The organism is Dechloromonas sp. TW-R-39-2 (assembly GCF_016864195.1).
Classification (GTDB): Bacteria; Pseudomonadota; Gammaproteobacteria; order Burkholderiales; family Rhodocyclaceae; genus Azonexus.
This window is the reverse complement of the sequence record NZ_CP045202.1, coordinates 564,208-618,958: the sequence shown is the minus strand read 5'-3', so window position 1 is coordinate 618,958 and position 54,751 is coordinate 564,208. Positions and strand designations below refer to the sequence as shown.

Sequence of the window (54,751 nt, the reverse complement as noted above, 5' to 3'; positions counted from 1 at the left end):
ATTTGCCTGGCCGAGGTGGCAATCAGCTTCGCCACCAGAATCTCTTCCATTTGAACCCGGGTGAAAGCCTCCAGGTGCTTCCAGCGCCTGACATCATTTGCGACAGTCTCGGGCTTGCTTCCTGATGCCACCTGAACCAGCACGGCATTGACGTTGCGATTCGCGTTCTGCGATGCCTGGATGGCCTCGAGCAAACCCGGCACGCCCGGGCGATTCAATGTCGGATTGGCCGTTGTTCTTGCCCGCTCATTGAGGATGGCATCGTTGTCCTTCAGGAACTGTGCCTCCTGTGCATCCTTCAGCGGAATGAAGACCATGGGGTCGCCGCCGGACGAAACCATGCGTTTGGTCAGGCCGACGACCCGGTAGTCGTGCCGACGAATCCGAATGCTATCGCCCAGTTGGAACCCGGTTTTGACGTCGGCGACGGCCTCGTAATGGTTACGGGTAATGTGACGTCCGGCAATCAGGTAGCCGGGCTCTCCCGGCTGCCCTGGCTCGAAACCTACAACCATCGCACGCACATCGGTATTGTCCAGACGAACCTGCATGGTCAGATAAGTCACGTTGGCGGCGCGAGCCACGCCCGACAGGCTGAGCATTGAACGGTACACGTCATCATGGATGCTCGAGGACTCCGCATAAGGCCCCTGCGTGTCCTGCTGAACGACCCACAAGTCAGCGCCACTGTTGTTGAGCAGCGCCTTGGCATCATCGACCATACCTCGATAAACTCCGGCCATGGTCAGCGTCACGCCAATCAGCAAGCCAAGACCGATTCCGGTCAACACGAACTTCGACCAGGAATGCAGGATGTCGCGCCCGGCCAGACTTATCACTGGCGTTGTCCTGCCAGTTGTTCGACAACTTTGACACGGCTACCTTCAGACAGCTCGCGCTCGCTGAAAACGATGATTTCGTCACCTGCGCCAAGTCCTTCCAGTACCTGCACCGCACCATCCAGGGTGCTGGTGCCGAGTTTGATGGCGACAAAGACGGGCTTGCCATCGCGTAGTTTCCAGACACCAGAACCCTCAGGCATTTGTTTGATGGCTGCATTGGGCAGTGTCAGGCCAGATTGATTGGCTGCCGTTTGAACGGTCACCTCGGCCATCTCGCCAATGCTCAGGCCAGGAGGAATCTGGTCGAAGGTAATCAGGGTGATGCGCTCCTCGGTCACGCTGTCACTGACCGGTTCAATCCTGACTACCTTGCCGGTTAATGGCATTCCCGGATTGCTGCGCAGGGCAATGCTTGCGGCTTGTCCAGCAGCCAGGCCGCGGGACCGCCCCTGGTCCAGCCGGACCTTGACCCAGAGACTGCTGGGCTCTATCAACTTGAGCACTGATTGCCCTGCAACGACTGTCGAGCCAGCTTCAGCATCACGGCTGGTCAGCACGCCGTCAACGGGTGCGACCAGGCGCAGGTTATTCCGTTGCTGCCGTAAAGCATCCTGGTCGGCCTTCAGGCGGATGACTTCCTGCCGGGCACTTTGCAGGTTGGCATCACTTGCATCGACGGCTGCCTGAGCCGATGTCAGTTCCTGTTGTTTGCTCTCAACTGCACTCGGGCTGACGAAATGCTTATCGCCGAGGTCGCGATAGCGTTTCGCATTCAAGCTGGCAATCATCTGGCGGGCCAGAACATCCTTGCGCTGAGCGTCAGCCGCCAGAACCGCGCTGGATGCCCGGGCGTATGAGGCTTCAAGCGAACGTAGTCGTTCGTCCAGGTCGACTGGGTCGATTTCTGCCAGCAGTTGCCCGGCCTTGACCTGTTCACCCACATCGACATGAACTGCTTTGACGCGACCAGCAGCGGTGGGGCCAATAAAATAGCTGCGTCGCGCTTCGACTGTGCCAATGCCGAACAGTGATGACGACAGGCTCCCGGTTTCGACCCGAGTGATGGTGACCTTGGTTGGCGCCAGTGGGCCTGACCGGGCGACGACAAAACCAAATCCGAGCAGAAGAAGCACTGCAAAAGCCACCAGGCCAAACTTGCGGCTGAGAAAACCATTTAGCTTCATGACTTGACCCCAAGGGCGGCAAGATAAAGGTCCAGAACGCCGACCGCCTGTTGCTCCATCTGCTCGGTGTGTCCGCTGAGCATGGTTTGAATGACCAAGCCCTGAATGGCCCCAAGGAACAGGGCTGCCGCCGCTGCGCAATCGGCATCGGCGCGTATCAACTTCGCCTCAATAGCCGCGGCCAGGGTTTGGGAAAGGGTTTGCCGATAGCGCTGCATGATTTGCTGAACCCGCTGCTTGACGGGGGATGAAGCAGGTTGCTGAAGCTCGCCAAAAATGAGGCGAGGCGCTCCAGGGTGTGCTTTGGCAAAGCCGACGTGAGCCATGAACATGGCCTTGAGGGCAGTCAGCGCATCAGGGGAGCGCTCCTTGGCAGCCAGTAGTTCGAACATCAAATGCTCATCTATCCATTCGACCACGGCCAGGCGGATAGCTTCCTTGGTGGCGAAGTGCCGAAAAAGCGCACCCTGAGTAACCCCCATGGCTTTGGCAATGTCCGTGGTCGTTATTTCAGCAGGGCTGCGCTCGGCCGAGAGCTGAACCATGGTGGCGATGATTTCTGCCTGGCGTGACTCGGTGGATTGACGAGGGTTGATAGACATGGGCACTTGTAAGTATTAAATTACTTACTAGTATAAGCGCCTAATTCATATTTTCCTAATATGCTTCACGTAGCGTGCAACCCAAGGTGACCTATCGCTTACCTGGATTTGTTGACATGGCACCAGGGCATCAAGCTAATTCAAGAGTGCACGTCAAAGTGTTACCAGAAAATCGTACGCCAGTTCCAGTTTTGATTCAAATCAAACTATCATTTGCGCATTGTCATTTGCCTCGGGACGAATATGCGCGACCACAAGTTAATCAGCCTCGAAAGCCATCTGGCTCACTTGCCCCTGTTTGCTGGCATGGCTGCCTGCGATATCGAACACATTGCCAGTTGCTCCAAGCTTATCCACGCGCAAAAAGGCGATGTACTCTTTCGTGCCGGAGATGCTTGTACGGGCTTTCATCTTCTGGTTTTCGGCCAGGTCAAACTAGCATTCACATCATCTCAGGGCAACGAGAAGATTGTGGAAATAATTCAGCAGGGTCAAAGTTTTGGCGAAGCCATTATGTTTTTGGACCGGACCTATATTGTCTTTGCTCAAGCGTTGCAGGATTCGATGCTGATTCATGTCCCCAAGGAAGCCATACTGAATGAGTTGGAACACGACTACGGCTTTACCAAGAAGATGCTAGCCGGGTTGGCAAAACGCACACACGACTTGATGACGGACGTCGAAGCCTACTCGTTGCAGTCGGCCAAGCAGCGAATTATCGGATATCTGATGACTGATGTGCCTCAGGCAGCAATAGACACAGACAAACTGGAGTTTGAGCTCACTGTAGGCAAAGGGGTCATTGCCTCACGCCTCAACATCACTCAGGAACACTTCTCCAGGGTTTTGCACGACCTGTCGGATAGCGGGCTGCTTGAGGTGCATGGCAAGAAAATTCGGATTCCGAGCGTGTCCAAACTCCTCAAAACTCAAGACAACCCGTAGCGGTGAGAGCATCGCTAGTAACCACTGAAGGCTGTTCAGGGTCGAGGGCTGTTCTTCGTTACGGCAACTAGTTGGTATCGGCTAGGAGCCGGCCAGGAACTGCCGGTGAGCTATGTACGGTGGGCTGACTGCCTTAAGCAAACAACCGACATCGTCCTTCACAGTTAATACGGTGGCAGAGCACTGATAGAACGAAGTATGTTGCGCGTAATTTCTTGCCGCTTTGAGAGGTCATTCAGTCTGTTGGGCGTATCGATGTTCAGCGCAAAAAATACCGGTCCGGTTGGCCACTCGACCCAGCCTACCCACCAGCCAACCTTTCCACTCCAGCCGGTCTTAGCCCGCAATATCCAATCACGACCTGCCTCATTCACCATCACGTCCTTGATGAGCCGCTGATGCTCGACCGGGAATGGCAGTTCATTACGATAGAGATGACGCAGGAACGATATTTGTTCATTTGCCGAAATTGCTAGGTCGCCTTCGACCCAGAAAGGTTTGCCGCCTCCCGCAACTGCGTTGCCATACGCAATCTTTCGCATGTACTCAGTCTCACGCGCATCGCCAAGCTGCCGAGCAAATCGTTCGTAGACCCAGACAGTCGAATTACGCATCGCGGAGCGTAGGTTTTGGTCCTCATTCCACGCCTTTATCGAACGCTTGATGCCATCCCAGGGAATTACCTGGAACTCATCACGGAGAATTCCCGCGTCAAGAGCAAACAAGCTATGAGGAATTTTGAAGGTTGAAGCCGGCGAGTAGCGACGCCCCGCGCGCTCCGAGTCGTAAACGAAAGCCACTTCCTTCCCATTGCGGTTGTCTAAGACAACGATGGTGCCGTGCACCTCGGCTGTAGTAAAGAAACTGGACCAGTCTGCGCGCTCTTGTGAAGCAGACGCAGCAAGCGTCCTAAACGCAAGGACAATTGATAGCGAAAAGAGAATTAGGCTACGTCGATTCATCGCACTAATTGTAGCCGTCTAGCCAAGCTTGAATGACTGGTCTGTGCTTGATTGCAGCCGTGCTGCCTGAGAACTGTAACCGGCTGCAATGGGTCGTGAGTACTCAGTAGCGACTGGCCGCTTCCGGGAATTGGGTTTTTACTGACCGCTTTCCGACCATCAATTCGAAGAGGCAAACTGTCGCAAACCGACGCTTTGCCGACATGGTGGCTACTCGGTAACAGCCGTTCAGCCATACTCAATTTATGCGAGCTGGAATGCTACGAAGCGGCCGTTCTGGATATCTCAATACTGGGCTGCCCGTTGGCCAACACCAGTTCCCTTGAATCGTTTTTTTCGCCTCTGGTATGGCGTTGAATATCTATTCACTTAGCAGCTTGATTGTTATCAAGACTAAATTCTTCCGAAGACAGCCTCAATTGGTGCCTTCATTACCCCTTGATCTTGATCAAAGCAGCAAAGCCAAGGCTTGCGACAGTGCCGATCCTTATTCAAATTTTGAGAGGGTCAAGGGAGTCATGATTTCAACAAAATACAAACGCAGTAGCTTGATGGCATTGCCGCTTCTGGCGGCGCTTGTCCAGTTTGCCTTTGCCGAAACACCGGCCGCGCACGGCGACGGCGCGATGCGCGACTACCAGTCAGCGGGTGGTTCGCCGCTGGCTGACGTGAAGATGCATCAGGACATCAATCCGCTAGCCCCCAAGATGTCGGAACCCGAGTTCGACAAAGCCAAGCGTATCTTCTTCGAACGTTGTGCCGGCTGTCACGGGGTGCTGCGCAAGGGCGCGACAGGCAAGCCGCTGACCCCGGATATCACTATCGAAAAGGGGCTGGAGTATCTGAAGGTCTTCATCAAGTATGGCTCGGCCGGTGGCATGCCGAATTGGGGCACGTCCGGCATCCTGACGGACGATGAAGTCGATCTGATGGCTCGCTACATCCAGCAGACGCCGCCAGCGCCGCCGGAATTCGGCCTGAAGGAAATGGAAGCATCGTGGAAAGTCATCGTTCCGGTTGAGCAGCGTCCGAAAAAGAAGATGAACAATCTCAACCTTGAGAACCTGTTCTCCGTCACCCTGCGCGATGCCGGCGAGATCGCCCTGATCGACGGCGACAGCAAGAAGATCGTCAGCATCCTGAACACTGGCTACGCCGTCCATATCTCGCGCATGTCGGCTTCTGGCCGCTACATGTTCGTGATCGGCCGCGACGCCAAGATCAACCTGATCGACCTGTGGATGGAAAAACCGGACACAGTCGCCGAAATCAAGGTCGGCATGGAAGCCCGCTCGGTTGAAAGCTCAAAGGCCAAGGGTTACGAGGACAAGTACGCGATTGCCGGCACCTACTGGCCGCCACAGTTCGTGATCATGGACGGCGATACGCTCAAGCCGCGCAAGATCGTCGCCACCCGCGGCATGACCGTCGGCACCCAGGCTTACCATCCTGAGCCGCGCGTTGCCGCCATCGTTTCCTCGCACTTCAACCCGGAGTTCTTCGTTAACGTGAAGGAAACCGGCATGGTCTATTCGGTCGATTACCGCGACCTGAACAACCTGAAGATCAAGATGATCGAAGCGGCGCCTTTCCTGCATGACGGCGGTTTTGAGTCGACGCATCGCTACTTCATGGATGCGGCCAACGCCTCCAACAAGATCGCGGTCATCGATACCAAGGAAGGCAAGCTGGAGAAACTGGTCGAAGTCGGCAAGACCCCGCACCCCGGTCGTGGCGCCAACTTCATCGATCCCAAGTTCGGGCCGGTGTGGGCAACGGGGCACCTCGGCGACGACAGCATCACGCTGATCGGCACCGATCCGAAAAAGCATCCGGACAATGCCTGGAAGGTTGTCCGCACGCTGAAGGGGCTGGGCGGCGGTTCGCTGTTCCTGAAAACGCATCCGAAGTCGAAGAACCTGTGGGTCGATACCACGCTCAATCCGGAAGCCGGTGTCAGCCAGTCGGTGGCGGTGTGGGATATCAACAACCTCGAAAAAGGCAATGAGCTAATTCCGATCGGCGAATGGTCCGGCATCAAGGATGGTCCGAAGCGCGTTGTCCAGCCGGAGTACAACAAGGCCGGTGACGAAGTCTGGTTCTCTGTCTGGAACGGCAAGGACCAGGAATCGGCCATCGTGGTGGTCGATGACAAGACGCGCAAGCTGAAGGCCGTCATTCGTGATCCGAAGCTGGTCACGCCAACCGGCAAGTTCAACGTCTTCAATACGCAGCACGACGTCTACTAAGACTAAAGAGGGGGCATCGCTCCTCCGAGAGAGGAGTTACGCCCCCTTTTCTTTTTGCTTAGCATGAGGTCAGGAACAACTTAAGGAAATCCTCTCCAATTGAACGCCCGCTTTAAAGATCCGTATCGGGCTCAGCGCGAACTGCTCACCGGCAGCAGGTTCTTTGCCGGATTGCCGACCGTTTTGCTCAACGAGCTGGTCGAGGCGAGCCGCCTGATCGAACTTCCGGCCAACCAGGCACTATACGAAGCCGGCGACCCGATCCGCGAAGCGCACCTGCTGTTCAACGGCAGCATCAAGCGTAGCACCAGCATCCCCGGCGGCGCCACCAAGGTCATCGAACTGGTGCAGAGCGAGCAACTGCTGAGCTTGGGCGAACTATTCGGCGCCACGCACTACGCTTCGACTTGTTGCTGCATCACGCAGACCCTGCTGGTCGCGATCGATATTCGTAAACTACGAGAGGCCACCGAGAATCACCGCGAATTTGGCATGCGCATCATTACTGCCTTGGCCCGCCGTCAATTCGCGATTGAGTTCGATATCACCAGCCACCATTATGGTCTGACCGGAGCCCAACGCTTACTCGACTACCTGCTTGAATCGGCGGGAGAAAAAGCCAATATGGCGGGTGAAACGACCATCGTTCTCAAGGCCAGCAAAAAAGTGATCGCGGCGCGCATTGGCATGACGCCCGAGTCTTTCTCCCGCAATCTGCGCGAACTGAGCGACAACGGCGTTCTTGTCGTCGATGGCCGCAAAGTCCATATCCAGAATGCTGCCCTGCTCGATACAGTCGGCGGCGACAACGGGCAGAGGCTGAATTTCTGCAGAAAACGCAAAGGCAACGCGCTCGATGCCGAGACTCCGCTGTCGGCTGGCGCGCTGATCAACATGTGCGGTCGCCTGCGTGTGCTTTCGCAGCGCATGGCCATCGCGTGGTACATGATCGTTTCGGCGATTGCTCCACACAAGGCACTGGTCAAGCTCAACCAGTTGGAGAAGGAATTCGAGCGCAACCTGGCCCGTCTTGAAAAGCTAGAGCTGGCCGCTGAGTTCGCCGAGAAACTCGCGCTGATCAAAGCTTTGTGGCCGCGCTATCAACAACTGATGCGTGGCGACGAGTTATCCGCACAAAAAGTTGAAGATGTATTCGACCTGAGCGAGGAGTTGCTTCAAGCAACCGATGTACTGACTGGTCATGCGGCTGATCTGGGCGGACTCCCTGCGGCGCATTACGTCAACATGGCCGGCCGCAACCGCATGCTGTCGCAGCGCATCGGCAAGTTCTTCCTGTTTCGCGAGTGGCCTAGTCTGGACGAAAAAATTGCCGGGCTGACGCCACCTTCCTGCCTGGAGTTCGAAAGCAACCTGCAGACCCTGGGAAAAACGGCGAATATCCCGCCGGAAGTAGCCGCCCAGCTTCGGGTGGTCGCCAGCCAATGGCAGAAATTCATCCGCACACTCTGTCCGGATCTCTCCCATGCCGCCAGAACCCAACATGCCCGCCTTGTCATGGCTGAGGGCGAGCGCCTTCTGCGCAGTGTCGACACCACTGTCAAGTTGTTCGAGCGCCTGACCAAGTAGCGGAGTAGTCAACGAGTCGCAGGCATCGCGTCTTGATGTTCATCAATTAGACGCTTTGAGCAGCGTCAGACTCGGACAGGCCTCAGCAGGCTTTTGATTCCCATCAAAGCGCCAATATTTCCAACCGCGACATTACGTTCTCGCATAATTTCAACGAAGGGTTCATCCAAATGAAAGCTGTCCATATCGCAATGATGTTTGCCGTTGGTCTCTGCGTCTCCGGCCAGGCAATTGCCGACGAGGCACTGGCCAAGTCCAAGAACTGCATGTCCTGCCATGCCATCGACAAGAAGCTGGTCGGCCCGGCATACAAGGAGGTCGCCGCCAAATATAAGGGCGATGCCGGGGCGGTCGCCATACTGGCCACCAAGGTCAAGGCCGGTGGCAAAGGCGTCTGGGGTCAAATCCCGATGCCGCCGAACAACGTTACCCCTGACGAAGCGAAGAAGCTCGTTACCTGGATTCTCTCCCAGAAGTAACAAACGCCAGTCTTCAACGAGCAAGCAGCTTCTCGTATTGTTGGACTAAAACAAGCCGAGAGCCAATAAACGGAACTCTTCGTAGTTCCGTTTTTTATAGCAGTGATGTCTCTGCACAAGCGCTGCGCAGTTGCCTGTTGCTTCACGTCTCCAAGTCTGTGATCTTCGACGAACTGGATCGTGATCGCGACTATGTATGAAAAGTGCAGGCCGGGATGGCCATGCGCATGCATCAACTCATGCTCAATGTTGAAGCTTATTCCTTGTATTCAGGGAAGCAGCGCATCATTGGATAGTTGATGCATGAATTGCCGGAAAGCCGGCTCGATGACGAAAATACCGTTCTCGAACTTCACGTAAATAAAGGGCTAATTGCCTCCCGCCTCAACCAGACGCAAGAATACTTTTCTCGCATCCTTCGCGAATTGAGTGAGCTTGGTCTGATCAAGGTTGAAGGAAGGTGGATACTGATCCCAAGCGTTGACCGCTTGCACAAGTATCAGACGGCGTAGCACCACCCTACCTACTTATTCATGCTAATGGCGGCATCTTTTTCCCGAAGAACACGTTCTGTCACGTCTCGTGCCATGGCAACCGAACCAATGACCTTTTCGGATTCGTCGGTTACCAAAGCAAAGCTCATTTCGACAAAGATTCTCTCTCCCGATCTACGTTCTGCTCGTGTCAATGTGGGGCGGCCATGTAGGCGTGTAGAACCATTAACCATCGCAGCCTCAAAACCTCGCCAGTGCGCTGGACGAAGGTGTTCAGGAATTATCAGATCCAAGCTTTGGCTGTAAGCCTCGGCAAAGGTATATCCGAACATTGATTCTGCAGCTTGGTTCCAGCGTTCAATCACACCCTCTCGATTGGCGTAGATGAGCGCATCAGAGGTCTGCTCAAGGATTAAATCACTGAGTGAAGAAATTGCTCGCGAATACCCGTCCATAGCGGTCTACCTCAACAATTTACTTCCAACTTAGAAATTTGAACTCTGTAATCGTTCCACCAAGCCTTCTGTGAAACCATCTGGCAATTTCTACTCTTTGTTACTGCTCCCATTGCCGTGAGCTAAGCCAGATGAATTTTCGAGATCAGTCTGAAATTTTTCGCTCCCAACGCCAACGATTCGCCATGCATACATCACGCTGGTTTCACTGAATTCCAGGCCGGATTCCATATCGAGCCACCACGCGTTGGACTGCGCCCCTGGACCGAGATAGCGCCAGTGGCGCAATTCTCCGCTGCACAATTCGATCACATAAATTCCGTCGTTTTTTGGCTCAAGCATCGAGGAGCGAGAACATCCAACGAGCGTTTTCGCGCCAATATCTACCGGATTGTCATTCTTTGCTGTCATTGCTGGTTTTTGAGCCCGGCGCTACGGCGACTTCATCTCTTCGGCCCTGCTTCTGCACAATGCGTGCATTTTTTGCTGGGTTTGCGAACACGTAGCGACCATAAAGCACACAACCTTTCATTCCAGGGTCACAAGTCTGACCACCAACCTTGTGACACAAGCCATTAATTTCGTGTGGGCAACCCCATGAGCCGGCCATATTCAAGAACTCATCACTGGCGTTTCCGCCGAGTCGATGCCCCAATCGCCCCACTTGTACCAATCGTCTCCGAGCATTTCCGCCGGATGCTGGGTACGACCAGAACCATTGCCGCACTGCAACGAATTCACTGAACAATATTTATCGCAGCCCCAACAAGTCCGTTCAGGATGTTTAGGATGCAACGGAAATTTTTTTGCCATCTCGGGAGATTTGAAAAACACAGGGTCTTTACTCATAACCTCGGCCTTAATATCTGCTCAGTACTTATTATTGACCTGAATATACCTGACAAGATTACTCGGTTATGGGCGCAATCATTTGATTTCACTTAAACAATCCGCGATGTGGCGTTTGCTACACATGGCGAGTTGCAAATTTGTTGCATGCGCGGGATTTTCGGCGGATCTCGTGTCAAGCAGTCGTATGTTTGCTCACCGAATACCGGTCGTACAAGCAGATCTGAGAAAGCTGCAACTATTGAAATTGGATAGCCACTTGGACCGTCCGCAGATGGCCGGTTGGGCGTGGTCGCGACCGGCCGCTTTGTAGATGTCTAGTCCGTAAAACCAGGGTTTGCCTGACCGTCGGGTCTGGAGAAGGCTGGATGTCCGCAATGGGCGCGGAGTACGCATTCGCCAGAAATGGAAGCTGCCGTTCGCGACCACTCAAGGTGGAACGGCAGGTAAGCGGCGGATTGCTGCCCGATTGAGCGCCTCAGGCCAATGGCCGTTATGGCCGAGAAGTTGCCTGTGGCGACCGAAACAGGCCAACTTCGGAGTCATCTGTCTGGATTTCGGTGCACCGTTGGGGCATGTCGGTGCCAAAGGCTGCAACAGATCGGTCAGAGGCATAGGCCCGATAGGTACTCTCAACGACGCCCAGGCGCTAGCGTGTTGCCACCAGCAATCATTGCAGGCGCGGATCGAGCAGATGCGGGCGGGGTTCGATATATGCTGACCTTCGCCTCTTCGTTCTGGCTTTCGACATGGACACAGCAGAGCACAATTTGTATGCTCAGGTTCTAATATAGAACACCGCCTCCATTTTTAGAATGGAGTGTCCAGCGACCATGAGCCACACCCATTCCTTTACTCGACCGACCATCCTCGCCGCCATCGAATTGCTGGCAGAAAAGCTTTCGCAAGCAAGTTTTGACCAAATGATTTTGCGAGTAGAGCTGGAACAGGAAATCCCACAAGGCAAGGAAGTCAGCGTCAAAAGCAAGTCGACAAGGATGGCGTCGCTGGTGCTCCAGAGTGGCTTCCAAATGATTAATACCGTTGTTGGCCAGATGACCCTAGCAGAGGCGGTGATCAGGGAAGCCGTCAAAGTTTTGCCGGCGACCAACGAAACGGAGAGGGAGTCATTTCTGCGTGGGCTGGCTCGCGATGGCTATGTCATCGCCGCAGAAGAGCAATCAGGTCGCCCTTATCTTCGGGCAGCACTACCCGATGAAATTAATCTTCCGAAAACGGATGATGAAGTTCATTCGCTCTTGAAGCATTTCAACTTCTTCACGCCACTTGGGCATTTAGACCAGGCTATCGATGCCCATACCAGAGGCGATTGGGCTGCTGCAAACGCCCAAATGCGGACGTTTCTTGAGGGGTTGCTCGATGACATTGCTAAGCACGAATTTCCAGCGGATGTGGAGAACCGTAAGACCTCGGAAAATCGACGCACACTGCTCGCCGAAAAGGGTTTTTTGTCCTCTTCCAGAAACGAGATGACCACCGATGGCAAGAGCTTCGTCAGCGGTCTCTTCAAGATGCTGCATTCAGACGGCTCCCACCCGGGATTGTCGGATGAGGACCACAGTACATTCCGCCTTCATTTAGTCCTGGTGACCTCTAGGACTGTCCTGCGCCGGCTCTACTTCAAGCATTAACTCGGGCGCTCGAAACCGATGGCCGATGTAAAGCTACCCTTCGGCTGGCGCGACGGCGAGTACATCCATATCAGCCATGTGGATCGCGGACTGAAATGCAACTGCCAGTGTCCCGGCTGCAAATCCGATTTGGTTGCGAAGAAGGGCGAGGATAACGCCCACCACTTCGCCCACCACGCAAAGACCGATTGCACGTACAAACCAGAAACAGCGCTCCACGATTACGCAAAGCGCCTGATTGCCCGGCAACTGGCATTCACCACGCCTTTTCTCTATGTGGTTATCCAGGACGACAACTACAGGTTTTGGGTCGATGAGACGGTGCCCGGCAAGGAACACGCAATTCTTTCTGGCGCCTTCGAACAGGGATTTAAGGAGATCGTGCCCGATGTCCAGTTTGAGACCGACGCCGGGCTGCTTTTCGTCGAAGTGGCGGTTACCCATTTTGTTGATCGAGAGAAGCGTTCAAAGCTGAGACGCTACGGCATTCCAACGGTTGAAATCGACCTCTCAAAAATTGCCCTGGATACGCCACTTGAGGAGATCGATAAAGCCGTTCTCTCCAAGATGTCGCTGCGGAAATGGGCGTTCCACCCCGACGAATTTGATCTTCAAACTCGACTTCGGAAGCAGTTGCAGGAAAAAATTGCTCAATATGAATACGAGAATTGGCGAGATAACCCCTACGACCCTGATCTTGATGACGACGACCGCCACGAGGACGATGACGGCGATGGATGGGACTTACTAATCCAAGCAGCCGATGACTACGGCGGCGAAATGACTCATGAATGGCTACAGTCCATCCCGAAGAACCGAAGAATCGAGACATACAAAACACTCAACCACCTAGCAAAACTGACCTATCACTGTTTCTTGCTGGATCGACGACCAGAAACTTTGCCGCTGCTCTTCAACCGCAGAGATGCCGTTGGACCGCCATTTCTCTGCCCTTCCATCGTTTGGCGAACAGGCGTGTTTTTCCGTTTTGTGGTCGCCAACACTGAAAAGCGGGAGTTCAGACTTGGCGATGTCCTCCAATGGTGTCGCACCCGCTACGATACCTTTTCCTACGGGACCGGATTCGACGATCCTGACTCGCGCTATACCTCCCAAATAGATATCGATGACGAGGTAACGGAATTTCTACTGGAGCTTGAGCGGGAAGGCTACCTTGAATCTGATGGCTTCATTGCAAAGCGCCGAGTATTCAACCCAGCGATTAAATACCTTCCGAATTGGAGCCGTTTCAAGAGATAAGCTATTGAATGGATTACAATCGCAAGATCATGACACGCTCCGAACTCATCGCCCGCCTCGCTGAACGCTTTCCGTCATTGGTCACAAAGGATGCCGAAATGTCGGTCACTGAAATCCTTGCGGCGATCAATGGAGCCCTGGCACAAGGTGATCGAATCGAAATTCGCGGCTTCGGTAGCTTCGCGCTGAACTACCGTCCGCCACGCACCGGGCGGAACCCGAAGACCGGAGAGAAGGTGGCGGTTGGCGCAAAGTGGGTACCGCACTTCAAGGCTGGGAAGGAACTCCGTGAGCGGATCGAAGCGTCGGCACCAAGGGAAGAACCGGAACCGATCAAGAAGGCCGCTTGATGCCTGACTACCGCGCAGCCCTCGCCACCCGGTCCTCATACGTCGAGAACGTCCTCACCCACTCGATGATCGCCGCACTCGCTGGAGAGCTTTGGCGGCGTGATCCTGAGGTCCGTATGGACATTCTTCGAACTGAGGTCGATGAGTCGGGATTCGATCTTGTCCTCACAATGTCAGGGCGAACACGGTTCGTCCAAATCAAACAGGTCAACTCCGAGGGGAAAAACAAAAGCTTCTCCGTCCGAACCGATTTCACGCTGATGCCAGGTAGTTGCGTTGTAGTCATTGTCCATCGGGACTTCGACCTGGCTATCGAGGGTTACCGCTATTTTGGCGCCACCCCGAACGATCCGATGCCAAGCGTCGATGGCTTCAACTCCTCAGTCCTTCCCGGTCGACGGGATAAGGAAGGCAACAAGAAAGTCCGCGAGCACTACCGGGACATTCCAGGACCACGCTTCCGGAAGCTGCCTTCCGTTTCTGATCTGCTGGACGCCCTATTCCCGAACGCGGCCTCTCAGCCTGCGGAAGCCTCGCAGGTCACTGCGCCTGCACTTGCTGGCTGATCTTCGGCGACAACAACGCCCTCTGTTTCCAGGAAATAGAAGTTGCCGAACGCCGTCCAGTTGAACTGATAACCACCTCTCCAATTTTTCCCGAGTAGCTTTTCCGTGAGTAACGAAAACATTGGTTGCAAAGACTGAGTTCGAGACATCCCTGGGATTACGCGACAGAACCCAATAGCCTGAAAGCGTTTTCCTTTCTGAGCTACGTAGCCTCTTTGCTGGCCAGCAGGGAAACATAAGACCTCGATCCGAAAATACTGGCCTCACTTGTTGACGAATTAAAAAAAATGCACATAATACGTTGACGTTTTTCGGAGATTGCACAATGCAACGTTCTGGTTCTAATCTGCCTTCGGCCCTCAAAGAGGAATACCTGACCCTTGTCGCCAGCTGGTTTCTCGAAGAGTGGTATGCCACTGAAGACGACCTGGTGCGTGACACGGATACCCCGTACACCATCGGCACAACTCGCTTTGGTCGCCAAAAGCAGCGGATTAGCAATGAATACATGTCACGTCGTCACCCGTGGCTCCGCGTTGAAAACAACGGACTGGATATCGTCTTCTCTGTGAATGGCATCCCTTGTCGCTTCAGTAACGACAATCCTGATGCGCCAAAAAAGCGTGCCGTATTGGAAGTTCACCTCTTCCAAATGAGCCTGATTGAAGAAGCCGCCCCTGGCGAGGCTGCACGATTTGTTTTTGTCATCGACCAAGGCTTCGGCGAAATTGAAGAACCGCATGTCCTGCTACTGGGATTCTCGGCTTCTGGTCAAGAGGTCTGCCGTTGGCGTTCTGGTGGCATTCTGCGAAAGCTGGGAGATGCGAAGAAAACGATGCCCGCACCGGTCGAGATTCAAAAGCCGGTTATTACGCCGAAGCGGCGTGACCAGGATGACGATGCTGCTGCATCGGCAGGAGCATGAGCCCGATCCTCGGATCAAACATTCGACTTGCCCGCCTCTTTAACGGTTTTTCGCTCAACGAGTTGGGCGATTTACTAGGCAAGTCGAAGCAATACCTAAGTCGCGTGGAGACAGGAGCAGAACCTGTCTCCACTGCATTTGAGCAAGCATTGGTCGAGTCGCTGGGGGTATTGCCTGAATTCCTGCGGCACGTAGACCCGATGCCATTGACTGAAGAGCAATGCCACTTCCGAAAGCAGCTAACAACGAAAGCTGCGCTACGCCAGTATGCTCGCGCGCGAGGTGAAATGCTGAAGCGCCTTGTCTGTGTCCTCGATGAATATCTGAATCTTCCAGAGCACAGCATTGCGGAGGCAGACCCCTCATCTGAAGAAGCGATTGAGCGAGGAGCAGAGCGCTGCCGCGTAAATTGGGGATTAGGCATGGGGCCAATCAGCAACGTTACGCGAGTCGCAGAGAATGCAGGCGCAGTTGTAATGCGCGTCAATGGCTTGGCTAACGAGGTAGATGCAGTTTCATTCGCAACTCGTCGCCCTGTAATCGCCTTAAATGGTGACGGCAGATCAGCATGCCGCGCACGTTTTGGCATCGCCCATGAGCTTGGCCATTTTGCACTGCACTGCGGCGTACTGACCGGCGACCGACTAACCGAGGCCCAAGCCAATCGTTTCGCCAGCGCCTTCCTTCTCCCTCGCGCCTCTTTTCTGGCGGAAAACCATCTAGCTTTGCGGCGGTCACGTTTGAACTGGGAAGGATTGAGCGAACTGAAATTACGCTGGGGTGTTTCCAAGGCTGCTCTACTTTATCGAGGCAGACAACTTGGCGTATTTAGTGATGATCAGGTTCGCGCTGGCTACATCACGCTCAAACGGCATGGAGAGGCCATAGCCGAGAACGAAGACTCGCTGATGCCGCTCGAAACACCGGAAGTTGTGTCCGATGGCCTACAGGTAATGAATGAACAACTTGGAGTTCCGCTCTCTGCTGTAGCTCGTCAGATGGGCGTTCAGCCAAGGTTACTAGATGATTTACTCGGAAAAGCCACTGAAAGTAGCGATACGAACGTTGTAAATCTCTTCCGATAAGTCGACACCTGTCCGGCATTTCGGACGGTAGTCACAACAGTTCGTAGCATTTCGAAAAAAATTCATGGAGCAAAAAGGGGGCTCTCGCCCCCCTTGCCATATTCCGGTCAGTTACAGTTCCTCAAATCCTGCATCTGTAGGTCACTCTTTTTCGCCCAGCCCACAAACTTCCCACTTTCGGCAACCTTCAATCCAACGAATTTTTCAGCGCTTTGAGTTACGGTATATCCAATGTATTCAGATACCGCACCCGCCTTACTAGTACCGCTCTGATCGACATAGGCATTCACGCCTGGCTTGGCTGCCACCACGCACTGGCCGGCCCACTTATCCTGAGCAGGTGCTGGCGCAGGGGCTACTGCAGGCTTGTTGGCGATTCCGTAATTCAACGTCAGTTGTGCAACATAGGTGTTAAATTCGGACATGGTGTCGTTCGAGCATTTCCAGTTCGAACACGATGCCGTTTTGCGATCAATGTACTGCGCCTTGGCTTGCAGTTCCGCAAATTTCTCCTGCATGAATTTTGGGTTCTGCTTCAGATTGGCGATCTGACGTTGAATATTGTTCAGCATCTCAAACGTGCAGTTCTCGGCATTCCAGTTACAGGCTTGAGCAGCCGTGACAGACAGCAGGCCACACAGGGCCGCAAATAGCTTTTTCATGTGCGCTCCTTGATTCCGAATGCGCTGCACTCGGGCTTACTTCATGTATTTGACGGTGACCGTGCCAGCCAACTTGTTCTTGGCAATCTCGTAGTCGGGATTGAAGGTGGCGAGGTTGTGCAACCCGATGCCGACCGCTGCGCCCAGTCCGACCACGGCTGCCGGACTGAAAGTCGCCGCCATCGCCGCCGAGCGGTATTCGGAATAGACACGACATTTGAGATCCTGCTTTTCCAGTCGCCCTTCGATTTTTTCGACGACAGCACTGATGTTGGAAACCGCGACGACTTGGAACGACTCGTGCTGCATAGCGAGCGTATCGAGCTTTTCCAGAGTGAGTTCGCCGGCGGTAAATTTCTGAATATCAATCGACATGCTGATCCTTTGAGTGTTGGGCGATTAGCTCGCCGGTTGCTGATTACGGGGAAACGACTGGGCCTGCGGTGCGACCCTGATGCTTCATCCATTTCCCATAGGCGGAAACAGCGATCACCGAGAGAGCACCTGCAACAAACGTGATCGCATAACTCGCCAGGGTTTCGAGGGGTGATTGGTTGTACATAGAAACGGCTCCTAAAATGGGTCGTAAATGCCGTGGTCGTGAATGCATCATATCGTCACGATTCACGGCATGGCAAGGGTTTCCGCAAAGCTCGATCTCAACCAGGACCTCGTGAAACTGGGTAGCGCCATCCGCGCACGACGGATGGCTTTAGCTCTTTCCCAGGAGGCCCTGGCCGACTATGCCGAGATCGATCGCTCCCATATGGGCAAGATCGAACGGGGCGAACGGAATGTGACCTTCTTGAACATCTTGCGGATTGCCAAGGCCATTCAGTGCCAGCCGTCCGATCTGCTGATCGACGCAGGACTCTGATGGATCAAGCGGAAGTGAGGGCTTCTGCCTTGGCCTCCAGTTTCTGACCCAGCGTAGCGTGCTGTGGCGTTGCTGGAACAGGTGACGTTGGTAGCGAGTCTGCCTCCGATAATGTTGAGAAGAACTCCTCAACCACCGCACCGCCATCTTCCTCTCCATCCTCAAACGCCCCATTCCCCAGCCCTTGCTTGGCCGCCTGATCCAGAGCATCCTGATCAAACCCAGCCTGCCGACGTGCTTCATCCAGTTGCTTGGCCTGCAGCAGCATTTCCTCCGTAGACAGCCCTGACCGTGGGGTGATATCGACGTAGTAGATAGGCGTTCCCATACTCTGGCGCGTCGATTTCCCACGCAAGCGTAGTTCCAGTGCCAGACAAGAGAGTTTGTTTCCCGAGATTGCCTGAAAGTATTGCAACCGAGCACTCAAGGTTCGAATGCTGTTGAACCCTGTAGTCCGGAAGACAAAACTGCCCAGCGGATCATCGTCACCCAACGCGACATTCAAGCGTCCATAGGGTTTGCAACCTCCTTTCGCCAGAGGGCAAGCATCTGGTGACGGGCACGGAAACGACTTGATGCCCTCTTCCGTCTGCCGCTTGCAGTTCTGTCCATCGCCAACACAGAGTGGCCGACCGGTGGTTCGGTCAAACAAGCTATATTCGGCCCGGAAGTTGAGATCGGGGTCGTTGAACAACAAGCGGATCGGAATACTGCGAATCTTGCCGCCCTGTTCCTTGCGCAGGGCTTCATCGAGGGGATGGGGCAACCAACCGTCCTTGTTCTGTACCTGACTGGTGATGGTGAATTGATCGTCCTTCTCCGGCAGCCGCTTGCCGTTCTTCTCGACCACCTTGCCAATGGAGATTCTTCCAAGGACCGGTGGCGTGATGACTAGGCCTTTCAACATATCAGTGACTCCTGTAAAAAATGCCTTCCGCCTGCACCGCTGGGGTGGCAGGTTGGGAAGGCTGATTGCGTTGTGATGGGTGTAGGTGGAAATCAAGCAACCAGGAAGCGCCGGCTGCCTGGCTTGGTCAGGGCGTAGCGCTGCTGGAACTCGGGGTGATCATTGAGGAGGCCCGTGACATCGAGCACGACACTGTCCTTGGCTTTCTTCCAGGTGACGCTGCCGGTTTCGAAGTTCGCTCTCGTGGCACTGCCCATGGCTTGCTGCAGCGCCTGCTTGAGTTGTGCTTCCAGCTTTTCCGCTTCGGCGATGCTTTGCCGAACCGAGAGCCAATCGGCGAAGGTGGCTGACAGGTTGCGCTCCTCTGTGAAATCGAGGGTCTGCCCATCGTCGGCTGGATAGAGGCAGCGTAGCGCCAGATCGGCTGATTCACTGCCATCGGCCGGTGGTGGTGTATCCGTCTCGACGAAGTGCCAGAAGTGCCGTTCGAGTTCGATCAAGCGAGCAATCAATCGCTCATCGCGTTCGATCCGATGGATTTCGAGGTGTTGTCCGCCCAGCAGTACGGCGACATCAGCCGCTTGCTTGCCGGTAACGGCCAGCTGGTGCATGACCTGGAGCTGAACGTATTCGGGTACGCCCTCCTTCCAGAGCTTTGCGCCGTTGATGCCGGCCGTCTTGCATTCGAGGATCTGTACTTCACTCGATCCCGTGACTTCACGGTCGATGTTGGCGAGCATCCACGGCAAGCTGGGATCGGGATGCTGTAGGACGGCGTTGATGCGCCGCACCCGATTGCCGGTGCGTTTGGTGTAGTGGGCTGCGACGATTGGCTCCAAGATGGTTCCCCAATAGAGCGGCGATTCTTCATCGTGTGGATCGGCCTTGGGCAGCTTGCCATCACGACCGGTCTTCTCCATCCACAATTCGAGTTGGCTCTTGTATGGATTCAAGCCAGCGGCGGTTGCGGCATCCGAACTGCCGATGCCTCGCTTGCGAACGGCCAGCCAATCCTCGCGTGGCAGTTCCTTGGTCTTGACCAGTTTGAGTGCCGGACGATGCTTGATCGGAGTGGCGTTAGGTAAGGCTTGTGGTTGCATAGTTGTACTCCTTCCAGAAATGCAAAATGCCCAGTCCGCTAATAAGCGGAACTGGGCATGTGCGCGGGATGAATGATGAAACGCGGATTCAGGTGATGATCAGGCGACGAGTTGCAGGGCCGTATCGAGGGCGCGTTGTTTGAGGACAGCCCCCTGGCCGAACCAGGCGGAGTCCATGCGGTACTCGGTGCTGCGGGCACGCCGTTCATGATCGACGTACTCGGTGACGGCATTGAGCAGCCCCCAAGCAGTGCCCTTGGCTGCTTCCAACTCAGCCCCCTTACCTTGGCCGTCGTAGAGGGCTTGCACCCGCTTCAGGGCACGTTCGTTGGCGAGACCTGCCGGATCGATCGCGCCAGGCTGGACATCGCACATCACGCGCAGGAAGTAGTTCATGGCCTCGTGCGATTTCACCTTGCGCTCGGCCAGTGTCTTCATTCGGTACATGAACCCATCCCATTGCGAGACAGCGATACCGAGTTGCTGCTTGACGGCTTGCGGATCGAAGCGGGTGCTGTGCGGTACCTTGATCGCCTGGCTGGCACCATTCACGGCGATGGTCAGGGTGTTGTTGCAGACAACACGGACAGTCGTCGGAGTTGCCGTGGTGGCGAGGGTGCCGTCACATGACGTAGCTAACAATAGGTAGCCCTCTACTTGGTCGTTACCCTTCAAGGCAGTCGATTGACCGGTCTTGGCCAGCGCCCAGAACTTCTTACCACCTTTCAATACACCAGCCGTCTCCAGCTCGTAGCCGGAAGCGGTCGTGAGATCACGATAGAACTCCAACACCTCCTTGGGTTGAACGACCTGATAACGCTGCGAAACGACGGACAGGGCTTCCTTGGTGTCCGAGCGATAGAGCACCTTCTGATCTTCGAAGGAGTGGATGGTGCCGAGACTGCCGATGCTGTCAGCCATAAAGCGGACCGGGGATTCCTGGATGGTCCAGTCCATGCCTGCAGATTTGGCCCAGACTTCGATGGGTTGTTTGGCTGGAAGACGATTGCCGAGGCCATGCCAGGGTTCGGCGCCGACATAGGCCATTTGTTGAACGAGGTGTGCCATGAGATTTCCTTTCGGGAATGAATAGGCGCAGCCGCTCCGCCGTGTGAACGGCAGAGACGGGAGGCGATGAATCAATGAGAGAGAGAGACGAGAACTGCGATGCCGTCCTTTGCAGACGGCAGAGATGAAACAAGCCGATCAGTAGGTGGTCGGCTCGGGTGCAGTGAGACTAAAGCAGTGGCCGCAGGCAAGGCAGCGGTAGTTATCGAGGATGCGACGGTCGACGAGTTCGCCCAATCGGGCACCGGACAGGCCACCGGCCGTGCCGCCGACCACAGCGCCGAAAAGTGCACCGAGGACGCCGCCGAAGACCATGCCTGGTGGACCAGCGACGACGCCGACGGTCATGCCGATTTCGATGCCGGACAGGCTACCGGTGGCACCACCGACACAGCCGCCGACGGTACCGATCAGGCCAGCAGTCTTACGGGCACGATTGCGGGTGGTGATACGTGCAGAGTGACAGTTTGGGCATTGAATGTTCATTGACTGACTCCTGTAAATGGAAAGGACGAACGAAATCAGCGAACACCATGTCTGGCACTCGCTGATTTGAACGTGATTAGGAGTTAGGTACAGGGCCAGATGCTTGACTCTGGCCAATCTGCCATGTTTTGCGGCAGACGATCACCTTCTCATTGAAGTGATATGTGATTGAAAAAATCTAGGAACTACGACTTTCCAGACATTACACACTCATATGTGCGCAATTCAACATTTAATGCATAGAGAGTTGCATCACTGATTAGCTTTACGGCTTCTTTAGCTATCTTTTTGGTTACATTTTCACCAGGAAAACCATCAAACTTACCTTGGAAGAGAATTTCTTCCATATCTGCAGGCTTAATTTTTTTATGGTTGATGGTCGCCCAGAAAGTCAAATCCAAATAGGGCAGCAGACGATCTTTGTGCCATTTCTCGAACCTTTTATCGCTAAACAACCACTGTTTAGGTTCAATATCAGCCTCCGCACGGGTTTTAGCTATCCAAGAACGGAATTGCTTCACTAGATAGTCATCTGATGCATTTAAATCGACGCCAATGAAGAACCTCTTAACCTGGCCAAGTGAATCGCGATGAATTTTCCAAGCTGGACTTGAAAGATACTCGTGGACATTACGACAAATTTCTTCGTCAAATTCCAGATCACCGTCCAGAACAAGGTCGCCATGCTTTTCGGTATCTTCCATGCGCTGAACCCAAGTCCGTAGGCGAGCCGGCAATACATACACGGAGTTCCCGGCTAGCTCAAACAACTCCTTAAACCATTCGATAACACACGGCACCAAGGGAATATCCATAGCTGGCCCTGTCTTGCTCTGCGGTATGTGCCAGCGAGCTTCTGTAATAAATACGTTCTCTCTCAAGGCTGTAAACAGCTCGGAAATTCGAACTCCAGTTGCCAGCAAAATTTTCACAGACAGGAGGTTGTCCGGTTTCATGTGTGCATTCATCAGCACTGCCAACTCCTCCGCACTCAGCATTAGCCGCTTCTTAATCTCCGGCCGTTTGCCGATGATGGCCTCAAGCTGGATACCTGCACATGGACTGGCAAAGATAAGCTTCTTACCTGTCGCATGCTTGAAAATGCCGAGAAGGACACACCAAAGAGTAAAAAGCTCCACCCAACCTGTTTTGACGCGTTCAATCTGAGCGACAACATCAGCAGGGCCTACCGATTGAACGGACATGGCACCCATGCCATTTTCGATCCGTTTTAGATTTCTACCGTAGCTACGTTGAGTGCTATCAGCAAGATTCGTAAGCACTAGTTCCCGATAGTCTTTAATCAGTTCACGAACCGTCCAATCTTTGTGAGCTTTGGTTTTGCGTACCTCATCCGCTGGATTCACCCCATCAATAAGGGCCAGACGCTTTTTGGTTGCATTCAAGCGGGCAGCAGCCAACGACACATCCGGATAGCGACCAAGAGTCACCTCTTGCCGACGACCTCCGTGTTGGTAGCGTAAAACCCATGTTGCCGCACCTGCTGCGGACAGCGTAAACGTGAGACCCGCGCCATCCGACTTCGCCACTGGCAAACCCGCACGCACCCATTTCCGTAGCTGGATATCAGTCAGTAAGTTGGATTGGATCTTGGCCACCGTCATCACACTCCGAAATGTGATGGGTAGCTAGCCAGTCTAGCTACCCATCTAGCTACCAATGAAAGAGCTATTTCGATTATACGGAGATCAACGGCAATTAACACCACTCAGGCAAAACCCTTGAGAAATGGTGGATCTCAAGGGACTCTCGTATCCGCAGATGAACCTAGATTACGCTACATCAAAACAATGTCGTACTGCTCGGGTGAGTAGCTCGGCTCCGACTGCAGGGAAACCGGCTTTTCGATGAAGTCGGACAGCATGGCAAGGGATTGCGATTCTTCATCCAGGAACAGGTCGACCACGGCAGGGCCGGCCAGGATGCGGTATTCGCGGGCATTGAACTGACGCGCTTCGCGCAGCAGTTCGCGCAGGATTTCATAGGCCACGGTACGCGCCGTCTTGACTTCACCGCGTCCGCCACAGGTTGGGCAAGGCTGGCAGAGCACGTGCGCCAGCGATTCGCGCGTCCGCTTGCGGGTCATTTCGACCAAACCAAGGGCCGTGAAGCCGTTGACCGTGAGACGCGTGTGATCGTGCGCCAGCGCCTTGTTGAACTCATCGAGCACGGCACGTTTGTGTTCTTCGTTTTCCATGTCGATGAAATCGACAATGATGATGCCACCCAGGTTGCGCAGGCGCAGCTGGCGGGCGATGGTCACGGCGGCTTCGAGATTGGTCTTGAAAATGGTGTCGTCGAAATTGCGCACGCCGACAAAGCCACCAGTATTGACGTCGATGGTCGTCATCGCTTCGGTCTGGTCGATGATCAGGTAGCCGCCGGATTTCAGATCGACGCGCCGAGCCAGCGCCTTCTGGATTTCCTCTTCCACCCCGTGCAGGTCGAACAGCGGCCGCTGGCCGGTGTAGTGATCGAGCAAAGGCAGCACCGCCGGCGTGTATTCCTCGGCAAAGGCCGTCAGTTTCTGGAAGTTCTCCCGCGAGTCGATAACCATGCGGCTGGTTTCCGGATTGACGAAATCGCGCAACACCCGCTGGCCGAGCGACAGCTCCTGATACAGCACGCTGGGTGGCGCCGAAGTTCTGGCCTTGTCGCGAATATCGGCCCAGGTCTTGCGCAGGTAGGCGATGTCGGTGGCGAACTCGGCATCGCAGGCATTTTCAGCCATGGTCCGGACGATGAAACCACCCGGCTCGTCAGCCGGCACCAGGCGCGTAATGCGTTCGCGCAAGGCTTCGCGCTCGGCTTCGGCTTCGATGCGCTGGGAAATCCCGATGTGCTTTTCCTGCGGCAGGTAAACCAGCATCCGGCCGGCAATCGAAATCTGCGTCGATAACCGCGCGCCCTTGGTCCCGATCGGATCCTTGACGACCTGGACAACGATGCTCTGTCCATCGTGCAGGATTTTCTCGATCGGCCGCTCGGTTGTCGTCTCACGCGGTTGCCAGATATCGGCCACATGGAGAAATGCCGTGCGATCCAGACCGACATCGATGAATGCCGACTGCATGCCGGGCAAAATGCGACAAACCCGGCCGAGATAGACATTGCCGACCAGACCGCGACTGGCGGTGCGTTCGATATGCAGTTCCTGGACGACACCCTGTTGCATAACGGCAACGCGTGTCTCCTGCGGGGTGAAATTGATCAGTATTTCTTCGGACATACACTCTACAATTCGCGGTTTTTTCTGGATTCTACTATGCACAAGGCGCCCGAACTTCTCGCCCCAGCCGGCTCGCTCGAAATGATGCGTACCGCCTTCGATTTTGGCGCCGATGCGATCTATGCCGGCCAGCCCCGCTACAGCCTGCGCGTGCGCAACAACAGCTTCGGGACGATCGACGCGCTGAAGGAAGGGATCGATGAAGCCCACGCCCGCGGCAAGCAATTTTTTGTCGTCAGCAACATCTTCCCGCACAACGCCAAGCTGACCACCTACCTGGCCGACATGGCGCCGGTCATCGCGCTCAAGCCGGATGCGCTGATCATGTCCGACCCCGGCCTCATCGACATGGTGCGCGAAGCCTGGCCGGATCAGGCAATCCACCTTTCCGTGCAATCGAATACCGTGAACTGGGCCGCCGTGCGTTTCTGGAAGAAACTGGGGCTGACCCGCATCATCCTGTCACGCGAACTGTCGCTCGAAGAAGTCGCCGAAATCCGTCAGCAATGCCCGGATATCGAACTTGAAGTCTTCGTCCATGGTGCGCTGTGCATCGCCTACTCAGGCCGCTGCCTGCTCTCCGGCTACTTCAACCACCGCGACCCGAATCAGGGCACGTGCACCAATTCCTGCCGCTGGGATTACAAAGTCAGCACCTCCGACGGTAAACCAGCCCAACTGCTCAAGCAGGAACAGGAAATCCTGCTCGAAGAACGCCAGCGCCCCGGCGAGCTGATGCCGATCGAGGAAGACGAGCACGGCACCTACATCATGAACTCCAAGGACCTGCGCGCCATCGAGCACGTCCAGCGCCTGGTCGAAATCGGCGTCGATTCGCTGAAGATCGAAGGCCGCACCAAGAGCCCCTACTACGTCGCACGTACTGCCCAGACGTACCGCCAGGCCATCGACGACGCCGTCGCCGGACGCCCGCTCGACCCGAATCTGCTGCGCGAACTCGACGGGTTGGCCAATCGCGGTTACACCGATGGTTTCCTGCAGCGCCACCACGACGCCGACTATCAAAACTATCTGCGCGGCCATTCGGAATCGGACCGCAGCCTCTATGTCGGCGACGCCGTGCAATTCGACAAGGCTCGCGGCCTGATGGAAATCGAGGTGAAAAACAAGTTCACCGTAGGAGACCGCCTCGAATGCGTACATCCGAGCGGCAACACAAGCTGGACACTGGCGCGCATGGAAAACAAGGCCGGCGAACCAGTGACGGTAGCCTCAGGCAGCGGCCACCGGGTTTGGGTCGAGTTGCCGGAAGCGCAGACCGGCGCCTTCATCGCACGTTTCGTTTAATCAATTTATCTATAAAAAACAAGGCGGTGCCGCTTGTGCACCGCAGCAATTCAGTGTAATATGCGCATCATGAGTACGACCTCCAACCGTATGCCGCTAATCGATGCCCTCAAGGCAGTTGCGGCCCTGCTTGTCCTGCTGAACCATTTCTCGTCCTACGGCCCGCTGGCCGCCGCCGTACGCGAGGCTTTCCCGGCAACCGTCGGCTGGTTCTACGAATATGGCCGGATGGCAGTTCAGGTCTTTCTCGTCGTCGCCGGCTTCCTGGCCGCACGCGCCCTTTCCCCGGAAGGGCAGGCACTCCGCATCTCGCCATTGCCGCTGATCTGGAAGCGCTACCTGCGCCTGGTCGTGCCGTACCTCGCCGCCATCGGCCTGGCCATCGCCGCTGCCGCCATCGCCGACCAGTGGATGGACGACGAGGCCGTTCCGGCCCGCGCCACGTTCAACCAATGGCTGGCACACGCTTTCCTGCTTCAGGGCCTGCTCGGTTTTGATGCCCTGTCAGCCGGGGTCTGGTACATCGCCATCGATTTCCAGCTCTTTGCACTGATTGCCATCCTGCTGTGGTCCGGGCGCACCCGCCTGCTGGCACCGGCGCTGGTTCTGGGTCTTGCCACGGTGTCGCTGTTCTGGCTCAACCGCGATGCCAGCTGGGACAACTGGGCGATCTATTTCTTTGGTTCCTACGGCCTCGGTGCCGCGGCCTGGTGGGCCTCGGACCGCCGGCAAATGTCCGCCTGGCTGGGCGTCATCGCAACCATTGCCATTGCGGCACTGGTCGTCGATTTCCGCATGCGCATCGCGCTAGCCCTCGTCGTTGCCCTGACGCTCGGTTTCAGCCGCCGGACCGGCCTGCTCGAAAGCTGGCCGACGATACGCCCGATCGCCTTTTTGGGCCAGATTTCCTACTCCCTGTTCCTGGTCCACTTCCCGGTATTGCTGCTGGCCAACGGCTTGTACAACAAACTGGAATTCAGCTCGACCGGCGCCGCCATTTCGGGCCTTGTATTGGCGTTGACCGCAAGCATCATCTCGGCCACGCTGTTTTATCGCTGGATCGAAAGCCCGGCCGCCAGCAAGCGCATTACTGCCGCACTCAGCTGGATTTTCAGCAAAGCCCTGGAAATGGCGCGCAAGGTGCCGGGCCTGACGGCCCTGATCACCCTGCTCGCACGCCGCGCCTGAGCGCGGCAAGCAACTCAGTCGGCCAGTTCGGCCCGACCGCGGAAGAACTCAAGCGCCTCCGGATTGGCCAGTGCTTCGACATTCTTGACCGGCTGCTCATGCACCACATTGCGCACGGCCAGTTCGACGATCTTGCCTGACTTGGTCCGCGGAATATCCGCCACCTGAACCACCTTGGCCGGCACGTGACGCGGCGTGGTGTTGGCCTTGATCTGCTGCTTGACCCGCTCGACCAGCCCGGCATCAAGTTCCAGCCCCTCCTGCAGCTTGACGAAGAGCACGACGCGCACGTCGTCATTCTTGCCCGGCGGCCAGTCCTGGCCGATGACCAGCGATTCGAGAATTTCCGGCAGCTGCTCGACCTGGCGGTAAATTTCTGCCGTACCGATCCGTACGCCCCCCGGATTCAGCGTCGCATCCGAACGGCCGTAGATGATCACGCCGTCGTGCGCCGTAATTTCGGAAAAGTCGCCGTGGCACCAGATATTGTCGAAACGCTCGAAATACGCTGCGCGGTACTTGCTGCCATCCGTATCGTTCCAGAAACCGACCGGCATCACCGGGAACGGCCTGACGCAGACCAGTTCGCCCTTTTCCGAACGGACCGGACGCCCGGCATCGTCGAACACATCGACCGCCATACCCAGGCCACGACACTGGATTTCACCGCGATACACCGGCAGCACCGGGTTGCCGAGTACGAAGCAGGAGACGATATCGGTACCGCCGGAAATCGAGGCGAGCAGGATGTCGGCCTTGATTTCGCGATAGACCCAGTCGAAGCCTTCCGGACTGAGCGGGCTACCGGTTGAGAACATGGCGCGCAAGGCAGACAGATTGTGCGTCTTGCCCGGCGTCAGGCCGAGCTTGGCAGCGGCATCGATAAACTTGGCGGAGGTACCAAAATGCGTCATTTGCTCGGCTTCGGCATAGTCGAACAGCACCTTGCCCCGAGCCGCGAACGGGCTGCCATCGTACAGCAGCAAGGTCGCACCGCAGGCCAGCCCGGAAACCAGCCAGTTCCACATCATCCAGCCACAAGTAGTGAAGTAGAACAGGCGATCGCCCGGCCGCACATCGCTGTGCAACTGATGCTCCTTGAGATGCTGCAGAAGCACGCCGCCGTGGCAATGAACGATGCACTTCGGCACGCCGGTCGTGCCGCTGGAGAACATGATGAACAGCGGATGGTTGAACGCGACGCGATTGAAAATCACCGTTTTTTCGGCGTCGACCGCAGGCAGGTCATTCCAGCACAAGGCATTGGCCAGACCGTCAATCGCCGGCCGCTCGGCCAGATACGGCACGACGACGGTCTTGAGCAGCGACGGCATGCGCGCAACGACCTCGGCATTCTTTTCCAGGCAATCGACCGGCTTGCCGTTGTACCAGTAACCATCGACGCAGATCAGCACCTTGGGTTCGATCTGGCCGAAGCGGTCGAGCACGCCCTGGACACCGAAATCGGGCGACGCCGACGACCAGATTGCGCCGAGCGAAGTCGCGGCCAGCATGGCGACCAGTGTTTCCGGCAGATTGGGCAGAAAACCGGCCACCCGGTCGCCCTCGCCGACCCCGGCGGAAATCAGGAACTGCTGGAAGCGCGCCACCTCGGCATAGAGCCCGGCGCGCGACAGACGGCGCTTGACCTTGTCCTCCCCCCAGAAAACCAGCGCATCGCTGTCATCGCGCTTCTGCAGCAGGTTTTCGGCAAAGTTCAGGCGAGCCTGCGGGAACCAGCGGGCGCCCGGCATCTTGTCGCGGTCGACCAGGATTTGATCGCCTTTTTCACCGACCGCACCGCAAAAATCCCAGACTTTCGACCAGAAAGCCTCGGGTTGATCGACCGACCATTGCCACAATTCAGCATAGGTCGCCTGACCGGTTTCGCGCATCAGCGCGGCCATGCGCGTTGCCGCGACCTGCGCCGGCGTGGGTTGCCACAAGGGTTGGCTGTCGATCTGGTAAGTCATCTTGTCTCCTGTATTTTTTGTTCCGGGTCAGCTTGCCTGCGCGGATTTAATCAGGAAGATACCAGCAAGTGCCACGGTCGACTGTCGTCGGCCGGACACTTTCCGGCTCAGGCCCGGGGCAGCGGGATTACGGCAATAGGTGCAGAGGCGCTGGCCAACAAGACGTTATCGGGGCCGAACAAGGAAGCACGAGCGTTGATCAGCCGGCGCCCGACCTTTTCCAGCTCCGCTTCGACGGTCAGTTCGCCCATGCTGGCTGCCCGGAAATAGTTGGTGGTCTGCGAAACGGTCGCCAGCGTTGCATCAGCCGGCACTTTCGAAAAGGCGGCGAAAATCATCCCGAAATCGAGCATGGCTGAAATGATCCCGCCCTGCACCACCTGATTCCCTTGCGTCAGGCATTCCGGCGGCGTATAGCCGATCCGGACCCAGGCATCCCGCGCCGCCAGTATCCGCATGTTCAGCAAAATGGCCAGCGGATTGGTCATGACAGGCAGCGCAGTTAATTGCTCATCGATGGCACGACGGACAATCGCCCGTTCCGGATGCTCGCTCATTGCGCCAGAAAGCCGTCCAGCATGCTGATCATCAAATCGATTTCAGCCTCGCTGACATTCAGTGCCGGCATGAAACGCAGCAGATTCGGACGTGGCGAATTGAGCAGCAAGCCCTTCGGACTGCATGTCAGCGCCTGGCGAACGATCTCCGGGCCGCGCTCGTCAGCCAGCACCAGCGCGCGCAGCAGACCGACACCGCGTTCGCCCTTCAGGCCATGCTTGACCGACAACTCAAGCAGGCGCTCGGACAGATACTGCCCGCGCGCCTCGATCCCGGCGAGAAAGCCGGGTGCCAACAAACGTTGCATGACGGCAACGCCCACGGCGGTCATCAGCGGATTTCCGTTATAAGTTCCGCCCTGGTCGCCCGGCTCGAAACAGCAGATCACCTCACGGGCAAGCAAGGCCGCCAGCGGCACGCCGCCACCGATGCCCTTGCCCAGCGTCATGATGTCCGGCTCGATCCCGGCGTGCTGGTAGGCAAACAGCTTGCCGGTACGCCCCATGCCGGTTTGTACTTCATCGACGATCAGCAGGATGCCACGCTGCGTCGTCAGTTGGCGCAAGGCGCGGAGAAATTCGATTTCAGCCGGAATGACCCCGCCCTCGCCCTGGACCGGCTCCAGCATGACGGCCACCGTGTGCGGCCCGATCAGCGCTTCGACCGAGGCCAGATCGTTGTAGACCGCCTTCGGGAAACCCGGCACCTGCGGCGCGTAGAGCGTGTCCCAGCCAGCCTTCCCGGAGGCCGACATGGTTGCCAGCGTACGCCCGTGAAAAGAATGGTCGAAGGTGATGATTTCGTGGGCACCGCCTTTGTTGAGGCGGCCCCATTTGCGGGCCAGCTTGATCGCACCTTCGTTGGCCTCGGCCCCGGTATTGGCAAAGAAAACGCGGTCGAAGGCCGAGTTGGCGGTCAACAGCCCGGCCAGTTCGACCATCGGGCCGTTGTAGAAAGCCGGACTCGGATTGATCAGTTTCCCGGCCTGTTCAGCCAGAGCAGCAGCAATTTCCGGCGGGCAGTGGCCCAGGGTATTCACTGCCCAGCCCTGGATGAAATCCAGGTAGGCCTTGCCCTGATGGTCGTAGAGCCAGGAACCTTCACCGCGCTCGAAAACCAGGTCGGGACGGTGGGTGATGCTCATCAGGGAATCCGTTGAATACGCGCCGTACTGCATGTCTGGCTCCAAAAATAAGTGAAAGAACGAAGTATACGTTGTGAATCAAAACAGGCTGATTACAGCGGCTGATTTTCCTGCCAAGCAGCCAGCGCTGCTTCTCCAAAAGCCACATCCTGCGCCTCGCTGCCCCCCGAAATACCGAGAGCACCAACCCGTGCGCCACCCAGTTTGATCGGCAAACCACCGCCGAAACTGACGAAGCGCTCGCGCTGCATCAAGCCATGGCGCAGCATTTCGCTGCCTTCGGCCAGCCGCTTGTCCCACTTGCCGGTTGCAAAGCCGAAGCTGACCGCCGTGTAGGCCTTGTCGAGCGCAATATCGATGGCGTGGAACGGCGCGCCCTGCTGGCGCTTGAAGACCAGCGGATAACCGGCACGGTCGACCACCGCAACACAGATATTGACCCCCGCCCTGGCCGCCTCGGCCAAGGCCAGAGCAGCAATTTCATCGGCTGCGCCGAGATCGAGGGAAGCAATCATTTCAATGGCCATCCTGGGCTCCTTGATGGGCCGCAACGATCTGGACTTGCAGACGCTGCCGGCGGGTAAACAGGAAAACGACAAACAATAACAGTACGCAGCCTTCAGCCAGCAGGGTATGCCCGGCGCCGAAACCGGCAGCAACGAAACCGGCCAGCAAACCGCCCAGGGCATCGAAGCCAAAACGGGCCGAGGTAAAAAAGGAGACGATGCGTCCGCGCAAAGCTTCCGGAGCAGTGCTCTGCAGCACCATATTGATGCCGACATTGCACACCGAAATGCCGAAACCGATACCCACCATGCCCCCCAGCGCGAGCGGCAACCAGTTCGTTGTCGCGAAGACGAGCAACGAGATGGCACTGATCAGCACACCGGCAACCACGGCCGACACAATGGCCGGCGACGACTTGCGGGTCGCCAGGAATACCGTTGATGCAAAGGCACCGCACCCGGCGGCGCCCCACAACCAGCCGAGCGTCGTGGCATCGCCGGCAAATACATCGCGGGCGAAAACCGGCAATAGCACGGCGTAGGCCGAAGCGGTCAGATTCAAGGCGATCAGGGTGAGAATCAGCATGCGAACCACCCAAATGCGCCAGGCAAACATGACGCCCTCCTTGAAAACTTCGCCGACTGAACCCTTCGCACGCAAGGGCGGCTGGCTGCGAACACGCAGGATGGCAGCGATCAATGCCATGAAAGAGAAACCGTTGATCGCGAAGCAGAACGCCTCCGACGTCAGGCCAAGCAACAACCCGGCAATCGGCGGACCGATGAAACGCCCCGCGTTGAACAGCATGGCATTCAGCGCCAGCGCATTGGGCAAATCGTCCCGACTGCCGACAAAGCTGCCGATCAGCGATTGGCGCAAGGGCGCATCGAAGCTGCTCAGGACACCGAGGATCAACGCCATGCAAATGATGAATCCGGGACTGATCCAATCCAGCCAGCACAAACCGGCCAGCACGAATGCCTGTACGGCCATCAGCGACTGGACGCCGACCAACCATTTTTTCTTGTCGTGCTTGTCGATCCATGCGCCGGCCAGCGGGCCGACCAGCAACTGCGGAATCAGTCCGCAGAAGGCCGTGATGCCAAGCAGTGCAGCCGACCCGGTCAAGCGGTAGACCAGCCAGGCGAGCGCCACCTGCTGAATCCATGAGCCGAGGATGGAAATCGCCTGTCCGGCGAAATAGAGCCGGAAGTTGCGATGGGCCAGCGCCCGCATGCCGGCCGGTAACACCATGCTAGAGACCTGCCAGCATGGCAACGCAGAGTGCGCTGCCCAGCAGGTACGTCCCGAGCGCACCGATAAAACGAGCCGGATTGGGCCGCCCCATGCTGGGCCAGGCCACCAGGCCGATGACCAGCAGGAAGCGGCAGAGCGTGACCGCGATGATCAGATTGACGACCAGCACTGACGGCCCGCGCCAGCCGAAATAGAGAAAAAGCACGGCCAGGAACGGGGCAAATTCCGCTGTGTTGGCATGCGCCCGGATCAGCTTGTTCAGTGTCGAATTGCGATCCTCCGACGGACCGGCACCAACGCCGCTTCGAAAACGCATGATCGAGACGGCCAGACCCAGCAGGAACAACAGGGTGCCAAGGGCGGCAGTACAAAAGACAACAACGGAGTTCATGGCATGGCCTGAATGGAAAAAGGGGCGACAGGGCTGGGATACGTCAATTTCACGAATATATTAATGTGGATCGTCCCATGCGTCTGCGCTTGCGGTTTTCAGCATGCATTCAATCCCTCAAAATTTCGCATCATCAGCGGTGGTCGTTGTATTTGTGGAAACCCAGCCAGCCAAGTAGTGACACCCCTGAAACGACCAGAATGACCCAGGCCATGCCCCGGCCATCCGGGCTGTGAACATAGCTGACCGTTGCGCTGGCCAGCATGCCGAGACCGAACTGGCTGGCCCCGAACAGCGCGGCAGCCGCACCGGCATTCTGCGGGTAACGCGCCATCAACAAGCCGACACAATTGGCCCCCAGCAAACCGGTCATGCTGACCACGACAAACAGACCGAGGATCACCGCAGGCAAGGCCCCCGCAAATCCCGTCGCCGCCCATAACAGCAGCGCCCCGGCAAAACCCAGGCTACAGCCGACACCGGCCATCACTGCCGGCCCCCGGCGCTTGACCAGGCGACTATTGACGAAATTGGCAATGAAAATACCAACCGCATTGCTGGCAAAAAGCACGCTGTAGGCGAAGGGCGAAAAACCGTGCAGCTCGATGAAATAAAACGGGCTGGCCGTGATGTAGGCAAACATTGCGGCAAAGGACATGCCGCCGGCCAGCAACAGACCCAGCGCGACCGGATCGATCAAAAAACTGCCGTAGATGGCAAAAGCGCGGCCCAGCGGCAGTTGACCGCGCTGCTCGGATGGTAGGGTTTCCGGCAACTGGAACCAGACGACGAGCAGGCTGAGCACACCCCACAGCACGACGGCGGCGAAGGTGCCGCGCCAGCCGAACTGGACGAGCAGCAGGCTGCCGAGCAACGGTGCGAGCAAGGGTGCAATCGCCGTCACCATGGCCATCAGGGAAAGCTTGCGGATCGCCTCGGTCGGGGCATAAACATCGCGCACCACGGCCCGCGCCAGCACCGAGGCCGCCCCGCCACCGAGCGCCTGGACGAAGCGGGCGACGATCAGTTGCTCGACCGCCGTCGCCAGCATGCAGGCTAGGCTGGCCGCGGCAAACAGCGCGATGCCGGAGAGCATCACCGTGCGCCGGCCGTAACGGTCGGAAATCGGCCCGTAGAACAGCATGCCCAGCGAAAAACCGGCGAGGAAGACGGTGATCGACAACTGCACTGCCTCGGCCGATGCCGCCAGACCGCTGGCGATGGCCGGCAGCGCCGGCAGGTAGAGGTCGATGGCGAGCGGCCCGAAGGCAACCAGCGCACCGAGCAACAAAATAAAACGGCCCTCGCGGGCCGGATCGATAGCAGAATGGATCATGGTTCGAAAATCAGTGAAACTGGACGTAGCCTACCGGAAAGCACGGAATCTGCCCAAATTCGCCGGTCGACCGCTGGGGACGGTCGACACAGAAAAAAGGGCAAATTCCGAGGTGCCAATTACAAACCGCCCAAGGCCAGGTATTTCGTTTCCATGTACTCGTCGAGACCATGGCTGGAGCCTTCACGCCCGACACCGGACATCTTGACGCCGCCGAACGGGGCAACTTCGGTCGAGATCAGGCCGGTATTGACGCCGACCATGCCGTATTCGAGCTGCTTCGAAACGCGCCAGACGCGGCCGTGATCCTTGGAGAAGAAGTAGGCGGCGAGACCGAATTCGGTGTCGTTGGCCATGTGCACCGCTTCGGCTTCGGTCTTGAAGCGAAACAGCGGCGCCACCGGCCCGAAGATTTCTTCCTTCGCCACCGCCATGCCGGCGGTCACATCGGCCAGGATGGTCGGCTCGTACCAGGTGCGGCCGAGCGCGTGGCGCTTGCCGCCGGTCACGACGCGAGCGCCTTTATCGACCGCATCCTTGACCAGTTCCTCGACCTTGTTGATCGCCGCATCATCGATCAGCGGGCCTTGCGTGACACCTTCCTCCGTTCCGTGCCCGACCTTGAGCGCGGCAACCGCGGTCGCCAGCTTGGCGGCGAAGGCGTCATAGACGCCATCCTGGACCAGGAAGCGGTTGGAGCAGACGCAGGTCTGGCCGGCGTTGCGGTATTTCGAAGCCAACGCGCCGGCCACCGCGGCATCGAGATCGGCATCGTCGAACACGATGAAAGGCGCATTGCCGCCCAGTTCCAGCGACATCTTCTTGACCGTGCCGGCGCACTGCTGCATCAGCAACTGGCCGATCGGCGTCGAGCCGGTGAAGGTCAGCTTGCGGACAATCGGGCTGGCCGTCATCACGCCGCCGATGGCGGAAGCCTTGCCGGTCACGACGCTGAACACGCCAGCCGGAACGCCGGCGCGCTCGGCCAGTTCGGCCAGGGCCAGGGCGGAAAGCGGCGTCTGTTCGGCCGGCTTGAGGATGATGGTGCAACCGGCAGCCAGCGCCGGAGCGACCTTGCGGGTGATCATCGCGGACGGGAAATTCCACGGCGTGATCGCGGCGCAAACGCCGACCGGTTCCTTGGTCACGACGATCTGGCGATCCTTGAACGGCGACGGGATGACTTCGCCGTAGGCGCGCTTGGCTTCCTCGGCAAACCACTCGATGTAGGCAGCGGCGTAGGCGATCTCGCCCTTCGCCTCGGCCAGCGGCTTGCCCTGCTCGGCGGTCATCAGCGCGGCGAGGTCGTCCTGGTGCGTCATGAGCAGGTCGAACCAGCGGCGCAGGATGCGCGAACGCTCGGCGGCGGTGGTTTCGCGCCAGGTCTTGAGGGCCTCGTCGGCGGCGGCGATGGCACGCTCGGTCTCGGCGGCGCCGCAACGCGGCACGGTGGCGATGGTTTCGCCGGTCGCCGGATTGGTGACGGGGAAGGCTTCGCCGGCGTCGGCGGCGACCCAGGCACCGTTGATGTAGCAGGCCTGACGCAGCAGGTTGGTGTCTTTCAATGCCAGCATGTTCTGTTCTCCTTCGTTGTTTTAATAGGCCGCGCCGCTCTTGGCGGGCTCAGCCTTCTTGAATTTTTCCGCCAGGGTGACTGCCGAATTGCGCAGCAACAAGGCATCGACACCGACCAGCAAAAAGCTCGCGCCAATCTCGCGATAAGCCTCCGCCGCAGCCGGATCGGCCGAGAACACACCAGCCGCCTTGCCGGCCGCCGAGATCTTGCCGATCGCGGCAGCAACCGCTGCCTTGACGTCGGCGTGGCCCGGATTGCCGAGGTGGCCCATCGAGGCAGCCAGGTCGGACGGGCCGATGAAGACGGCGTCTACGCCGTCAACCTTGAGGATGTCGTCAAGGCCAGCCAGGCCGGCGGTCGATTCGATCTGCACGATCAGGCACATTTCTTCGTCAGCCTTGGCGAAATAGCCTTCGACGCCGTTCCAGCGGGCGGCACGGGCCATGGCCGTGCCGACGCCACGGATGCCGTTGGGCGGGTAGCGCATGGCGCGGACCAGCTTTTCGGCATCGGCGGCGGTTTCGACCATCGGCACCATCAGCGTCTGCACGCCGCCATCGAGCAATTGCTTGATGCGGGCGACGTCGTGATCGACGGTACGCACGACCGGCTTGACCGGGTATGGTGCCAGCGCCTGCAGCTGTTCGATGATGCTGCGCAGGTCGTTCGGACCATGCTCGCCATCGATCAGCAGCCAGTCGAAACCGGTGCCGGCGACGATTTCGGCGGTGTAGGCGTTGGCCAGGCCGAGAAAGAGGCCGATCTGCGTTTCGCCGGCGACCAGCGCACGCTTGAAGGTGTTGAGGGGCATTTCCACGGTCGACTCCTGTTTTTCAGACAAAACGGCAGGTGATGTTGCCGAGGGAGCCGTAATCGACATGGAAGGTGTCGCCACGGCTGGCCGGCACCGGCCGCGTGAAGGAGCCGGCGAGGATGATCTGCCCCGGCTCCAGCGCCACGCCATGCGGCGCGAAGCGCTTGGCCAGCCAGGAAATGCCATTCGCCGGGTGGTTCAGGACGCCGGCGGCGACGCCGGTTTCCTCGATCACGCCGTTGCGGTAGAGCAGCGCCGAAACCCAGCGCAGGTCAATGTCCATCGGCTTGATCGGACGACCGCCCATGATGATGCCGGCGTTGGCGGCATTGTCCGAAATGGTGTCGAAGACCTTGCGCGGCCGCTTGCTTTCCGGGTCGATGCGCTGCGAGCGGGCATCGATCAGTTCGAGCGCCGGGATCACGTAGTCGGTGGCGGAGAGCACGTCGAGCATGCTGACGTTTTCGCCTTCGAGACGGTCTTTCAGGATGAAGGCCAGCTCGACCTCGATCATCGGCACGATGAAGCGGTCGACCGGGATTTCGCCGCCGTCGGCAAAAACCATGTCGTCGAGCAGCGTGCCGTAGTCCGGCTCGTTGATCTGCGACGACATCTGCATGGCGCGCGAAGTCAGGCCGATCTTGTGGCCGACGATCTTCCGCCCTTCGGCGATCTTCATGTCGACCCAGGCCTTCTGGATCGCATAGGCGTCGGGGATGGTGATTTCCGGGTAATCCAGCGAAATCTGGCGGATCTGCTGGCGGGTCTTTTCGGCTTCGTGGAAGCGACGCGCGGTGGCTTCGATGATGTCCTGGCTGAGCATGGTCATTCCTCTTGGTGGGCTTAAGTCTTCTTGTAACGGGCGTGGATATTGTTCTGCTTCCAGGTCCCGGATTCGCTGAACTCGACGATTTCCATCGACAGGGCCAGCGTGCGCTTGGCGTAAATCATGGCGAAGTGCTCGCAGATCATCGCGAACAGCTCGTCGCCGGCTTTCTTCTTTGCTTCTTCCGACCGGCCACCGCCGATCTTCAGCGTGACATGCACGAAGGCATCGTCCACCGTGCCGTCGGCCACGCAGTAATCGTGCAGCCAGACGACGCGGGAACGGATACCGCCGATCGGGAACACCCCACCCTGGTCAATCAACACCTGGTTGGCTTTTTTCAACAGGCTCTTGACGTCGGCTTCGGCCGCGTCGAGGTTGTCGGTGACTTCAAAGATCAGATGGGGCATTCCTTGCTCCTTGGTATTGTTGTGTCAGGAAATCGGCATTTCGGCGCCGATGCCGCGGGCGCTCAGCGGGATGCCGGCGACCGGCAGGCTGACGACGACCTGGCCGGTACCCGAACTTTCGAAGTACGGGCAGACGATTTCGGCCTTGCCGGAGAACTGGTCCCAGCCGAGTGCGCCGAACAGCATGGCGGTGTCGTGCATCTTGCCTTCGCCGGTGCAGTACTGGGCATATTCCGGCAGCATGCGCAGGAAGGTATCCCATTCACCGTTCTCCCACAGTTGCAGGACACGCAGATCAACCTGCTTGTTGAACTCGCGGCTGATCGAGTTGAAGCCCTGTTCGACCAGGCGGTTTTCCCAGATCTGGTGCGACATCGAGCCGGAAGCAACGATGGCGACCTTGCTGTTGCTACGGGCGACGGCCTTGGCCAGCGCTTCGCCGAGGATGCGCGATTCTTCAAGCGAGCCGAAGGTGCTCCAGCCGGCGATCGAGACGACCTTGATCTTGCCTTCCGGGTTCATGTAGCGCATCGGCAAAATCGTGCCGTATTCGAGATCGAGCGAAGCGACCCGGTGGGCGCGCGTCTTGACGCCCATGGCGGTGGCTTCTTCGGCGATCAGGTCGCCCAGCTCCGGATTGCCCGGAAACTCGTAGGGCAGGTCCTGGATGAAATGCGGGAACTCGTGGCTGGTGTAATTGCCCTTGTGCACCGCATTGTTGTTGATGTGATAACCGGCATTGACCAGCCAGTGCGTGTCGAACACGATGAAGGTATCGACGCCGAGTTCGGCGGCACGGCGGCCGATCTCGCGTTCGGCATCGATCGCCGCCTGACGGCAGCCGTGGGCTGGGCCCGGCTGTTCGGAAATGAGCATCGACGGCACGTGCGTGCACTTGATGGCCATAAGGATTTCACCCATGAATTTGTCTCCCTTGATCTCGAAAAGTGATTTCTCTATCGGGGTTATCGTCGGCTTTACGCTCTTTTAGATGGGGAATACGACGTTGATCTGGCCGGTGCCGGACGAGCCGAAGTAAGGCGTCACGATCTCGGCCTTGCCCTGGTAATCCTCGGCGCCGAGCACGCCGAGCAGCATCGCGGTGTCGTGCATCATGCCTTCGCCGTGACACTTGACCGCGTACTCCGGCAACATGCCGCAGAAGGTCTTCCAGTCGCCGTTTTTCCACAGTTCGATGACGTGACGGTCGACGTTTTCCAGAAACGGATCCCAGACCTTGTGCATGAATTGCTCGGAAACGCCGTTCTGCGCAAAGCGGTGCGACAGCGAGCCCGAGGCGAGCACGGCGACATTGCCTTCGCTCTGCTCGATGGCGCGGCGCACGGCGCGGCCCAGCTCGATCGAGTCGGCCAGGTTATGCACGGTGCACATCGCCGAGACCGAGATGACCTTGAACTGCTTGTCCTCATTCATGTAGCGCATCGGCACCAGGGTGCCGTATTCGAGCGCCAGGCTGGTTGCGTCATGGGCACGAGTGTGCACGCCGGCCGCGGTCGCCTGCTCGGCGATGGCATGGCCGAGCGCCGGGTTGCCTTCGTACGAGAACGGCATGTTCTTGATGAAGTGCGGCAGCTCGTTGGAGGTATAGATGCCCTCCCAGCTCGGCGCGCAATTCACGTGGTAGCCGGAATTGACCAGCCAGTGCGTATCGAAGACGACGATGGTATCGACCTTCAGCTCGCGCATGCGACGGGCGATTTCCTTGTGACCGTCGATTGCGGCCTGACGACACCCCTTGTGCGGGCCATCCTGTTCCGACAGGTACATCGACGGAACGTGAGTGATCTTGGCGGCGAGAACGAGTTTGCCCATGATTTATACCCCCCAGCGCGGAATGTGGTGGCTGCCATACGACACGGCGATGTTCTTGGCTTCGCAGAACACGTCGTAGCTGTAGTGGTTGCCTTCACGACCGGTGCCGGAAGCCTTGGAACCGCCGAACGGCTGACGCAGGTCACGCACGTTCTGGCTGTTGACGAAGGTCATGCCCGACTCGATGGACTTGGCCAGACGGATGGCGCGGCCGGTGTTGTTGGTCCAGAGGTAGGACGAGAGGCCGTAGATGGTGTCGTTGGCGATGCGCACGGCGTCCTCTTCGGTCTTGAAGCGGATGATGCAGGGCACCGGCCCGAAGATTTCTTCCTGGGCGATGCGCATCTTGTTGTCGACATTGGCGAACACGGTCGGCTGCACCCAGAAACCGTTCTTGAACTTGTCGGCGACAACCGGCGTACCGCCACCGAAGACGACTTCGGCGCCTTCCTGCTTGCCGAGTTCGATGTAGTAATTGACCTTGTCCATGTGGCCCTTGGAAATCATCGGGCCGATCACGGTGTTCGGGTCCATCGGGTCGCCAACGACCAGGCGCGAGGCGCGGGCGGCGAAATCGGCGACGAACTTGTCGTAGATGCCTTCCTGGACAATGATCCGCGAGCCGGCGGTGCAGCGTTCGCCGTTGTTCGAGAAGATCATGAAAATGGCGGCGTCGAGGGCGCGTTCGTAGTCGGCGTCGTCGAAGATGATGAACGGCGACTTGCCGCCCAGTTCCATCGAGAACTTCTTCAGGCCGGCCGCCTTGACGATGCGGTTGCCGGTGGCGGTCGAACCGGTAAAGGAGATCGAGCGGACATCCGGGTGCGAGACCAGCGGTTCGCCGGCGGTGTCGCCGAAACCATGCACGACGTTGAAGACGCCGGCCGGGATGCCGGCTTCGAGGGCCAGTTCGCCGAGGCGGTTAGCGGTCAACGGCGACAATTCGGACATTTTCATCACGGCCGTGTTGCCGAAAGCCAGGCACGGTGCCGTCTTCCAGGTCGCGGTCATGAACGGCACGTTCCACGGCGAGATCAGCGCGCAGACGCCGACCGGCTGCCACAGCGTGTAGTTGAGGTGGCCGGTGTCGGAATCGTAGGTTTCGCCGTGCATGTGCTGGATCAGCTCGGCGAAGTAGTTGAAGTTGTCCGAGGCGCGCGGAATCAGCACGCGCTTGGTCTGGTTGGTGACCTGGCCGCAGTCGGCGGTTTCCATGTCGGCGATCGGCTCGACATTGGCGGCGATCAGCTCGCCCAGCTTGCGGACCAGACGGGCGCGCTCCTTGACCGGCGTTGCCGCCCAGCCCGGAAAGGCGGCCTTGGCGGCGGCAACGGCGGCGTTGATTTCGTCCTGGCCGCCGCTGGCGACGGTGTCGATCACCTCGCCGGTGGCCGGGTTGATAGTTTCGAAGGTTTCCTTACTGTCGACCTTCTGGCCGTTGATGATGTGCTTGATCATGTGCTGTTCTCGCTTTCTTTTAAGCGTTGGCGAAATAGGTCTGGTCGTCGACGATGGTGTTGACCAGACAGCAGACGTTTTCCACTTCAGTTTCGATGACGTCGCCGGCCTTCACATCGGCCAGGCCTTCCGGCGTACCGGTCAGGATCACATCGCCCGGATTCAGCGTCATGAAGGACGACAGGTATTCGATCAGGGTCGGGATGTCGAAAATCATGTCGGCGGTCGTGCCTTCCTGCGTCGTCTTGCCATTGACACGGGTGGTCAGCTTGAGCGCCATCGGATTCGGCACATCAGCGGCGTCGACCAGCCAGGGGCCGAGCGGCGTGCAGGCGTCGCGGTTCTTGACGCGCAGGTTCGGGCGATAGAAATTTTCGAGGTAGTCGCGGATGGCGTAGTCATTGGCCACGGTGTAGCCGGCGACGATGTCCATGGCGTCGGCCTTGGCGACGTTCTTGCCGGTCTTGCCGATGACCACGGCCAGCTCGCACTCGTAGTGCATGTAGGTGGCGTCGGCCGGGCGGCGGGTATTGGCCTTGTGGCCGGTGATCGCGTTCGGCCCCTTGAGGAAGACGAGCGGTACTTCCGGCGCCTTGAAAGCCAGTTCCTTGGCGTGGTCGGCGTAGTTCAGGCCGAGCGCAAAGACGGTACCGACCTCGACCGGCGGCAGCCACTGGAAATCGCCTTCCTTGAGCAGTCGACCGTCGGACAGGCGAACCTTGCCATCGGCTTCGGTGACTTGATGAACGGCGCCGTTGTAGGCAATGCGTCCGCGCTTCATGCTGCGACTCCTTCGGCGATGGTGAAATTCAGGTGGCCCAATCCTTCGGCACTGACGCGAACGCGGCTGCCAGCCTTGGCCTGCGGTGCCATGTAACGCACGCCGACGAGCAGCACGTCACCCTGGCTCAGGGTCATCCATTCGGTCACATCGGCCAGCAGTTTGGCCGGCGAACGGATCAGATCATTCAGCGAACGGCTATCGACCACCTGACCATCGATCTCGGTCGTCAGCGTCAGGCCGGCCAGATCAGCCAGCGGCTTGACTGACGAAATCGGCAAGGCACCGTCGAAACACTTCTCACGGATCGCCGGACGGTAATAGCTGGCATGCGGCAGGCTGAGGTCGGCCGCAAGCACGATGCCGGCAACCGATTCCAGTGCATTGCCGGCACTCAGTCGGCCAGCGGCGCGGCCCATGACCAGACCGATAGTGGCGGCGACTTCGACGGAATCGGCCCCTTTGGGCAGGTCGACCGTGCTACCGCAGGAAACCCGGGTATTGGCCGGTTTCAGGTAAAGCACCGGGGCCTTGGGCGCCCCCTTGTACGGAGCTTCCTCAAGAGAACCGATTTTCTGGACGGAGACGGTGTCATTAAGAATGACGCCATACACCGTGCCGCTGACTTTCTGTTTGATCATGTTATGAGACTCCGATCAGCCGAGGTAATGAACCAGGCCGAGGCACATGGTGGGGAAGAAGACGAGCGCAATGATGCGCAGGAAATCGGAAGCCAGGAAAGGCATCACCCCCCAGGCGGTTTCCTTCATCGGCACATCCTTGGCAATCTTGTTGATGACGTAGAGATTCATCCCGACCGGCGGATGCACCAGGCCGATTTCAACGACCATCAACGCCAGGATACCGAACCAGATCGACTTGTCTTCGACGCTCATGCCGAAGAATTCAAGGCCCATCACCATCGGGTAAAAAATGGGGATGGTCAGCAGGATCATGGCCAGCGAATCCATCACGCAACCGAGCAGGATGTAGATCAGCAGGATGGAGAACAGCACGACCAGCGCCGGCAGGCCGCTGTTCTGCACCCACAGCGCCAGTTCGGTCGGCATTTGCGACAGGGCGAGGCTGGAGTTGAGCAGGTCGGCGCCGATCAGCACCATGAAGATCATGCCGGTCGCGTGGGCCGTACCGTAAACGCTCTGCAGGAAATCCTTGGTCCGCATGCCGCCGGATACGGCAGCGATAATGCCGCAGGCAGCCGCACCGATCGAAGCAGCCTCGGTCGGGTTCGCCCAGCCACCGTAGATGCCGACGATGACGACGAGGAAAACGCAAAGCACCGGGATGATGTTGATCTGGGCCTTGATCATTTCGCCGAACGGCACTTTCTTGCCGGCCGGACCGGCGCTTGGATCGCGGCGAACGACGAAGGCGATGACCAGGATATAACCCAGCGCCGCGATGATGCCCGGCACAACGGCAGCGACGAACAGCTTGCCAATCGACTCCTGGGTCAGCACGGCATAGATGACCAGCGGGACCGACGGCGGAATCAGGATGCCCAGCGTACCGGAGGCAGCCAGTGTCGCGGTCGACAGCTTGCCGGAATAGCCATTGGCCTTGAGTTCAGGCAAAGCCACCTGACCCATCGTGGCTGCCGTCGCCAGCGAGGAGCCGCAGATCGCACCGAAGGCAGCGCAGGCGGCCGTCGAGGCCATGGCCAGACCGCCGCGCCAGTGACCAATCAGCGTACCGGCCGCCTTGAACAGCGCCTTGGACAGACCGCCGTGCGTGGCGAACTGGCCCATCAGGATGAACAGCGGAATGACCGCCAGGTCGTAGTTTGAAACCCGGGCATAGACCAGGTTATTGAGGGTGTACAACAGACCGGAGGTTTCGCCGCCATTCATCACCAGATAGATGCCGGCACCGGTAATGAACATGGCCATCGTGATATGCACACGCACCGCCAGCATTGCCAGCAAACAGCCAAAACCGATCAGGCCAATAGAGGTACCGCTCATTTATTTGCTCCCCGGAATGTTCTTGGTCGGGTGGAAGTGGGCGTAGGCCCGGTAGATCGCGCAGATCATCATCAGGAACAGGCCGGGGACCAGCAGCGCCGTCGGAATCCACAGCGGTAGCGAAACCAGCGTCGTCACTTCCTGCGACTCATGCGTGGCGATCGCCGACAGGATGGTGCGCCAGACCAGCAGCGCGGAAACTGCGGCAAACAGGACTTCCGCAATGCCATCGATCGGGCGCTTCAGGGAGTCACGCATGTTTTCGGTGAAAAAATCGACCTTGATATGCTCGCCAAGCAACGTGCAGTACGGCAGGAAAGCCGTCGCGGCGACCGCGGTGCCGGCCTGCATCAATTCGATATCGCCGTTCACCGAGCCGAAGCCCAGCTTGCGGCCGATGATCGACACCAGCGACATGGCGATCAGGGCGATAAACAGGACGCCACCGGAAATTGCCATCGTCTTGCCCGCCATGATCAGGTAGTGCTCGACCTTGTCGTGCTCAACCAGTTCATGGGGCAGCCCCATAGGATCTTGCATGCTGTTCTCCTTGGGTTCTCGTTATTACTTGCTGGTACCAGTCAGCTCGCGGGCAGCGGCAATCAGCTTCTTGCCATCCAGACCCTTTTCGCTCACCTGCTTGGCCCACTCGTCCTCGACACTGGCGGTTGCCTGCTTCATCGCCGTCACCTGCGTCGCGCTCAAGGTGGTGATCTTGTTGCCCTGTGCCGCAATGCGCTTGCGGGTATCGGCGGCGACTTCATCAAACATCGCGCCGAACTTGCCGACCATCGCTTCGCCGGTCGTCTTGTCGACGATGGCCTTCAGATCCGCCGGCAGGCCGTCGTACTTCTGCTTGTTCATCAGCACAGCCAGCACGGTGGCCGTCGGGTAGGCAACGCCGTTGTCCGGCTGCAGATGGAACTTGGTGACTTCGGACAACTTGGTCGGATAGACCAGTTCCCAGGCACCAAGGGAGCCGTCAACCACGCCCTTGGCGATGGCTTCGGTCACCTGGGCCGGCGGCATGGCGACCGGTTGACCACCGAGCGCAGCCAGGGTCTTGGCACCAACACGCGTCGAGGTGCGCAGCTTGAGGCCGGCAAACCCGGTCAGACCGGCAATCTGCTTGCTGGCGGTATGCACGGCCTGGCCACCATCGGTATGGAAAGCCAGTACCTTGTAGGCAGCAAATTCCTGCTGCGCGTGCTGTTGATAGTAGGTCCACAAAGCCTTGGAGCTGGAGGTTGAATCCTTGACCATGAACGGCAGTTCAAAAGCTTCGATGGCCGGGAAGCGGCCGGCGGAATAACCGGGACCGGTCCACACCACGTCGGCCACACCATTCTTGACCTGGTCGGCCAGTTGCGCCGGCGTACCGCCGAGTTGCATGGCCGGGTAGAACTGGCACTTGATCCGGCCGCTCGACAGCTTGCCCATCTCTTCACACCACGGCTGCAACACCTTTTGCTGCGTCGGCGCAGCGGACGGCAGGAAGTGGGCGATCTTGAAAGTGACTTCCTGAGCCAGAGCCGGGACGGAAACAGCCATGGCGCCGATCAAAACAAAGTGACGGTAGTTCATTCGACATCTCCTCGAACAGAGTGGGTCGGACCCACGTTTATTAACATGTTAGTGATCAAATTAAATCACTACTATGTTAGTGAGTCAACAGGTATTCGATTTAATTTTGGGCTTGTTTTTCCGGTTGACCGCAGGACATTCGATCGAGGTGCGACCACACCGCTGCCAACCGGATTGGTCGCTCAGACGCGCTTGAACAGCGGGCTGCGCACCTGCTGCGCATCCGCAGCCGAGAAGAACTTCTCGGTGTAGATGTCGCGTTCGAACAGGCGGCCTTGCATCAGGGTGGTGATGCAGGCTTCGATCATCACCGGCGGGCCGCACAGGTAGGCTTTGCGGCCGCGGAAGTCGTTGTCGAAATGGGCCTTGGCAGCATCGTGGACGAAGCCGCGGAAGCCGGTCCAGCCGCTATCGGCCGGCTCGTCGTTCAAGGCCGGGACGTAGCTGAAATTCGGATATTTCGCGGCCAGATCGAGGAATTCCTGGTGGTAGTACAGCTCGCCCTGGTTGCGCGCGCCGTAGACCAGCGTGATCGGCAGTTCGCTGCCCTCTTCCAGCAGATCGAGAATCATCGAACGCGGGCTGGACAGGCCGGAGCCGCCGGCCATGAACAGGGACGGCACGTTGGCCGACTTGTGCACGAAGAAGCGGCCGTAGGGGCCGGAAACGGTGATCGCGTCGCCGACCTTGAGTTCGTTGTGGATCCAGGTGGTGCCGACGCCGCCGGGCACGATGCGGATGTTCAGTTCGATCTCTTTCCCGGTCGACGGCGAATTGGCCAGCGAAAAGGCACGATGCCCCATGTCGTTCGGCAAATTGAAATTGACGTACTGTCCGGCCTGGAAGTCGAGCGCTTCGTCGAGCTTGAGCCAGATACCCTTGATGGTCGGCGTCAGGTTCTCGATGCGGCTGATCACGCCTGGGAAATCCTTGACCGGAATGTCGCGCGCGTCTTCGTCGATTTCCATCTCGACTTCGATGGCGGTGTCGGCTTCGAGCGTGGCGCAGCAGGCCAGGGCCTTACCCTCTTCGCGCTCGTAGTCCATCAGCGCGAAGCTGGAGGAATTCTGGTGGTCGACTTCGCCGTCGGTGATGCACACCTTGCAGGTGGCGCAGTAGCCCTGGCCGCAGGCGTGCGGCAGGTAGATGCCGGCGCGCAGCGCGGCGTCGAGGATGGTCTGCCCGTCCTCGACCTCAATGGTCCGGCCGAGCGGCTCGATACTCAGTTCGTAGCTCATGTTTTATCTCCGCGGGGTGAAACCGGGCTGCCGCGCGGACAAGCCGCGCGACGCCCTGTTGTTTTTAGTAGCCGGTACCGGCAATGCCATCCAGGCCCGGCGTGCGGAAGCGGATCAGGTCCTTGTGACCGATGCCGTTTTCCTTGAGGCTCTTGTTGCGATCCGGCGTGAAGGGCGTGTTGCCGTTCTGCCAGACGACCGTGTTCCAGTCGATCTGCTTCCAGTCCGGGTGGTAGCTGAAGCAGTCGGTCATGTACTGGTCGATGATCACCGAGAACAGGGTTTCCGGCGGCAGTGCGAGCACGAAGGGACGCGAGAACATGCGGTGACGTTCCCAGTTCACGTACAGCAACTGGCGGCCCTTGTAGTTCTCGACGGCATCGCGCGACTTGACGTCGTAGGGCGCGAGGGTTTTCAACATGGTCATGGCTGTCTCCTTAGTTCTTGGTGGCCTGCTCGCGCCAGGCGGCAAAGTTCTTCTGGTCCTCGGAACCATTGAAGTCGCCGAGCGCGCGCTTGTCGAGCTTCCAGTAGTCGAGCATGTTCTGGCCCGGCTTGAAGTCGGCGGCATTGACGTCGGTGCCTTCCGGCTCGCAGTTGCCCTGCAGCACCTGGTGCGAGGAGATGAAGGTCTGGATGTACTTCTCCGGCTCGTTGTCGAAGATTTCCTTGCAGTGATCGGAACAGGTGTGGAACTTCTCGCCCTGGTAGATCGATTCGCGGAAACACATTTCCATGGGGTCGCCCGGCTCGTTGAACTTCATGGTGCTGACGCAGACCTGGCAGTTCATCGGCGCCGTCTTGTTGTCGAAACGGTTGCCGGCCTTTTCCTGCGCATCGAGATGCTCGAGCACCGGACGGTAGTACTTGTCGAAGGTGTTCGGGTACTTCTCGGACAGCCAGTCCATTTCGTCCGGCGTCGGGATCCAGGTGTGGAAAGGCGTCGCCTGCGGCTTCATGTAGAAACCGATCCACGACTGGTGGGTGACGTGTTCTTTCTCTTCGATGGTCTGGCCGAAGCATTTCGGGATGGTGATGCCGTAGCGGGCGAGGTCCTTGAACAGCGCGCCGCCGTTTTCCTCGACGTACATTTCCCACGCTTCCTTGAAGCTCATGATGCGCTTGGGCAGCATGTAATCCATCATCATGCCGACCGAGGCGAGCTTGCGCGTACCGCGCCAGGTCCATTTGTCGATCCAGCGCTGGACGATGGGCAGGTTGTCCGGGTCCTGTTCGAGCATGAACTTGATGCATTCGAGGCCGAGCGTCATGTGACGGGCTTCGTCGGACTGGGCCGAAAAGCCGACGGTCATCGCCGCCATGTCGCCGTTGTAGGCGGCACCGGAGATGAAGGGCACGAACAGGATGTTGGTCAGCACGTATTCGAAGGCGAAGCCGATGGCGACCATGAATTCGAACGGGCCGGCGGTGATCGCGTCGTCGAAGAAGGACTTGCCGTCCGACAGGTACCACATGCGGGATTGTTGATGGGCGAACTCGTCCATCCCGTTGTAGTACTTGTTGTAGTTGGAGATCGAGTGGATCTGGGTCTGGAAGTGACGGTACTCATCGACCGCCTGCATCTGGCAGGCAACGCGCGGACCGGCGCCGTTCATCTGGCGGCCCATCATCGAGAAGCCCCGCGCGGCCATCAGTTCGAGCGGCGGCGTCGAGCCGAGGAAGAGCTTGAGCACGTTGATGTAGCGCGCATCGGTGACCGACAGGTGACCGTTATTCTGGTTGAAGCCGTCGAGGATGGCGTACAGCTTGCGCTCCTTCTCGGCCTGGTACTTCCAGTAGGCGTCCATGGTCAGGCGGAACGGATCTTCCCACTTGTCCCAGTCGTGAATCTTGATGCCCTCGTAGGTCGTCTGCGGGAAGACCTTGTCCATCGGCTGGTAGGTCGTGTCCCACGCGAGATCGCGGGTCATCAGGCTGTAGCGCTCTTTGAGGCCGAGCTTCTTGGCAACTTTCATATCCATGGTGTTCTCTCCTTGCCGGCCGGAATCAGGAATTCCAGCTCAGGGTGAATTCGTCGTCGGTCTCGTCGAGGTGACCGGAAATGGTGATCAGGTGCAGTTGCAGTTCCTGCAGGTCGAAGCTGCGGCCCATCTTTTCCTCGACGGTTTCGCGCTTGATGACCAGACGGTTCGGCACGTCGATCTTCACCATCGAAGGCTGGTCGACGACCATGGCGCCCGGGTTGTCTTCAAGGATGGCCTCGACGATGCAGCGGGAGTCGTCGTTCTTCTGGAATGCGATAAATGCGTTGGACATGCGACTTCCTTTACAGGGTGATACCGGCCTTGGCGGCGCGGGCATTCAGGTTCTGGACCAGTTCGTCCAGGATGGCATCGGCGTCGGCACCGAAGGCGAGCACGGCAACCGGCTTGATTGCCTTCAGGGCACGTTCGCGCCAGTGCTTGATCCACTCGGCCAGTTGCGCCTTGTTGTCGGCATTGTCGGCAGCGGTGACCTTGAGAATGGAATCCAGCCACTTCGTGGTTTCACCAAACCATTCGCGCTGGAAGCGGGTCAGCATCGAGAAGACCGGGCTGTAGGCGGCGTTGAGCTTTTCGTTGTAGCGCTCGAAGATCAGCGGATAGAGCAGGCCTTCGAGGGCGAAGTCCTGGGCGACGAGAACTTCGAACCAGTCCTTCTCGACCATCAGGTCTTCGACGTAGCGGCGCATTTCCTGCCATTCGGCGCCTTCCAGCCAGGCCGTCTTGGCGGCGGTCAGGGCATCAAGGTCATTGAAGGCGAGGCCGAGGCGGCTGGTGTATTGGGCGACGCCGAGCTGGTCCATCGAGGCGTAGCAGGCGGCCTGCGAAATGGCGATGCCGTAGCCGTAGGAAGAAACGTAAGCCTTGTTCAGGTTCGAAGCCCAGGCCACATGGCGCAGCGGCAGGAAAACCTTGAGGGCTTCTTCCTTGCCGGCGGCCGGATAGGCGGCGGCAAGACCGAGTTCATCGACCAGATCGAAGTCGCCTTCGGCGATTTCCTGCATCTTGCCGCGTGCCAACGTCCAGGCGCCGTAGTAGTACTGGCGCGGGTCTTTCAGCGCGTACCAGTCCTTCATCGTGACCTTGGTGCGGGTCTCGTCAAAGATTTCGTACTGCGGCTCCCAGGTCGGGCGGTAGTGATAGTTCTCGACCGGCTGCAGGTCCATGGTGGCTTCCATGTAGCGCGAAGCCGGTTTGTCGGCGCCCATGCGGCGGGCCAGGTGGCCAAAGGTCTGGCGCAGCGGGGTGATGCTGACCGTCCTCAAATCGATTGCCATGTTTGTCTCCTGAAAATACTGAAAATGGAACGGTCGACCGCTCCGAAAAGGCAAAAACCGTTAGCGGAAACGCTGATGCGTCGCCTGGTGCAAGTTCCAGTGGAAGTCGGCATCGGCTGCATCGCTGTCGAAGGCAGCCGGCTCGGCGGCGATGCGCTCAACGTGATTGGCAGCACAAAATTCCTCGAAGGCCGCCTTGGGCATGACCAGCTCGACCGCAACATCGGGATCGCCGACGGCGAACTCGAATTCGATCAAACCGTTGGCCCGGGTGCGCATGACGCGCACGAATTTGCGCGTGATGTCGAAACTGCCTGTCGCCATGTCGTCTCACTCCTGATTTATCACTACCCCGAAAGGCAGCTATCTGATGAAGTGCATTAAATCTTTTACTAAGATATTAATGAATGGACGTTTGGGGAAATGACTTGTACTTTTCGTAACCGCGAACGGTCAGCCCTGCCCGACCAGACGGAACTGGCTCGGCGGCATGCCGGCCCGCTTGGTGAAAAAGCGCGAGAAATACGCCGGATCGGCAAAACCCAGCTGATAGCTGATCTCGCTGACCGGCACCGCCGAAAAAAGCAGAAGGCGGCGCGCCTCCTGCAACAGGCGTTCGTGCACAATTTCCTTGGATGGCCGTTCGGCCATGCGCCGGCAAATGTCGTTGAGCCGCGCCTCGGTCACCAGCAGGCGGCCGGCGTAATCGGTCAGGGTCAGGTGGTCACGAAAATGTGCTTCGACCAGATCACAAAAACTCAGGAACAGGCGCAGGTCTTCACTGCGCTCCGGACGCTGCGCCGTCACCGGTTCATGCGCCAGCAGCAGGCGGCTCAAATGGATGAAGGCACACTCCCCCAAGGCCAGCAACAAGGCGGAATGTCCCTTGGCATCGCGATCGGCCTCGCGCTGCAGCAGTTCAACCGTGTTCACCAAAGCGGCGAAATCCTCGCCACTCGCTGCCGGCAGGCTGGCCAGTTCGATGAAGGCCGCTTCGCGCAGCAAGGTATCCGGCCACTGGCCGGGCATCGCCCGGTACCAGCTACGCACCACTTCCTGCCGCACGGTCAGCACATGGCCATCGGTATCTTCCTCGGAATAGAACGAATGCGGGATGGTTGGTGGCGTGAAGATCAGCAGCGGTGCCGCGCCACCATAGACCTGGCCGTCGAGATTGAGGCGAATACTGCCCTTGACCAGGATATGCACCTGATAGAAGCAGTAATGCCGGTGCGGCGGCGTGTTGCGCCCGAAAAACTGGGCGAGGCGGCCGAAGGTTTCATAGTGCACCTCGCACTCGGGATCGCGCTGGTCGTAGACCCGACCGATATGAATATCGGGAATTGCCTGAACGGGAACCACGGTCATGATCGCCACCTGAACCTGATTACAAGAAACCTGCCGACAAGGCGTCGGGATTTGATTCAATCACTAACATATTAAGCAGTCAACTGGTATCATCTGGGCCATTCAATTATCAGGTCCAGCCCCTTTGACTGGAGAACCGGATTCCATGTCCCGCAAGCTCGCCTACCGCAATCTGCCTCAGCTCTTCCTCAAAGCACGGGAAGAACTGCTCTGCCACTTTCGCCCGATCATCAGCCATTTCGGCCTGACCGAACAACAGTGGCGCATTCTGCGCGCACTGGCCGAAATGGAGCAACTGGAACCGCGCGAAATCTGCGAGCATTGCCACATTCTCAGCCCGAGCATGACCGGCGTGCTGTCGCGTATGGAAGAGATGGGCCTGGTCACGCGCAGCCGCATGGCGGAAGACCAGCGCCGTGTCATTGTCCGTCTGACACCAAAAAGCGAACGCCTGGTCGCCGAACTCGGCCCGCTGATCGTTGCCCAGTACAAGATCATCGAACAGGCTTTCGGCCCGGAATTGATCAAGGAGCTTTACGAAGTCATGGACCGGATCATCGCCGCCGAACGCGGCCCGATTGCCCGGATCGAACTCCCGCCGAAGAAGGATTGGTCCAGCCTCTGAAACGGGGATGAAGGGTTGGCCCAGCACTCGCAGGGCCAACGATAGGGCAGAAAACCACCGGTAGCACACGATACCGGCGAACAAGCGGACCTTCAGTCCGCCCAGCTATTTACATGCCAAGGTAGGCCGCCCGCACCTGCTCGTTGCTGATCAGTTCCTGGCCGGTACCGGTCAGCGTGACATTGCCGGTTTCCAGCACGTAGCCACGGTCGGCGATGGCCAGCGCGGCAAAGGCATTCTGTTCGACGAGCAGGATGGTCATGCCTTGCGATTTCAGCGTTTTGACCACATTGAAAACTTCCTCGACAAGCAGCGGCGCCAGCCCCATCGACGGCTCATCGAGCAGCAGCATTTTCGGACGGCCCATCAGCGCCCGGCCAATCGCCAGCATCTGCTGTTGACCACCGGACAAGGTACCGGCCGGCAGCGCGCGCTTTTCCTTGAGAATCGGGAACATCGCAAAAACCTTTTCCAGATCGCCTTCGACCTGGTTTTTTGGCTGGGTATACGCCCCCAGACGGAGGTTGTCCTCGATCGACAGCGGCCCGAAAACCTGGCGTCCTTCCGGACTCTGGCAGATACCGCGCCGCATCCGCATGTCGGAACGCAGCTTGCTGATGTCTTCGCCATCGAAATGGATGCTGCCGGCACTCATCGGCTGAATGCCGGACAAGGTGCGCAGGAAGGTCGTCTTGCCGGCACCGTTGGCGCCGACCAGGGCGACTGTCTCGCCGCGCCGCACTTCGAGGCTCATGCCTTTCAAGGCCTTGATCCGACCATAGCAGCTTTCGACATCCCTGACGCTGAGCAGCACATCGGCCTTGGCCGAGGAAGCGCCCGGTTGCAGTTCGCCGGCCGTGTGTCCGCCCAGGCCGATCGACTCCGGCGCCAGGCTGGCGATACGGTGGAACAACTCGCGAAACTCGGCGCGCGCCCTTTCACCGAACAAGGGATCGTCGTTGTCGAGAAACGCCCGGTCGATTTCAGCCCAGTCTGCTGCGGTCAACGCCTCGCGGGCCAAAGGAATGGCATCCTTTTCTTCCGTCCGGATATGGTTTTTCAAGCTGCCCGTATAAGTCCGCAGGGCGGCGGCAAAAGCGGCATTGTCCAACGCGCCTGTCGCGGTGGCGGCCAGTTGCTCGCGCAGCGATTTCAGGACTTCGGGACCATTGCGGTGCTCGGCTTGCAGGCGATCAAGAATGAGTGCCGCCTCAGCGCTGCGCTGGCGCAACACCGGGAACAGGAAGTCATCTTCCTTGGTGTGATGGCAGGCATCCATGAACTGTTCGATGTAATCGAAAATCGACGTAAAGAAAGCCGGATCGACCTTGCTGCCAGCCTCCATCTCATCGGCCACCTGGTCGATGGTCGTGGCGATGCGCCACAGATTGCGGTGTTCTTCGCTGATAACGCGCAGTGCTTCCATGTTCTTCCCCTTATGCGTGCGCGCCGAGATAGGCAGCAATCACGTCCGGATTCCGGCGAACTTCCTCACCCGTGCCTTCGGCCAGTTTCTTGCCGTAATCAAGCACCAGGATGCGGTCCGACAGGTTCATCACCATCTTCATATCGTGCTCGACGAGCACCACCGTCACGCCGGAATCGGCAATTTTGCGGACCAGATGGTCGACTTCGATGGTTTCCTTCGGATTGAGACCGGCGGCCGGTTCATCGAGGAAGATCAGGCGCGGCTTCATGGCCAGCGCACGGGCAATTTCAAGCCGCTTGAGCGCACCGTAGGACATCGCATCGGCCCGTGCCTCGACATATTTTTCGAGGCCGACAAAAGCCATCAGCTCAGCCGCTTCACGACGCATTTCGGCATCGCGCCGTTTCAGGGTCGGGAAACGCAAGGCGGCCTTGAGCAGATTGCGGTCAAGCCGCAGGTGAGCACCGACCATCACATTCTCGATGGCACTCATGTTCATGCAAATCTGCAGGTTCTGGAAAGTCCGGGCCACACCGCGCGTCGCCAGTTCGTTCGGCGACTTGCCACCGATCGACTCGCCCTCCAGCCGGATTTCACCGCTGGTTGGCTTGTAGACCCCGGTAATCAGGTTGAATAACGTTGTCTTGCCAGCGCCATTCGGGCCGATCACGGCATAAACGATGCCTGCATCAATGCTGAAACTGACATTCTGGACAGCCTTGACGCCGCCGAACTGAATGGAAAGGTTGGATACATCGAGCAAAGCCATGCTCATTCTCCCTTGCCGAACTTGGCGGCCAGCGTCGGGACCAGGCCCTTTGGCATGAAGATCATGCAGATCATTAAAATCGAACCGAAAGCCACGGTTTCCCAGCCTTCAAAGGTAGCCAGCGCCTGCGGCAATGCAGTCAGCAGCACGGCGCCAACCAGCGAGCCATAGACCGAAGCCATGCCACCGATGACGACCATGGTGACCAGTTCGATGGAGTGGAAGAAATCGGCCAGATTCGGCGTCACGAAACCCACGTAATGCGCCGTGACGCTGC

59 protein-coding genes (2 of these 59 running past the window's edge) are annotated in these 54,751 nt (G+C 58.2%); 15 read left to right on the top strand and 44 right to left on the bottom strand.

The window, feature by feature from the left end; all coding sequences use genetic code 11:
- The 3 genes in view from GBK02_RS03045 to GBK02_RS03035 are tightly spaced (each overlapping or abutting the next) and all read right to left on the bottom strand, a layout consistent with a single transcriptional unit that may run on beyond the window.
- Positions 1-839 carry the 5' portion of an ABC transporter permease gene (locus tag GBK02_RS03045; protein ID WP_203468307.1) on the bottom strand. The gene continues 355 nt to the left of window position 1, outside the view, so only the first 839 of its 1,194 coding nucleotides appear in the window; it begins with the start codon at positions 837-839; its stop codon lies beyond the left edge, outside the window.
- Positions 836-2,026 carry an efflux RND transporter periplasmic adaptor subunit gene (locus tag GBK02_RS03040; RefSeq protein WP_203468306.1) on the bottom strand — a complete coding sequence of 397 codons (1,191 nt, stop codon included), beginning with the start codon at positions 2,024-2,026 and terminating at the stop codon, positions 836-838. The genes GBK02_RS03045 and GBK02_RS03040 overlap by 4 nt, the downstream gene beginning before the upstream one ends.
- A complete protein-coding gene (locus tag GBK02_RS03035; protein ID WP_203468305.1) occupies positions 2,023-2,628 on the bottom strand; it encodes a TetR/AcrR family transcriptional regulator in 606 nt (201 codons plus the stop codon). The genes GBK02_RS03040 and GBK02_RS03035 overlap by 4 nt, the downstream gene beginning before the upstream one ends.
- A 243-nt stretch (positions 2,629-2,871) precedes the next feature.
- Between GBK02_RS03035 and GBK02_RS03030 the strand changes: the two genes are divergently transcribed.
- Positions 2,872-3,573, top strand: coding sequence for a Crp/Fnr family transcriptional regulator (locus GBK02_RS03030; RefSeq protein WP_203468304.1), 702 nt, complete (start codon positions 2,872-2,874; stop codon positions 3,571-3,573).
- A 164-nt stretch (positions 3,574-3,737) separates the two neighbouring features.
- Here GBK02_RS03030 and blaOXA read toward each other — a convergent pair whose 3' ends face one another.
- Positions 3,738-4,535: a class D beta-lactamase gene (gene blaOXA, locus GBK02_RS03025; RefSeq protein ID WP_203468303.1), complete on the bottom strand. Its 798-nt coding sequence runs from the start codon at positions 4,533-4,535 to the stop codon at positions 3,738-3,740.
- A 518-nt stretch (positions 4,536-5,053) separates the two neighbouring features.
- On the opposite strand from blaOXA, the gene GBK02_RS03020 reads away from it, so the two are divergent.
- The 4 genes from GBK02_RS03020 to GBK02_RS16825 all read left to right on the top strand — a co-directional run bounded on the left by GBK02_RS03020 (position 5,054) and on the right by GBK02_RS16825 (position 9,362).
- Positions 5,054-6,784 (top strand): nitrite reductase, encoded by a 1,731-nt coding sequence (locus tag GBK02_RS03020; protein WP_203468302.1) that lies wholly within the window; start codon positions 5,054-5,056, stop codon positions 6,782-6,784.
- A gap of 99 nt (positions 6,785-6,883) precedes the next feature.
- Positions 6,884-8,371, top strand: coding sequence for a type IV pili methyl-accepting chemotaxis transducer N-terminal domain-containing protein (locus GBK02_RS03015; protein ID WP_203468301.1), 1,488 nt, complete (start codon positions 6,884-6,886; stop codon positions 8,369-8,371).
- 170 nt (positions 8,372-8,541) lie between these two features.
- On the top strand, positions 8,542-8,850 hold the full coding sequence (locus GBK02_RS03010) for a c-type cytochrome (RefSeq protein ID WP_203468300.1): 309 nt from the start codon (positions 8,542-8,544) through the stop codon (positions 8,848-8,850).
- Positions 8,851-9,149: 299 nt separating this feature from the next.
- Positions 9,150-9,362 (top strand): helix-turn-helix domain-containing protein, encoded by a 213-nt coding sequence (locus GBK02_RS16825; protein WP_239003139.1) that lies wholly within the window; start codon positions 9,150-9,152, stop codon positions 9,360-9,362.
- An 11-nt stretch (positions 9,363-9,373) separates the two neighbouring features.
- Here the strand turns inward: GBK02_RS16825 and GBK02_RS03000 are convergent, their stop codons facing one another.
- The 3 genes from GBK02_RS03000 to GBK02_RS02990 all read right to left on the bottom strand — a co-directional run bounded on the left by GBK02_RS03000 (position 9,374) and on the right by GBK02_RS02990 (position 10,612).
- Positions 9,374-9,799, bottom strand: a complete 426-nt coding sequence (locus tag GBK02_RS03000; RefSeq protein WP_153151392.1) for a PAS domain S-box protein — start codon at positions 9,797-9,799, stop codon at positions 9,374-9,376.
- Between the two features lie 90 nt (positions 9,800-9,889).
- The gene (locus GBK02_RS02995; protein WP_203468299.1) at positions 9,890-10,210 is read right to left on the bottom strand and encodes a hypothetical protein; all 321 of its coding nucleotides are present in this window, start codon (positions 10,208-10,210) and stop codon (positions 9,890-9,892) included.
- Between the two features lie 201 nt (positions 10,211-10,411).
- A complete protein-coding gene (locus GBK02_RS02990; RefSeq protein ID WP_153151425.1) occupies positions 10,412-10,612 on the bottom strand; it encodes a DUF3079 domain-containing protein in 201 nt (66 codons plus the stop codon).
- Between the two features lie 869 nt (positions 10,613-11,481).
- On the opposite strand from GBK02_RS02990, the gene GBK02_RS02985 reads away from it, so the two are divergent.
- From GBK02_RS02985 to GBK02_RS02960, 6 genes are all read left to right on the top strand, one after another.
- On the top strand, positions 11,482-12,300 hold the full coding sequence (locus tag GBK02_RS02985) for a hypothetical protein (RefSeq protein WP_203468298.1): 819 nt from the start codon (positions 11,482-11,484) through the stop codon (positions 12,298-12,300).
- A gap of 18 nt (positions 12,301-12,318) precedes the next feature.
- Positions 12,319-13,560 carry a competence protein CoiA family protein gene (locus GBK02_RS02980; protein ID WP_203468297.1) on the top strand — a complete coding sequence of 414 codons (1,242 nt, stop codon included), beginning with the start codon at positions 12,319-12,321 and terminating at the stop codon, positions 13,558-13,560.
- Between the two features lie 29 nt (positions 13,561-13,589).
- On the top strand, positions 13,590-13,910 hold the full coding sequence (locus tag GBK02_RS02975; RefSeq protein ID WP_203469278.1) for an integration host factor subunit beta: 321 nt from the start codon (positions 13,590-13,592) through the stop codon (positions 13,908-13,910).
- Complete coding sequence (locus GBK02_RS02970; protein WP_203468296.1) at positions 13,910-14,476, top strand: hypothetical protein; 567 nt, start codon at positions 13,910-13,912, stop codon at positions 14,474-14,476. Before GBK02_RS02975 ends, GBK02_RS02970 begins: the two co-directional genes overlap by 1 nt.
- A gap of 325 nt (positions 14,477-14,801) precedes the next feature.
- Positions 14,802-15,401 carry a hypothetical protein gene (locus GBK02_RS02965; RefSeq protein WP_203468295.1) on the top strand — a complete coding sequence of 200 codons (600 nt, stop codon included), beginning with the start codon at positions 14,802-14,804 and terminating at the stop codon, positions 15,399-15,401.
- On the top strand, positions 15,398-16,486 hold the full coding sequence (locus GBK02_RS02960) for an ImmA/IrrE family metallo-endopeptidase (RefSeq protein WP_203468294.1): 1,089 nt from the start codon (positions 15,398-15,400) through the stop codon (positions 16,484-16,486). The genes GBK02_RS02965 and GBK02_RS02960 overlap by 4 nt, the downstream gene beginning before the upstream one ends.
- A 107-nt stretch (positions 16,487-16,593) precedes the next feature.
- Here the strand turns inward: GBK02_RS02960 and GBK02_RS02955 are convergent, their stop codons facing one another.
- Positions 16,594-17,148, bottom strand: a complete 555-nt coding sequence (locus tag GBK02_RS02955; RefSeq protein WP_203468293.1) for a hypothetical protein — start codon at positions 17,146-17,148, stop codon at positions 16,594-16,596.
- 36 nt (positions 17,149-17,184) lie between these two features.
- Positions 17,185-17,523, bottom strand: coding sequence for a hypothetical protein (locus GBK02_RS02950; protein WP_203468292.1), 339 nt, complete (start codon positions 17,521-17,523; stop codon positions 17,185-17,187).
- Between the two features lie 229 nt (positions 17,524-17,752).
- On the opposite strand from GBK02_RS02950, the gene GBK02_RS02945 reads away from it, so the two are divergent.
- On the top strand, positions 17,753-18,025 hold the full coding sequence (locus GBK02_RS02945) for a helix-turn-helix domain-containing protein (RefSeq protein WP_203468291.1): 273 nt from the start codon (positions 17,753-17,755) through the stop codon (positions 18,023-18,025).
- Between the two features lie 4 nt (positions 18,026-18,029).
- Here the strand turns inward: GBK02_RS02945 and GBK02_RS02940 are convergent, their stop codons facing one another.
- The 6 genes from GBK02_RS02940 to rng all read right to left on the bottom strand — a co-directional run bounded on the left by GBK02_RS02940 (position 18,030) and on the right by rng (position 24,836).
- The gene (locus GBK02_RS02940; RefSeq protein ID WP_203468290.1) at positions 18,030-18,932 is read right to left on the bottom strand and encodes a hydrolase or metal-binding protein; all 903 of its coding nucleotides are present in this window, start codon (positions 18,930-18,932) and stop codon (positions 18,030-18,032) included.
- Between the two features lie 92 nt (positions 18,933-19,024).
- On the bottom strand, positions 19,025-20,032 hold the full coding sequence (locus tag GBK02_RS02935; protein WP_203468289.1) for a YqaJ viral recombinase family protein: 1,008 nt from the start codon (positions 20,030-20,032) through the stop codon (positions 19,025-19,027).
- A gap of 99 nt (positions 20,033-20,131) precedes the next feature.
- The gene (locus GBK02_RS02930) at positions 20,132-21,100 is read right to left on the bottom strand and encodes a DUF932 domain-containing protein (RefSeq protein WP_203468288.1); all 969 of its coding nucleotides are present in this window, start codon (positions 21,098-21,100) and stop codon (positions 20,132-20,134) included.
- Positions 21,101-21,238: 138 nt separating this feature from the next.
- Complete coding sequence (locus GBK02_RS02925) at positions 21,239-21,586, bottom strand: hypothetical protein (RefSeq protein ID WP_203468287.1); 348 nt, start codon at positions 21,584-21,586, stop codon at positions 21,239-21,241.
- A 185-nt stretch (positions 21,587-21,771) separates the two neighbouring features.
- Complete coding sequence (locus GBK02_RS02920) at positions 21,772-23,205, bottom strand: DUF6387 family protein (RefSeq protein WP_203468286.1); 1,434 nt, start codon at positions 23,203-23,205, stop codon at positions 21,772-21,774.
- A 179-nt stretch (positions 23,206-23,384) separates the two neighbouring features.
- A complete protein-coding gene (gene rng / locus GBK02_RS02915; RefSeq protein WP_203468285.1) occupies positions 23,385-24,836 on the bottom strand; it encodes a ribonuclease G in 1,452 nt (483 codons plus the stop codon).
- A gap of 36 nt (positions 24,837-24,872) precedes the next feature.
- Here rng and yegQ point away from each other — a divergent pair, with 36 nt between their 5' ends.
- Both yegQ and GBK02_RS02905 read left to right on the top strand, forming a co-directional pair.
- Positions 24,873-26,144, top strand: a complete 1,272-nt coding sequence (gene yegQ, locus GBK02_RS02910) for a tRNA 5-hydroxyuridine modification protein YegQ (protein WP_203468284.1) — start codon at positions 24,873-24,875, stop codon at positions 26,142-26,144.
- A gap of 69 nt (positions 26,145-26,213) precedes the next feature.
- The gene (locus GBK02_RS02905; protein ID WP_203468283.1) at positions 26,214-27,332 is read left to right on the top strand and encodes an acyltransferase; all 1,119 of its coding nucleotides are present in this window, start codon (positions 26,214-26,216) and stop codon (positions 27,330-27,332) included.
- A 14-nt stretch (positions 27,333-27,346) separates the two neighbouring features.
- Here GBK02_RS02905 and GBK02_RS02900 read toward each other — a convergent pair whose 3' ends face one another.
- From GBK02_RS02900 to hpaA, 26 genes are all read right to left on the bottom strand, one after another.
- The gene (locus GBK02_RS02900) at positions 27,347-29,305 is read right to left on the bottom strand and encodes an acetoacetate--CoA ligase (RefSeq protein ID WP_203468282.1); all 1,959 of its coding nucleotides are present in this window, start codon (positions 29,303-29,305) and stop codon (positions 27,347-27,349) included.
- Between the two features lie 107 nt (positions 29,306-29,412).
- On the bottom strand, positions 29,413-29,862 hold the full coding sequence (locus GBK02_RS02895; protein ID WP_203468281.1) for a PaaI family thioesterase: 450 nt from the start codon (positions 29,860-29,862) through the stop codon (positions 29,413-29,415).
- Complete coding sequence (locus GBK02_RS02890; RefSeq protein ID WP_203468280.1) at positions 29,859-31,040, bottom strand: acetylornithine transaminase; 1,182 nt, start codon at positions 31,038-31,040, stop codon at positions 29,859-29,861. The genes GBK02_RS02895 and GBK02_RS02890 overlap by 4 nt, the downstream gene beginning before the upstream one ends.
- A 59-nt stretch (positions 31,041-31,099) precedes the next feature.
- Positions 31,100-31,534 carry a heme-binding protein gene (locus tag GBK02_RS02885; protein ID WP_203468279.1) on the bottom strand — a complete coding sequence of 145 codons (435 nt, stop codon included), beginning with the start codon at positions 31,532-31,534 and terminating at the stop codon, positions 31,100-31,102.
- On the bottom strand, positions 31,524-32,768 hold the full coding sequence (locus tag GBK02_RS02880) for an MFS transporter (protein WP_239003136.1): 1,245 nt from the start codon (positions 32,766-32,768) through the stop codon (positions 31,524-31,526). Before GBK02_RS02880 ends, GBK02_RS02885 begins: the two co-directional genes overlap by 11 nt.
- Before the next feature lies 1 nt (position 32,769).
- The gene (locus GBK02_RS02875; RefSeq protein WP_203468278.1) at positions 32,770-33,162 is read right to left on the bottom strand and encodes an MAPEG family protein; all 393 of its coding nucleotides are present in this window, start codon (positions 33,160-33,162) and stop codon (positions 32,770-32,772) included.
- A 133-nt stretch (positions 33,163-33,295) separates the two neighbouring features.
- Complete coding sequence (locus tag GBK02_RS02870) at positions 33,296-34,498, bottom strand: Bcr/CflA family multidrug efflux MFS transporter (RefSeq protein WP_203468277.1); 1,203 nt, start codon at positions 34,496-34,498, stop codon at positions 33,296-33,298.
- Positions 34,499-34,617: 119 nt separating this feature from the next.
- Positions 34,618-36,072, bottom strand: a complete 1,455-nt coding sequence (locus tag GBK02_RS02865) for an NAD-dependent succinate-semialdehyde dehydrogenase (protein ID WP_203468276.1) — start codon at positions 36,070-36,072, stop codon at positions 34,618-34,620.
- Positions 36,073-36,093: 21 nt separating this feature from the next.
- Entirely contained in the window at positions 36,094-36,885 is a 792-nt protein-coding gene (locus GBK02_RS02860) for an aldolase/citrate lyase family protein (RefSeq protein ID WP_239003237.1), read from the bottom strand.
- Positions 36,886-36,907: 22 nt separating this feature from the next.
- Complete coding sequence (gene hpaH / locus GBK02_RS02855) at positions 36,908-37,711, bottom strand: 2-oxo-hept-4-ene-1,7-dioate hydratase (RefSeq protein WP_203468274.1); 804 nt, start codon at positions 37,709-37,711, stop codon at positions 36,908-36,910.
- 20 nt (positions 37,712-37,731) lie between these two features.
- On the bottom strand, positions 37,732-38,124 hold the full coding sequence (locus GBK02_RS02850; protein WP_203468273.1) for a 5-carboxymethyl-2-hydroxymuconate Delta-isomerase: 393 nt from the start codon (positions 38,122-38,124) through the stop codon (positions 37,732-37,734).
- Positions 38,125-38,148: 24 nt separating this feature from the next.
- Positions 38,149-39,045: a 3,4-dihydroxyphenylacetate 2,3-dioxygenase gene (hpaD, locus tag GBK02_RS02845; RefSeq protein ID WP_203468272.1), complete on the bottom strand. Its 897-nt coding sequence runs from the start codon at positions 39,043-39,045 to the stop codon at positions 38,149-38,151.
- Positions 39,046-39,111: 66 nt separating this feature from the next.
- Positions 39,112-39,957, bottom strand: coding sequence for a 3,4-dihydroxyphenylacetate 2,3-dioxygenase (gene hpaD / locus GBK02_RS02840; RefSeq protein WP_203468271.1), 846 nt, complete (start codon positions 39,955-39,957; stop codon positions 39,112-39,114).
- Positions 39,958-39,960: 3 nt separating this feature from the next.
- A complete protein-coding gene (gene hpaE / locus GBK02_RS02835) occupies positions 39,961-41,415 on the bottom strand; it encodes a 5-carboxymethyl-2-hydroxymuconate semialdehyde dehydrogenase (protein WP_203468270.1) in 1,455 nt (484 codons plus the stop codon).
- Positions 41,416-41,434: 19 nt separating this feature from the next.
- A complete protein-coding gene (locus GBK02_RS02830; protein WP_203468269.1) occupies positions 41,435-42,196 on the bottom strand; it encodes a fumarylacetoacetate hydrolase family protein in 762 nt (253 codons plus the stop codon).
- Positions 42,193-42,837 (bottom strand): fumarylacetoacetate hydrolase family protein, encoded by a 645-nt coding sequence (locus GBK02_RS02825; RefSeq protein WP_203468268.1) that lies wholly within the window; start codon positions 42,835-42,837, stop codon positions 42,193-42,195. The genes GBK02_RS02830 and GBK02_RS02825 overlap by 4 nt, the downstream gene beginning before the upstream one ends.
- Positions 42,838-42,852: 15 nt before the next feature.
- Complete coding sequence (locus tag GBK02_RS02820) at positions 42,853-44,181, bottom strand: TRAP transporter large permease (RefSeq protein ID WP_203468267.1); 1,329 nt, start codon at positions 44,179-44,181, stop codon at positions 42,853-42,855.
- The gene (locus GBK02_RS02815) at positions 44,182-44,721 is read right to left on the bottom strand and encodes a TRAP transporter small permease (RefSeq protein ID WP_203468266.1); all 540 of its coding nucleotides are present in this window, start codon (positions 44,719-44,721) and stop codon (positions 44,182-44,184) included.
- A gap of 24 nt (positions 44,722-44,745) precedes the next feature.
- The gene (locus GBK02_RS02810; protein ID WP_203468265.1) at positions 44,746-45,765 is read right to left on the bottom strand and encodes a TRAP transporter substrate-binding protein; all 1,020 of its coding nucleotides are present in this window, start codon (positions 45,763-45,765) and stop codon (positions 44,746-44,748) included.
- Between the two features lie 182 nt (positions 45,766-45,947).
- A complete protein-coding gene (locus GBK02_RS02805; protein WP_203468264.1) occupies positions 45,948-47,003 on the bottom strand; it encodes an NADH:ubiquinone reductase (Na(+)-transporting) subunit F in 1,056 nt (351 codons plus the stop codon).
- 64 nt (positions 47,004-47,067) lie between these two features.
- Complete coding sequence (locus GBK02_RS02800) at positions 47,068-47,430, bottom strand: phenol hydroxylase subunit P4 (protein ID WP_239003134.1); 363 nt, start codon at positions 47,428-47,430, stop codon at positions 47,068-47,070.
- Between the two features lie 10 nt (positions 47,431-47,440).
- Positions 47,441-48,985 (bottom strand): YHS domain-containing protein, encoded by a 1,545-nt coding sequence (locus tag GBK02_RS02795; protein ID WP_203468263.1) that lies wholly within the window; start codon positions 48,983-48,985, stop codon positions 47,441-47,443.
- Between the two features lie 25 nt (positions 48,986-49,010).
- On the bottom strand, positions 49,011-49,280 hold the full coding sequence (locus GBK02_RS02790; protein WP_203468262.1) for an MmoB/DmpM family protein: 270 nt from the start codon (positions 49,278-49,280) through the stop codon (positions 49,011-49,013).
- Between the two features lie 10 nt (positions 49,281-49,290).
- Complete coding sequence (locus tag GBK02_RS02785) at positions 49,291-50,283, bottom strand: phenol hydroxylase (protein ID WP_203468261.1); 993 nt, start codon at positions 50,281-50,283, stop codon at positions 49,291-49,293.
- 60 nt (positions 50,284-50,343) lie between these two features.
- On the bottom strand, positions 50,344-50,607 hold the full coding sequence (locus GBK02_RS02780; RefSeq protein WP_203468260.1) for a phenol hydroxylase subunit: 264 nt from the start codon (positions 50,605-50,607) through the stop codon (positions 50,344-50,346).
- 129 nt (positions 50,608-50,736) lie between these two features.
- Entirely contained in the window at positions 50,737-51,651 is a 915-nt protein-coding gene (hpaA, locus tag GBK02_RS02775) for a 4-hydroxyphenylacetate catabolism regulatory protein HpaA (protein WP_203468259.1), read from the bottom strand.
- A 145-nt stretch (positions 51,652-51,796) separates the two neighbouring features.
- On the opposite strand from hpaA, the gene hpaR reads away from it, so the two are divergent.
- Entirely contained in the window at positions 51,797-52,276 is a 480-nt protein-coding gene (gene hpaR / locus GBK02_RS02770; RefSeq protein WP_203468258.1) for a homoprotocatechuate degradation operon regulator HpaR, read from the top strand.
- A 109-nt stretch (positions 52,277-52,385) separates the two neighbouring features.
- Here hpaR and GBK02_RS17050 read toward each other — a convergent pair whose 3' ends face one another.
- The 3 genes in view from GBK02_RS17050 to GBK02_RS02755 are tightly spaced (at most 10 nt apart) and all read right to left on the bottom strand, a layout consistent with a single transcriptional unit that may run on beyond the window.
- Positions 52,386-53,702, bottom strand: coding sequence for an ATP-binding cassette domain-containing protein (locus GBK02_RS17050; protein ID WP_203468257.1), 1,317 nt, complete (start codon positions 53,700-53,702; stop codon positions 52,386-52,388).
- 10 nt (positions 53,703-53,712) lie between these two features.
- A complete protein-coding gene (locus GBK02_RS02760; RefSeq protein WP_203468256.1) occupies positions 53,713-54,474 on the bottom strand; it encodes an ABC transporter ATP-binding protein in 762 nt (253 codons plus the stop codon).
- A 2-nt stretch (positions 54,475-54,476) separates the two neighbouring features.
- Positions 54,477-54,751: the final stretch of a branched-chain amino acid ABC transporter permease gene (locus tag GBK02_RS02755; protein ID WP_203468255.1), read on the bottom strand. It continues 658 nt past the right edge of the window; 275 of the gene's 933 nt are visible here — the last part of the coding sequence; its start codon lies beyond the right edge, outside the window; the stop codon is at positions 54,477-54,479.

What these genes read in the sequence shown, in the direction of transcription:
- GBK02_RS03040 (WP_203468306.1), bottom strand. Translation starts at nt 2,026, where the DNA reads ATGAAGCTAAATGGTTTTCTCAGCCGCAAGTTTGGCCTGGTGGCTTTT.
- GBK02_RS03035 (WP_203468305.1), bottom strand. Translation starts at nt 2,628, where the DNA reads ATGTCTATCAACCCTCGTCAATCCACCGAGTCACGCCAGGCAGAAATC.
- GBK02_RS03030 (WP_203468304.1), top strand. Translation starts at nt 2,872, where the DNA reads ATGCGCGACCACAAGTTAATCAGCCTCGAAAGCCATCTGGCTCACTTG.
- blaOXA (WP_203468303.1), bottom strand. Translation starts at nt 4,535, where the DNA reads ATGAATCGACGTAGCCTAATTCTCTTTTCGCTATCAATTGTCCTTGCG.
- GBK02_RS03020 (WP_203468302.1), top strand. Translation starts at nt 5,054, where the DNA reads ATGATTTCAACAAAATACAAACGCAGTAGCTTGATGGCATTGCCGCTT.
- GBK02_RS03010 (WP_203468300.1), top strand. Translation starts at nt 8,542, where the DNA reads ATGAAAGCTGTCCATATCGCAATGATGTTTGCCGTTGGTCTCTGCGTC.
- GBK02_RS16825 (WP_239003139.1), top strand. Translation starts at nt 9,150, where the DNA reads ATGCATGAATTGCCGGAAAGCCGGCTCGATGACGAAAATACCGTTCTC.
- GBK02_RS03000 (WP_153151392.1), bottom strand. Translation starts at nt 9,799, where the DNA reads ATGGACGGGTATTCGCGAGCAATTTCTTCACTCAGTGATTTAATCCTT.
- GBK02_RS02995 (WP_203468299.1), bottom strand. Translation starts at nt 10,210, where the DNA reads ATGACAGCAAAGAATGACAATCCGGTAGATATTGGCGCGAAAACGCTC.
- GBK02_RS02990 (WP_153151425.1), bottom strand. Translation starts at nt 10,612, where the DNA reads ATGGCAAAAAAATTTCCGTTGCATCCTAAACATCCTGAACGGACTTGT.
- GBK02_RS02985 (WP_203468298.1), top strand. Translation starts at nt 11,482, where the DNA reads ATGAGCCACACCCATTCCTTTACTCGACCGACCATCCTCGCCGCCATC.
- GBK02_RS02980 (WP_203468297.1), top strand. Translation starts at nt 12,319, where the DNA reads ATGGCCGATGTAAAGCTACCCTTCGGCTGGCGCGACGGCGAGTACATC.
- GBK02_RS02975 (WP_203469278.1), top strand. Translation starts at nt 13,590, where the DNA reads ATGACACGCTCCGAACTCATCGCCCGCCTCGCTGAACGCTTTCCGTCA.
- GBK02_RS02970 (WP_203468296.1), top strand. Translation starts at nt 13,910, where the DNA reads ATGCCTGACTACCGCGCAGCCCTCGCCACCCGGTCCTCATACGTCGAG.
- GBK02_RS02965 (WP_203468295.1), top strand. Translation starts at nt 14,802, where the DNA reads ATGCAACGTTCTGGTTCTAATCTGCCTTCGGCCCTCAAAGAGGAATAC.
- GBK02_RS02960 (WP_203468294.1), top strand. Translation starts at nt 15,398, where the DNA reads ATGAGCCCGATCCTCGGATCAAACATTCGACTTGCCCGCCTCTTTAAC.
- GBK02_RS02955 (WP_203468293.1), bottom strand. Translation starts at nt 17,148, where the DNA reads ATGAAAAAGCTATTTGCGGCCCTGTGTGGCCTGCTGTCTGTCACGGCT.
- GBK02_RS02950 (WP_203468292.1), bottom strand. Translation starts at nt 17,523, where the DNA reads ATGTCGATTGATATTCAGAAATTTACCGCCGGCGAACTCACTCTGGAA.
- GBK02_RS02945 (WP_203468291.1), top strand. Translation starts at nt 17,753, where the DNA reads ATGCATCATATCGTCACGATTCACGGCATGGCAAGGGTTTCCGCAAAG.
- GBK02_RS02940 (WP_203468290.1), bottom strand. Translation starts at nt 18,932, where the DNA reads ATGTTGAAAGGCCTAGTCATCACGCCACCGGTCCTTGGAAGAATCTCC.
- GBK02_RS02935 (WP_203468289.1), bottom strand. Translation starts at nt 20,032, where the DNA reads ATGCAACCACAAGCCTTACCTAACGCCACTCCGATCAAGCATCGTCCG.
- GBK02_RS02930 (WP_203468288.1), bottom strand. Translation starts at nt 21,100, where the DNA reads ATGGCACACCTCGTTCAACAAATGGCCTATGTCGGCGCCGAACCCTGG.
- GBK02_RS02925 (WP_203468287.1), bottom strand. Translation starts at nt 21,586, where the DNA reads ATGAACATTCAATGCCCAAACTGTCACTCTGCACGTATCACCACCCGC.
- rng (WP_203468285.1), bottom strand. Translation starts at nt 24,836, where the DNA reads ATGTCCGAAGAAATACTGATCAATTTCACCCCGCAGGAGACACGCGTT.
- yegQ (WP_203468284.1), top strand. Translation starts at nt 24,873, where the DNA reads ATGCACAAGGCGCCCGAACTTCTCGCCCCAGCCGGCTCGCTCGAAATG.
- GBK02_RS02905 (WP_203468283.1), top strand. Translation starts at nt 26,214, where the DNA reads ATGAGTACGACCTCCAACCGTATGCCGCTAATCGATGCCCTCAAGGCA.
- GBK02_RS02900 (WP_203468282.1), bottom strand. Translation starts at nt 29,305, where the DNA reads ATGACTTACCAGATCGACAGCCAACCCTTGTGGCAACCCACGCCGGCG.
- GBK02_RS02895 (WP_203468281.1), bottom strand. Translation starts at nt 29,862, where the DNA reads ATGAGCGAGCATCCGGAACGGGCGATTGTCCGTCGTGCCATCGATGAG.
- GBK02_RS02890 (WP_203468280.1), bottom strand. Translation starts at nt 31,040, where the DNA reads ATGCAGTACGGCGCGTATTCAACGGATTCCCTGATGAGCATCACCCAC.
- GBK02_RS02885 (WP_203468279.1), bottom strand. Translation starts at nt 31,534, where the DNA reads ATGGCCATTGAAATGATTGCTTCCCTCGATCTCGGCGCAGCCGATGAA.
- GBK02_RS02880 (WP_239003136.1), bottom strand. Translation starts at nt 32,768, where the DNA reads ATGGTGTTACCGGCCGGCATGCGGGCGCTGGCCCATCGCAACTTCCGG.
- GBK02_RS02875 (WP_203468278.1), bottom strand. Translation starts at nt 33,162, where the DNA reads ATGAACTCCGTTGTTGTCTTTTGTACTGCCGCCCTTGGCACCCTGTTG.
- GBK02_RS02870 (WP_203468277.1), bottom strand. Translation starts at nt 34,498, where the DNA reads ATGATCCATTCTGCTATCGATCCGGCCCGCGAGGGCCGTTTTATTTTG.
- GBK02_RS02865 (WP_203468276.1), bottom strand. Translation starts at nt 36,072, where the DNA reads ATGCTGGCATTGAAAGACACCAACCTGCTGCGTCAGGCCTGCTACATC.
- GBK02_RS02860 (WP_239003237.1), bottom strand. Translation starts at nt 36,885, where the DNA reads ATGCCCCTCAACACCTTCAAGCGTGCGCTGGTCGCCGGCGAAACGCAG.
- hpaH (WP_203468274.1), bottom strand. Translation starts at nt 37,711, where the DNA reads ATGCTCAGCCAGGACATCATCGAAGCCACCGCGCGTCGCTTCCACGAA.
- GBK02_RS02850 (WP_203468273.1), bottom strand. Translation starts at nt 38,124, where the DNA reads ATGCCCCATCTGATCTTTGAAGTCACCGACAACCTCGACGCGGCCGAA.
- hpaD (WP_203468272.1), bottom strand. Translation starts at nt 39,045, where the DNA reads ATGGGTGAAATCCTTATGGCCATCAAGTGCACGCACGTGCCGTCGATG.
- hpaD (WP_203468271.1), bottom strand. Translation starts at nt 39,957, where the DNA reads ATGGGCAAACTCGTTCTCGCCGCCAAGATCACTCACGTTCCGTCGATG.
- hpaE (WP_203468270.1), bottom strand. Translation starts at nt 41,415, where the DNA reads ATGATCAAGCACATCATCAACGGCCAGAAGGTCGACAGTAAGGAAACC.
- GBK02_RS02830 (WP_203468269.1), bottom strand. Translation starts at nt 42,196, where the DNA reads ATGAAGCGCGGACGCATTGCCTACAACGGCGCCGTTCATCAAGTCACC.
- GBK02_RS02825 (WP_203468268.1), bottom strand. Translation starts at nt 42,837, where the DNA reads ATGATCAAACAGAAAGTCAGCGGCACGGTGTATGGCGTCATTCTTAAT.
- GBK02_RS02820 (WP_203468267.1), bottom strand. Translation starts at nt 44,181, where the DNA reads ATGAGCGGTACCTCTATTGGCCTGATCGGTTTTGGCTGTTTGCTGGCA.
- GBK02_RS02815 (WP_203468266.1), bottom strand. Translation starts at nt 44,721, where the DNA reads ATGCAAGATCCTATGGGGCTGCCCCATGAACTGGTTGAGCACGACAAG.
- GBK02_RS02810 (WP_203468265.1), bottom strand. Translation starts at nt 45,765, where the DNA reads ATGAACTACCGTCACTTTGTTTTGATCGGCGCCATGGCTGTTTCCGTC.
- GBK02_RS02805 (WP_203468264.1), bottom strand. Translation starts at nt 47,003, where the DNA reads ATGAGCTACGAACTGAGTATCGAGCCGCTCGGCCGGACCATTGAGGTC.
- GBK02_RS02800 (WP_239003134.1), bottom strand. Translation starts at nt 47,430, where the DNA reads ATGACCATGTTGAAAACCCTCGCGCCCTACGACGTCAAGTCGCGCGAT.
- GBK02_RS02795 (WP_203468263.1), bottom strand. Translation starts at nt 48,985, where the DNA reads ATGGATATGAAAGTTGCCAAGAAGCTCGGCCTCAAAGAGCGCTACAGC.
- GBK02_RS02790 (WP_203468262.1), bottom strand. Translation starts at nt 49,280, where the DNA reads ATGTCCAACGCATTTATCGCATTCCAGAAGAACGACGACTCCCGCTGC.
- GBK02_RS02785 (WP_203468261.1), bottom strand. Translation starts at nt 50,283, where the DNA reads ATGGCAATCGATTTGAGGACGGTCAGCATCACCCCGCTGCGCCAGACC.
- GBK02_RS02780 (WP_203468260.1), bottom strand. Translation starts at nt 50,607, where the DNA reads ATGGCGACAGGCAGTTTCGACATCACGCGCAAATTCGTGCGCGTCATG.
- hpaA (WP_203468259.1), bottom strand. Translation starts at nt 51,651, where the DNA reads ATGACCGTGGTTCCCGTTCAGGCAATTCCCGATATTCATATCGGTCGG.
- hpaR (WP_203468258.1), top strand. Translation starts at nt 51,797, where the DNA reads ATGTCCCGCAAGCTCGCCTACCGCAATCTGCCTCAGCTCTTCCTCAAA.
- GBK02_RS17050 (WP_203468257.1), bottom strand. Translation starts at nt 53,702, where the DNA reads ATGGAAGCACTGCGCGTTATCAGCGAAGAACACCGCAATCTGTGGCGC.
- GBK02_RS02760 (WP_203468256.1), bottom strand. Translation starts at nt 54,474, where the DNA reads ATGGCTTTGCTCGATGTATCCAACCTTTCCATTCAGTTCGGCGGCGTC.